The organism is Streptomyces sp. NPDC024017 (assembly GCF_040638895.1).
Taxonomy (GTDB): Bacteria; Actinomycetota; Actinomycetes; order Streptomycetales; family Streptomycetaceae; genus Streptomyces.
Genome location: NZ_JBEZYZ010000028.1, coordinates 1 through 44,104, shown reverse-complemented (window position 1 = coordinate 44,104; position 44,104 = coordinate 1). Strand labels below are relative to the sequence as shown.

Sequence of the window (44,104 nt, the reverse complement as noted above, 5' to 3'; positions counted from 1 at the left end):
GCCCCAGCACCAGCTGCGCCGCCCCCACCGCCACGGCCCCGTCTCCCCCGGCCGCGACGCGCACCGGTACGGCGTCCTGGCCCGTTCGGCGGGCCTCCACGAGCGGCCCGCAACGCCCCCTCTCCACTGTCCGGCCCCCGCACGCCGCCCCGGTCAGGTGCGTACGGCGCCGAACCGGATGTCGTACGACGACTGCGGGTGCATGACGCGCAGCATCCGCTCCCCCTCGGCGGTGACCTCGTCCCGCTGGGCCCGGGTGAGGCGGTCGAAGGGCTCGATCACGAGCGCGTCCTCCCCGAGCCGCCACAGCCCCGCGAGGAACCCGTCGACGAGGAGCGTGCAATAGGCCACGTTCCCGTTCCACGAGCGGCCCCGGTGCTCGGGCGGGACGACGCGGGTGCGGTCGGCGTGCGAGAGCAGCAGGTTGTCGAACTCGGGGAGGAAGCGCGGCGGCGCCGGGGTGTCCGGGTCGGGGCGCGGGGCGTCCGGGAGGTCGAAGAGTTCGACGCCGACGGCGTCCCGGAAGGTCACGAGTTGCGGGCGGAGGCGTTCGAAGGCGTCGCGCAGGCGGGTCATTCCGGCCCAGGTCTGCATGTCCTTCACGGAGGCCGGGCCGAAGGCGGCGAGATAGCGCAGGACGACCGCGTCGGGCGTCGGGGCCGGTTCCGCCGGCCGGCCGAGCCACTTTTCGGCGGTGGTGAGACTGACCTGCCCGCTCTGCCCCCACAGACCGCGCGGCGTCACCTGCACGAGCGGGAGCCGGCAGCGGGCGGCGACGGCCAGGGCCTGCGGATCGGCGTCGGGCCACTCCTGGAGCAGGGCCTCGCGCAGTTGCCTCATGGTGCGGGGCTCGGCCTCGACGAGGTCGCGGGCGAGCCCGGCGAGCCGGTCCAGGTCGACACCGGCGAGCCCTTTGCGGAAGGTGACGAGCTCCCGGTCCCGGGCGGGCTGCACCAGCGGCCGCAGGGTCAGGCAGTCGTCCGCGGTGTGGGTGTGGATCGTGGAGCGCATCGTGACGATCCGAACGGCCTCGCGGTCCGCCATCGGCCGGGACAGCGCCTCGGGGGTGAACCCGTCGAGCCGGGCGGCGAGCGCGTAGTACGGAGGCTTGACGTTCTGCGCCTGGAGCCCGAGCAGGTGCTCGACGGCCGCCGTGACGGAGAGCCGGGCGGGACGCAGGAGCAGCTGCCGGTCGAGGGTCGCGCGGTTGAGGGCACGCGTGCCGAGCAGGGGTGCCGTGCCGGTGACGCTCCGCTTGGTGTTCGTCATGTGCAGCACGGTAGCCGGGCTTGCGGACAGCTTCTGGCCGCGACTGCGGGCGTGGACGAGCGGGGGATCCGTTCTCGCACGCCGGGTGTTCCGCTCCTGTTCCGCTGCGTCCGCCGAGCACCGAGTCCATTCGTCATCACGGACTGTCGACGTCCGGGCAGGTTGTTAGGCCCGCCGCGCCACCGGGTACTCAGCGGACATTCCCGGAACCCGCCCCACACGCTCCACTCGGGAGATCCGATGCTCCGACGTCCACCGCGACCAGAACCCGCCGCATCCGATGAGTGACAGCACCGGACGGACGGCACAGGTCATGGAACGACGGGCAGATCCGACGCGGTCGGCTCTGATCGTGATCGACATGATCAACACCTACGACCACGAGGACGCCGAGCTCCTCGTGCCGTCCGTCGAGCAGGTCGTGCCCCACGTGACGGAGCTGCTCGGCCGAGCCCGCGAGGCGGACGCTCCCGTGATCTACGTGAACGACAACTTCGGACTGTGGCGCTCGCACCACGGAGAACTGCTGGACGCGGCGCTGAGCCGGCCGCACTCCCATCTGATCGAGCCGATCCGGCCCGACGACCACTCGCTCTTCGTGCTGAAGGCCCGCCATTCGGTCTTCTTCGAGACGCCCCTGTCCTACCTCCTGTGGAGTCTGGACGTCGGACACGTGGTCCTGACCGGCCAGGTCACCGAGCAGTGCGTCCTCTACTCCGCCCTGGATGCGCACATCCGCCACCTGGAGGTGACGGTGCCGAAGGACGCCGTCGCCTCCATCCATCCCCACCTGGCGTCCGCGGCTCTGGAAATGATGGAGCGCAACATGGGCGCCCGGATCGTCGCGGCGAAGGAGACCGACTTCGACGCCCTCACCTGACCAAGGTCAGAGAATCTGCCCTCAGCCGCAGCGGCGGCCGGAGTTGATGCAGCTGACGGCCTTCTTCATGAGCCGGTCGGGCATCGCGTTGATGAAGTCGCCGTGGTCGGTGATGGGCTTGTGCAGCGACTCGGGGAAGCTGTCCACGGCGAAGGAGGTGCTGCCGGCCAGGCCGCTGTAGGTGAGGCGCTGCACCAGTTGCGGGACCGCTTTGAATCCGGCCGGGCACGTGCCCCGGGCGTCGGCGAAGGCGACATGGCTGCGGTGGTCGGCGCTGTCGGTGTTCCTGCCGTCCCAGCAGCTCTGGAACCGCTCCGTGCGGACCACCTCGCTGCCGGCCGGGCAGATCGGGTACTTGTCCTTGAGCTGGACGCGGTTCTCGAAGCCGGTGCAGGACCAGGCCGCGTTGGCGTTGGCGCCGCCGTTCGCGTTGGCCTTGGCGTCACCGGTGATGATGCGCAGGAAACGCGGCATGGCGACCACCTTGGTGGCGGGGCTGCCGACGAAGGTGAGGCTCGCGGACGTGGGGGTGAGGATCTTGCCGACGTTGCCCTCGGCTCCACCGCCGGGCTTGCCCGCGTCGGCTTCCTCGACTCCGCCGCGGTCGCGCAGCACCGGCCAGTAGTAGGTCGACCGGTCGCCGTTGCTGCACGTGGTGTCCGCCGCGGCGAGCGTGTCGTCGGTCGTGAAGGCGTCCACGCCGATGGCGCCGACGTAGTCGTGGGTGTGGTGGGCCCCGTTGCCCACCCCCGGGGCGACGATCACGTTGTCGGAGTTGTGCCGGCCTTCCGCGTTGACACCGCAGCGGGTCTTGAAGGCGCCCTTGGAGGCGTTGCGGTTGTTGCGGGGCGGGGCGGGCACGTTGGGGGCGACCTTGGTGATGTCCACGAAGTCCTCGGGCACCGGGCCGTTGCCGGCGGCCGGGGACGGGCTCGCTCCCTGCCCCTGGCCCGCGCCGGCCAGCGTGCACGCGGCCAGGTCGCCCAGGCCCTGCGGCCGGGGTGCGCCCGTGCGGCTGATCGCGATGGCGATGCGGTCGACGGTGGCGGTCCGCTTGTCCTTGAGGGGGCCGAGGATGGCGTTCCGCACGAAGTCCGGACCGCCCTGACCGCGCGTGGCGGCCAGCCGGTTACCGGCCTCGGTGATCTGGGACTGCAGCAGTCGCAGGTTGCGGTCGACCTCAGCACGCGCCTGCCGGGGTACGTCCGGCAGCCGGTCGGCCACGGAGGGGCAGGAGATGGGTGAGGCCGCGCGGGTGGTGGCACGAGGGGCATCGGTCGCGTTGGCCTGCATGGTGACCAGCGCGAGTCCGACACCGCCCGCGGCCAGCCCGGCGACCAGGACGATCGCGTTGCGACGCCTTCGGTTGCGCCTGTGTCCCTGGTTCATGGTGGCCCTTCCGTTCGTCTGTCACCTGTGTCAGGTGTGTCAGGTGTGACCACCGTGGCCGCTGGGACGCAGAGTCGACCACTGATTCCGCCCGGCGTCACCGTCGCGTAAGAACTGGCACGTCCGCGCCGGCCCCTCCGGTCAGCGGTGCTCGGGGTTGTCCGCACCGGGGCGGCACCCGGCGTCCCACTGCGAGCGCTGGTTGCCGTGGGCGGGGACCCCTCCGGCGCGCTTCAGCAGGGCTGCGAGGTGCATCAGATTCCAGGTCATGAAGCTGGTGTTGCGGTTGGTGAAGTCGTTCTCCGGGCCGCCCGAGTCCGGGTCCAGATACGACGGTCCGGGGCCGGCCGCGCCGATCCAGCCGGCGTCCGCCTGGGGCGGGATCGTGTAGCCGAGGTGCTGGAGGCTGTAGAGGACGTTCATCGCGCAGTGCTTGATGCCGTCCTCGTTGCCGGTGATGAGACAGCCGCCGACACGGCCGTAGTAGGCGTACTGCCCTTGGGAGTTGAGCAGCGAGGAGCAGGCGTAGAGGCGCTCGATGACCTGCTTGGTGACGGAGCTGTTGTCGCCCAGCCAGATGGGGCCGGCCAGGACCAGGATGTCCGCGGCCATGACCTTGTCGTACAGCGCCGGCCAGGCGTCCGTGGTGAAGCCGTGCTCGGTCATGTCCGGGTAGACGCCGGGTGCGATGTCGTGGTCGACGGCGCGGATCAGCTCCGTGGTCACCCCGGCGCTGTCCATGATCGACCGGCTCCTGTCGATCAGGCCCTGGGTGTGACTGCGCTGCGGGGACGGTTTGAGGGTGCAGTTGATGTAGAGGGCGGTCAGGTCGTCGAAGCGGTGGGCCGCATCAGATGCGGAGGGGGCTGTCATGGGGGCAGGGTCTCGCGCCGGGCCCGTTTTGTTGCGGTTCGGCGCACCCGCGCCCGTCTTACGGAGTCATGACGTACCGGCCGTGCTCCCCCGGTGCGGCGCCGGTGTGCGCCTAGCGTGCCCGTATGCGCGTACTGGTCACCGGCGGTGCCGGGTTCATCGGGTCCCATGTGGTCGCCACCCTGCGGGAGCGGGGGCACGAGGCGATCGTGTTCGACGTGCGGGAGGATCCCGCGGCCGACGTACGGGACCCCACAGCGGTGGGCCGAGCCCTGGCCGGTGTGGAGGCCGTGTGCCACCAGGCCGCGATGGTCGGGCTCGGCTACGGGGTCGCCGACGCGGCGGACTACGTCTCCCACAACGACCTGGGGACGGCCGTGCTGCTCGCGGCCATGGCGGAGGCCGGGGTACGGACCCTCGTACTCGCCGGGTCGATGGTCGTCTACGGGGAGGGACGGTACGCGTGTGCGCGGCACGGGGTGGTGCGGCCCGGGCCGCGGGCCGTGGCCGATCTCGACGCGGGCCGGTTCGAGCCCGCGTGCCCGGTGTGCGGGGAGGACCTCTCCCCCGGGCTGGTCGGCGAGGACGCCCCGGCCGATCCGCGCAACGTGTACGCGACGACCAAGCTCGCCCAGGAGCATCTGGCCGCCGCCTGGGCCCGCTGTACCGGCGGGTCTGCGGTGTCGCTGCGCTACCACAACGTGTACGGGCCCGGCATGCCCCGGGACACCCCCTACGCCGGTGTCGCCTCCTTCTTCCGCTCGGCGCTCGCCCGGGGCGAGGCCCCGCGGGTGTTCGAGGACGGGCGGCAGCGCAGGGACTTCGTGCACGTCCGGGACGTGGCCGAGGCTAATGCGGTGGCGCTGGAGGCGGCGGCCGCCCCGGGTGTGCTCACTGCGTACAACACCGGCAGCGGCGACCCGCACACCGTCGGGGAGATGGCCCGTGCGCTGGCCGCCGCGTACGGCGGGCCCGAGCCGGTCGTCACGGGTGAGTACCGGCTCGGGGACGTACGGCACATCACCGCCGACTCCGCGCGGCTGCGGGACGGGCTGGGCTGGAAGCCGGGAGTCGGGTTCCAGGAGGGCATGACGGAGTTCGCGCGAGCCGGGATGCGGGACGCGTAGGAGCTGTCCCACCCCCCGGGGTCCGCTCGCGAAAGACCGGTGGTGCTGCCCGTGTTCACGAAGCGGCGGCGGGCAGCACCACCTCGAAACGGCAGCCTCCGGGGATGTTCCGTACGCCGGCCCGGCCCTGGTGCGCCTCCACGATCCCCCGGACGATGGCGAGGCCCAGGCCCGCGCCCGCTGGGGGCGTCCGGGCGTGCGTGCCGCGCCAGCCGGTGTCGAAGACGCGCGGCAGGTCCTCCTCGGGGATGCCACCGCAGCCGTCCGTCACCGACAGCACGACGCCCTCGGCGGAACGCTCGGCCGCGATCGCGACCGTGCCGTCGGCCGGGGTCCGGCGGATGGCGTTGACCAGCAGGTTGCCCAGTACGCGGCTCATCTCCTTGCCGTCCACCTCCACCGGCACCGGCTCGATACGCCCGCCCACCAGCCGCACCCCGTGCTCCCGGGCGAGCGGGTCGGCTCCCGCCAGCGCGTCGCCGACCAGGTCGTACAGCGAGATCCGGCTGGGGGCGAGGGCGAGCGCGCCGGCGTGGATGCGGGAGAGCTCGAAGAGGTCGCCGACCATGTCGTTGAGGCGCTCGACCTCGGTACGGATCTGCCTCAGATAGCGGCCGGGGTCGGCGGCGACACCGTCCTCCAGGGCCTCCGACATGGCGCGCAGACCGGCCAGCGGGGTGCGCAGGTCGTGTGAGATCCAGGCGACGAGTTCACGCCGGGAGGTCTCCAACGCGCGTTCCCGCTCCCGGGATTCGGCGAGTCTGGCGCTGGTGGCGGCCAGCTCGCGGCTCAGGTGGTCCAGTTCGGCGGTCGTCGGGCCGACGGGGGCGGCGAAATCTCCGCCGTCGCCGAAGGAGCGTGCGGCCACGGCGAGTTCGCGGCTGCGGGCGACGACCCAGCGGCCCAGCAGCAGCGCGGTGGCCAGGGAGACGACGGCCGCCATGGCGACGACGGTCGTGACGACGGTCAGGTCGTGCGGCGACAGGAACATGGCCCAGGCGACGGCGAGCGTGCCCGCGAGCATCGCGACGACGCCGACCGTCGCGACCACGGCGAGCGAGGCGGTGAGCGAGCGGCGCCGGATCAGGCGCAGTGCGCCGGCTCCGGCCAGGCCGGTGGCCGCGGCACCCGCGAAGGCGTACAGGGCGATGAGGAGGGTGTCGTTCACGATCCGGCGTCCTCTCCCGTAGGTTCGAAGCGGTAGCCAACGCCCCACACGGTCTGGATCAGGCGGGGCCGGGCCGGGTCGTCCTCGACCTTGCCGCGCAGGCGGCGGACGTGGACCGTGACGGTCGACAGGTCGCCGAAGTCCCATCCCCAGACCTCGCGCATCAGGTCCTCGCGGCCGAACGCCCGCCCCGGGTGCCGCAGGAAGAAGGAGAGCAGGTCGAACTCGCGGAGGGTGAGGGCGAGTTCGGTGCCGTTCTTGGTGGCCCGGCGGGCCGCGGGTTCGACGGTCAGACCGGCCGCACCCAGCCGGCCCCCCGTGGTGGCGGGGCGGCTGCGGCGCAGCACCGACTCGACGCGCAGGACGAGTTCGCGAGGGCTGAAGGGCTTGGTGACGTAGTCGTCGGCGCCCACCTCCAGGCCCAGGATGCGGTCCTCCTCGTCGCCGCGTGCGGTGAGCATGATGACGGGCACGGGGCCGTGGCCGCGGATCCGCCGGCACACTTCCAGTCCGTCCATGCCGGGCAGCATGAGGTCGAGCACGACCAGGTCCGGCCGGTGCGCGGCGGCGCGGGTGAGGGCGGTGGGGCCGTCGTCGGCGCGGTCGACGGCGTAACCGGCGCGGTCCAGATACCCGGCGACGACCTCGGCGACGGTCGGATCGTCGTCCACGACCAGGATCCGGGGGGACCCGTCCGCGGTTCTGAGGGGCTCGTACGGCTGCTGCATGCCTCCAGCCTGGCACCGCGCCGCCGCCGGCGGGGGTCCCGGCACCGCCCTGGCCTCCGACGTCCGCGTTTCGTAAGGAGCGATGGCCCGGTATGTCTGATTCGCGTTCGTAGGGTGAACCCGTGATGACGACACCTTCGGACGTCGACGTGGTGCTGCCCTGCCTGAACGAGGCCGAGGCCCTTCCCTGGGTCCTCGAACGGATCCCGCCGGGCTGGCGCGCACTCGTCGTCGACAACGGTTCCACGGATGGCTCGGCTCAAGTCGCCCGCGCGTGGGGCGCGACCGTGGTGCACGAGCCGCGGCGGGGCTTCGGCGCCGCCTGCCACGCCGGGCTGACGGCCGCCACCGCCGACGTGGTGTGCTTCTGCGACTGCGACGCCTCCCTCGACCCGGGGCTCCTGGTCCCCTTCGTGCGCGAGGTGCGCGACGGGACGGCCGACCTGGTGCTCGGGCGGCGCCGTCCGCAGGGGCGAGGCGCCTGGCCGCCGCATGCGCGGGCCGGCAATCTCGCGCTCGCGCGGATGCTGCGCCGCCGCACCGGCCTGCGCCTGCACGACCTCGGTCCCCTGCGCGCCGCCCGCCGTGAGCCGCTGCTCGCCCTCGGCCTCAGCGACCGGCGCAGCGGCTACCCGCTCCAGATGGTCGTCCGCGCGGCCGACGCGGGGTGGCGGATCGCCGAGCACGACGTGCCGTATCTGCCGCGCACCGGGGCCTCGAAGGTGACCGGCACATGGCGCGGTACCTGGCAGGCCGTACGGGACATGAGCCGCGTGCTGGCCGAGACGCCCGCGCATGAAGGGGGCACCCTCCGTTGACCACCCTCCTCGTCATCGCCAAGGAGCCGCGACCGGGGCGGGTGAAGACGCGGCTCACGCCGCCGTTCACACCCCGGCAGGCGGCCGAACTGGCCGAGGCAGCCCTCGCGGACACGCTGCACGCCGTCGCCGCCACGCCCGCCACCCGGCGCGTCCTCGTGCTCGACGGTGCCCCCGGCCCCTGGTTGCCGCCCGGTTTCGACGTCCTGGCGCAGTGCGCGGGCGGTCTGGACGAGCGGCTGGCGCAGGCCTTCGCGCGCTGCGCCGGCCCGGCCCTGCTCATCGGCATGGACACCCCGCAGGTGACCCCGGAGCTGCTCACCGTGGACTTCGCCGACTGCGACGCCTGGTTCGGCCCGGCGGAGGACGGCGGTTTCTGGGCCCTCGGCCTGGCCTGTCCGGACCCCGCTCTGCTGCGGGGCGTGCCCATGTCGACGCCGGTGACGGGTGCCGTGCAGCGGGAGCGGCTGGTCGCCGCGGGGCTGCGCGTGCGCGACCTGCCGCGGCTGCGGGACGTCGACACCGCCGCCGACGCCCACGCGGTCGCAGCGCTCGCCCCGCGAGGGCGCTTCGCGGCCCGGCTGGTCCGCTGTACGGCGGCCGGGGGGCCTGTCGCCGAGCCGGTATCGCGCCCCGCGGGTCCCCGATGAGCGCCCCACCGGCCACCGCCGTGGCCTGGGCCGCCGCCGGCCCCTACGACGCCGCCCTGCGCGCCGGCCGCGGCCCCCTGTTCCTGCGGCGCACCGACGGCTGGCTGCTGCCGCTGGAGGTGGAACGCTGGTGCGCCCGGGCCGACGCGGTCGACCGGGACGTGCTCGACCGGTGCGAGGGGACCGTGCTGGACGTCGGGTGCGGGCCCGGGCGGCTCGTGGCGGAACTGGCCGCCCGGGGGCGGGCCTCCCTCGGGATCGACGTCAGCGAGGCCGCCGTGGAGCACACCGTCCGGCTCGGGGGCCAGGCGCTGCGGCGGTCCGTCTTCGAGCACCTGCCCGGCGAGGGCCGCTGGGAGACCGTGCTGCTCATGGACGGCAACATCGGCATCGGCGGCGACCCGCGGGCCCTGCTGGAGCGGGTCGCCTCGCTCCTGCGCCCCGGCGGTCTGCTGATCGCCGAGACCGCCCCCGCGGACGTCGACGAACGCGTGCGCGTCCACATCACCGACGCCCGCACCTCCGCGGGCGCCCCCTTCCCGTGGGCCCGGCTCGGCACCCGCGCGCTGCTCGGGTACGCACAGGGCACCTGGGAGCAGGCCGGTCAGTGGACGGCCGGCGGACGGCGCTTCGCCGCCCTGCGCAGCCGCAGCGCCAGCAGCAGCGCAGAGCCTGCGAAGAGGACCGCGGTGATCAGCAGCCAGCGCGCGAGGAACACGTCCGCCGGCAGGCCGGTGCCGGACCGGTAGCGCTCCTCGACCATGCCGCTGATCAGCGGGAACCACACGAGGAGCAGCAGCCCGGAGAGGGCCGCCGGTACGCGCACGTACATCGCCCACCGCCGGCGGCGGACCGCGCCGAGCCCCCGTACCACCGCCCGGTCCGCCGCCGCGTACAGCGGCAGCAGCACGAGGTCGTGCAGCAGCGCCGCGCCCACGACCCACAGCGCCACGCCGAACCAGTCGCCGGCGAGCAGGCGCACCCCCGCGTAGGCCGCGAGGGCGAACGAGCAGGACAGCAGCAGGAGTTGCAGGGGGCTGCCGATGACGAAGCGTCCTCGCATCACAGGTCTCCGAACGTCATCCGGGCCACCCACTTGGTGTTCAGCACACCGGGCGCCGCGGGCACGATGATCCGCGCCGGGTAGCCGTGGTCGGGGGACAGTTCCTCGCCGTTGACGTACAGGGCGAGGAGGGAGCGGGGGTCGGCCACCTGGTTGGCGCGCAGGGCGGCCTTCCGGAAGGCTCCGTGCCGCTGGAGGGACTCGACGAACACGTCCGGCGGATCGTCCTCGTACCCGACGAGGGCCGCGAGGTCGCGCAGCCGCACTCCGCGCCACCACAGGTCCGGTGTGGACCAGCCCTCCACGCAGGCGATGGGCAACGCCGAGCTGTGCTGGGGCAGTTCGGCGAGCTGGGTGCGGCTGAGACGGATGGTGCCGGTACGCCCCGTCACGACGAGCCGCCACGCGTCCTCGGCCGCTTCCGCCGGGTCGATCCGCGCGTACGCGGCGGTCTTGTTGATCTGGAAGCCGTTCGGGCCGCTGCCGGGTTCCCCGCCGCCGTGCGGGGCGAGGAGGGCGGTGCGCCGCAGCGGGCCGCCGAAGTTCTGCCCCACGGTCGTGGCGAACAGCAGCAGCGAGCCGCCCCCGACGAACCACAGGGCGCCCCGCCGGGTGATGGTCGGCTCGGCGGGGCGCGGGGACACCAGGTCGTTCTTCTCCTCCCGCAGCTGCCGCAGATTGCGCAGTGCCGTGGGCGCCTTCAGCAGCGCGTGGGCCACGAAGGCCGCGAAGAACACCCAGGCGCCGTAGAAGTGCAGGGGGTAGAACGAGCCCGGGAAGACGTAGTCGAGCTGGACGTTGAGGACGCCGGTCACGAACTCGAACAGCCCGCCGCCGACCAGCAGCAGCAGCGAGACCCGCTCCAGGGCGTGCGCGAGCGAGCGGGCCGGCGGCAGGGCGAACAGCCTCGGCACCACGGACCACAGCTTGGCGAGCAGGACGGGGATCAGGGTGATGCCGAGGGTGACGTGGACGCCCTGGTTCAGCCGGTACAGCCAGTGCGGGTTCGTCGGCCAGGCGAAGAGGTAGAAGCCGAGGAGCCCCTTGTCCGGGGTCTTGTCGTTGACCGGCGACAGGTCCGGGTTGTAGGCGGCGTACGAGAGGAGTCCCGTCACGAACAGCACCGTGATGCCGGCGAGCAGGACGAGGCCCAGCACCGAGGTGAACCAGGGGCCGCGCAGGGGACTGCGCCAGAAGCCGGGGGACGTGGGGAGCCGCGGATCGCGTGGATCGTCTCGCATGAGCCGACGGTAGGCCGCGAGCACCCCGCGAAAGGGTGCGCGACCCATGACGAAACGCTGACATCGGGCCCGGTCGGCGGTCCACGACCGGCCGGGCGGCCTAGCGTGCCGGTGTGATCCGCACCCTGCCCGCCCCGGCACAGACCCACGAGTCCGAGCCCCCCGGCCGTCTGCGCCGCGACCTCTGCGCCGCCGGGGTCGCCGCGCTGCTCGTGACGGCGTCCGTCCTGGTCGGCGGCCACATCCAGGAGACCAGCCGCACGCTGTTCGTGAATTGGCCGCCGCTGCTGGCGTCCTGGAGGCCGCATCTGGGTCCCGGTACCCCGGCGGCCGTCCTGGTGGCGATCGTCACCGTCACCCACGGCCCCGCCCTGGCAGCCCGTCTCCCCTGGCGTGCCCTGCTCCCGGCCGCCTGGGGCACGGCCATGACGTGGATCCTCTCCCTCGCCCTGGTCGACGGCTGGGACCGGGGCATCGCCCACCGGCTCACCACCCGCCACGAGTACCTCCAGGTCATCGACCGCTTCCACGACATCCCGGCAGCGCTGCGGGACTTCACCCAGCACATCCTGCTCGACTCCCCCGACAACTGGCCCGCCCACATCGCCGGGCACCCGCCCGCCGCCACCCTCACCTTCGTGCTGCTCGACCGGATCGGGCTGCGGGGCGGGGGCTGGGCCGGGATGTGGTGCATCACCGTCGGGGCGACCGCCTGCGTGGCCGTACTGGTCACGATCCGCGCCCTCGCCGACGAGGCACTCGCCCGCCGGGCGGCCCCCTTCCTGGTCCTGGCCCCGGCGGCCGTGTGGATGGGCACCTCGGCGGACGCGTACTTCGCGGCCGTGGCGGCGTGGGCGGTGGCACTGCTCGCTCTGGCGGTCACCCGGGGGTCCCTGGGATGGGCGGGCGCCTCCGGGCTGCTGTTCGGCCTGACCTGCTACCTGTCGTACGGCCTCACGCTCGTCGCGCTGATCGCGGCGGCGGTCCTGGTGCTCGGCCGCCACGGCGTCCGGGAGCGCCCGGCCCTGCCGGCGGCGCTGCTCGCCGGCTTGGCGGTGGTCCCCACGGTGTTCACGCTCGCGGGCTTCGACTGGTGGGAGGCCTACCACCTGCTGGTCACGCGCTACGCCCAGGGGGCGGGCGGCATCCGCCCCTACGGCTACTGGGTGTGGGCCAACCTGGCCTGCACGGTTCTCGTCACGGGACTGGCGACGGCGGCGGGACTGCGGCGGACCGGAGCCGTACTGGTCCGGCGTCGCACCGAGCCCCGGGCCGGCGTCCGTCTCGCGTTCCTCGTGTCCGCCGCGCTCCTCGCCCTGCTGGTCGCCGACCTGTCCGGCATGAGCAAGGCGGAGACGGAACGCATCTGGCTCCCCTTCGCCCTGTGGCTGCTCCCGGCAGGCGCGTTCCTCACCCGCCCGCGCGCCTGGCTCACCGCCCAGGCGCTGCTCGCGCTGCTCCTCAATCATCTGCTGTTCACCGGGTGGTGAGCACTGCCGGGAGAAGGTCAGGTCGTGGGCGTCAAGCGGCAGAGGTGGCGCTGACCGCCGGGCGCAGATAGGCGGTGATCTGCTTGCCGTTGCCGAGGGACGTGACGGCGACTTCGCTGCTGACCGTGTGCACCACGTGCATGCCGTGTCCGCCGAAGCGCTGCCCGTCGCGCTTTCTGACCACCGGCTGCTCGGTGGAGGTGTCCCACACGGTGATGGCCAGTCCGTCGCCGGAAAGCCGCAGGATCATCCCGCAGGGGCCGGGAGCGTGCCGGATCGCGTTGGTGACCAGTTCGCTGACGACCAGTTCGGCGTCGATCGCCAGCGGGGCCGGCACGGGGGTGCGGCCGGTACACGGTACGTGCGCCAGGAGGGCCTGCAGCGCCCGGCGCGCCTCGACGGCGCATGCTGCGCCATCGGCCCAGAACGCGCCGTAGCGCAAGCCGGTCTGCTCGTCCGCGCCCGGCTCATCTTCCGCCTGCTTCATAAGCGGGATGACCATATGGGGCTCTTTCATTGTTGTTCGTGTTGCTCAGTGGCCTTTCGGTCGTTCGTCTACCCCGGCGCCGAGCGCGCATACTGCCGACGGCCACCTTGTTGTGGTGTGCGCTGCGCCGCATGGCCCGCGGTCGAGTCGACTACGGGCCGTCGCCTGCGCATACGGCCGTCAGGCCCTGTTGATCCGGGCGGCGATTCCGTGACCGATCAGCAAATAGATGACCGCGGGAAGACCGTAATTGAGGACGACGCGCAGACTTTCTGTGTCCATGGTGAAAATGTCCTGCGCCCATCCGGAGAGCCAGTCCGCCGTTCCGTGCACGAACTCGACGAAGGCATTTCCTTGATTGGCGTCGAGGAGATAGAGCACGATCCACAACCCCAGAAGACCGGCCGCGAGGTCGGCGACCGTGCAGATCGTGAGTGCCGTGCGCCGCGCGGTCGCCTGATGGCGGGCGGTGCGGTCGGGCGGCGGCGGCTGGTCGTACGGCTGATACGCGGAGGCCGGGTCTGTGCCGTTCACGAGAAATCCCATCTGACGCATTCCTTCGTCGGCCCGTCGCCCACGCGCATGACATCGAGAGCGGGATTCGGTTTCGGCCGACCTTTTCTGCCCCCTACTGCGCCTTGCGATTGCCGCCGCGTTACACCGCGTTCCACGGAAGCGAAAATATCGCGGCCTATTCGGTCACGTACTCAAAAAGGTCACCTGCGAGGTACATTTCGGGCGACCGGGGCATGGGGGGGGCGGGCTTGGCGGCACCTTGGCGCACCGGGCCCCCGCGGGCGGGCGGATCGCTAGCATGGGCGGCGATCCCGGCCGCAGGGGCGGGGAGAGCGAGGTCACAGCCAGGGCGAGGGCAAGGTCACAGCCGTTCCCTCTGCTGCTCGTTCGTGTCCGTGACCTAGCATCCGAGCATGACGGTCCTGCCTGACGACGGGCTTGAGCTGGCCGGCGAGTTCCCTGACGTGCCCCATGAGCAGTGGCAGCGCCTTGTGGCGGGTGTGCTGCGCAAATCGGGCAAGGACGTCGAGGGGGCCGAGGCCGAGGAAGCCCTGTCCACCGCGTTGGAGGACGGGTTGCGCACCCGCCCTCTCTACACCGCCCACGAGTCCGCACCTGAGCCGGGTTTTCCTGGTTTCGCCCCCTTTGTACGTGGCGGCCGCGCCGAGGGGAACACGGTCGGCGGCTGGGACGTACGGCAACGGCACACGGCGGCCGACCGTGACGCGGTGCTCGGGGACCTGGAGAACGGCGTCACCTCCCTCTGGCTGACGGTGGGGGAAGGCGGCATCGCGGTGCCGGACCTCGGCCGGGTCCTCGACGGCGTGTACCTCGACCTGGCTCCCGTCGTCCTCGACGCGGGGCGCGATGCCGAGCCCGCCGCGCGGGAGTTGCTGCGGGTCTACGAGGAGCGGGGTGTCGCCAGGGACGCGGCGCGCGGCAACCTGGGCGCGGATCCGCTCGGGCACGAGGCCCGTACCGGGGAGCGGTGCGACACCGCACCGGCGGCGGAGCTGGCGCGACTGTGCGCCGGGGAGTACCCGGGGCTGCGGGCGCTGACCGTGGACGCGCTGCCGTATCACGAGGCCGGCGGCTCGGCCGCCCAGGAGCTGGGCAGTTCGCTGGCCACCGGGGTGGCGTACCTGCGTGAGCTGACCGGGGCCGGGCTGGACGTCGAACAGGCCTGTGCGCAGCTGGAGTTCCGGTACGCGGCGACCGCGGACCAGTTCCTGACGATCGCCAAGCTGCGGGCCGCCCGTCGGCTGTGGGCCCGGGTCGCCGAGGTCTGCGGGGCGCCGCGCGCGGGGGCGCAGCTCCAGCACGTCGTGACGTCGCCGGTGATGATGACGCGCCGCGACCCGTGGGTGAACATGCTGCGCTCGACGATCGCCACGCTGGCCGCCGGGGCGGGCGGGGCCGACGCGGTCACCGTGCTGCCCTTCGACCACGCCCTCGGCCTGCCGGACGCGTTCGCGCGGCGTATCGCCCGCAACACCTCCACGATCCTCATCGAGGAGTCGCACCTGTCCCGGGTGATCGACCCGGCGGGCGGCTCCTGGTACGTGGAGCGGCTCACCGACGAACTCGCCCACGCGGGCTGGGAGTTCTTCCAGCGGATCGAGCGGCTCGGCGGCATGCCGGCCGCCCTGCGGTCGGGCGACCTGGAGCGGGATCTCGCCGAGACCTGGCAGGCCCGCGCGGGCCTGCTGGCCAAGCGGCGCGAACCCATCACCGGTGTCAGCGAGTTCCCGTTCCTCGCGGAGAAGCCGGTCGTGCGCGAGAGCGCACCCGAGCCGCCCTCCGGCGGACTGCCGCGCGTACGCCGCGACGAGGCGTACGAGGCGCTGCGCGCCCGCTCCGACCGGCACCTCGCCGCGACCGGCTCCCGGCCCCGGATCTACCTCGCCGCGCTGGGCCCGGCCGCCGCCCACACGGCCCGCCTCACCTTCGCCTCGAACCTCTTCCAGGCCGGCGGCATCGAGCCCGTCACCGAGGGCACCTTCGAGGAGAGCGGCACGACGGAAGCCGTGCTGTGCTCCAGCGACGCGCTGTACGCGGAGCAGGCCGAGGCCACCGTCCAGACCCTGAAGGCCGCCGGTGCACGGCATGTGTTCCTCGCGGGCCGCCCCGGGGAGTACCCCGGTGTCGACGCGTACGTCTTCGCGGGCTGCGACGCCGTGGCCGTGCTGTCCGCGACCCTCGACCGCATGGGAGTGTCCTGATGTCCGCCCCTTCCGGCCCGTCCGTCCCCGACTTCTCCGGGATCGAGCTGGGCACCCCGGCCCCCGACGGCGGCGCCGACGAGTGGCGTACGGCGGTGAAGAACGCGTCCGGCGGGGACGACCTGCTCTGGGAGACCCCGGAGGGCATCGCCGTCAAGCCGCTCTACACCGGCCGTGACCTGGAGGGCCTGGACTTCCTGGACACGTACCCGGGTGCGGCGCCGTTCCTGCGCGGCCCGTACCCGACGATGTACGCCAACCAGCCCTGGACCATCCGCCAGTACGCCGGCTTCTCCACGGCCGAGGAGTCCAACGCCTTCTACCGCCGCAACCTCGCGGCCGGCCAGAAGGGCCTGTCGGTCGCCTTCGACCTGCCCACGCACCGCGGCTACGACAGCGACCACCCGCGGGTGACCGGCGATGTCGGCATGGCGGGCGTGGCGATCGACTCGATCTACGACATGCGGCAGCTGTTCGACGGGATCCCGCTGGACAAGATGACGGTGTCGATGACGATGAACGGCGCCGTGCTGCCGGTGCTGGCGCTGTACATCGTCGCCGCCGAGGAACAGGGCGTGCCGCCCGAGAAGCTGGCCGGGACCATCCAGAACGACATCCTCAAGGAGTTCATGGTCCGCAACACCTACATCTATCCGCCGAAGCCGTCGATGCGGATCATCTCCGACATCTTCGCCTTCACCTCGCAGCGGATGCCCCGGTACAACTCCATCTCCATCTCCGGTTACCACATCCAGGAGGCGGGTGCGACGGCCGACCTGGAGCTGGCGTACACGCTCGCGGACGGTGTGGAGTACATCCGCGCGGGCCGCGAAGCCGGCCTGGACGTGGACGCGTTCGCGCCGCGGCTGTCGTTCTTCTGGGCGATCGGCATGAACTTCTTCATGGAGGTCGCCAAGCTGCGGGCGGCGCGCCTGCTGTGGGCGAAGCTGGTGAAGCAGTTCGACCCGCAGAACGCCAAGTCGCTGTCCCTGCGCACCCATTCGCAGACCTCGGGCTGGTCGCTGACCGCGCAGGACGTGTTCAACAACGTGACGCGCACCTGCGTGGAGGCCATGGCGGCGACGCAGGGGCACACGCAGTCGCTGCACACCAACGCCCTCGACGAGGCGCTCGCGCTGCCCACCGACTTCTCGGCGCGCATCGCCCGCAACACGCAGCTGCTGCTCCAGCAGGAGTCCGGCACGACCCGCGTGATCGACCCGTGGGGCGGCAGCGCGTACGTGGAGAAGCTGACGTACGACCTGGCCCGGCGGGCCTGGCAGCACATCGAGGAGGTCGAGGCCGCGGGCGGCATGGCCAAGGCCATCGACGCGGGCATCCCGAAGCTGCGTATCGAGGAGGCCGCGGCCCGTACTCAGGCCCGGATCGACTCGGGCCGCCAGCCGGTCATCGGCGTCAACAAGTACCGCGTCGAGACCGACGAGCAGATCGACGTCCTGAAGGTCGACAACTCCTCCGTGCGGGCACAGCAGATCGAGAAGCTGCGGCGGCTGCGCGCGGAGCGGGACGAGCGGGCCTGCCAGGACGCGCTGGACGCGCTGACCCGGGCCGCCGGCGGCGAGGGCAACCTGCTGGAGCTGGCGGTGCACGCGGCCCGCGCGAAGGCCACCGTCGGGGAGATCTCCGACGCCCTGGAGAAGGTGTACGGCCGGCACGCGGGGCAGATCCGTACGATCTCCGGCGTGTACCGCAACGAAACCGGAGAGTCCCCGAGCGTGGACCGCACCCGCACCCTGGTGTCCGCCTTCGAGGAGGCCGAGGGCCGCCGTCCGCGCATCCTGGTCGCGAAGATGGGCCAGGACGGCCACGACCGCGGCCAGAAGGTGATCGCGACGGCCTTCGCCGACCTCGGCTTCGACGTGGACGTCGGCCCGCTGTTCCAGACGCCCGCCGAGGTGGCCCGGCAGGCCGTCGAGGCGGACGTGCACATCGTCGGTGTGTCGTCGCTGGCGGCCGGTCACCTCACCCTCGTCCCGGCGCTGCGCGAGGCGCTGGCCGAGGAGGGGCGCGAGGACATCATGATCGTGGTCGGCGGGGTGATCCCGCCGCAGGACGTGCCGACGCTGCTGGAGATGGGCGCCGCGGCCGTCTTCCCGCCCGGGACGGTGATCCCGGACGCGGCGTACGACCTGGTGCAGCGGCTGTCGGGCGACCTCGGGCACGACCTGTGATCGATGTCGACGCGTATGTGAAGGGCGTGCTCGACGGGAAGCGGGCGATCATCGCCCGTGCCATCACACTCGTCGAGTCGACGCGGCCCCAGCACCGGGTGCTGGCCCAGGAACTGCTGACCGCGTTGCTGCCGCACAGCGGCCGGGCCCGGCGGATCGGCGTCAGCGGAGTGCCGGGCGTGGGCAAGTCGACGTTCATCGACGCGTTCGGCACGCTGCTGACCTCGCTCGGACACCGGGTGGCGGTCCTGGCCGTCGACCCGTCCTCCAGCCGTACGGGCGGTTCGATCCTGGGTGACAAGACCCGGATGGAGCGCCTGGCCGTGGACCCGGCGGCGTTCGTGCGCCCCTCCCCCACGGCGGGCACGCTGGGCGGGGTCGCCAAGGCAACCCGCGAGTCGATCGTGGTGATGGAGGCGGCCGGCTACGACGTGATCCTGGTGGAGACGGTCGGCGTCGGCCAGTCCGAGACCGCGGTCGCGAACATGGTCGACACCTTCCTGCTGCTCACCCTGGCCCGCACGGGCGACCAGCTCCAGGGCATCAAGAAGGGCGTCCTGGAACTCGCCGACGTGATCGCCGTCAACAAGGCGGACGGGCCGCACGAGGGCGACGCCCGTGCCGCCGCGCGTGAGCTGTCGGGCGCGCTGCGGCTGATGCACGGAAAGGACGCGTTCTGGACGCCGCCGGTGCTGCACTGCAGCGCCCGCGAGTCGACCGGCCTCGACACCGTGTGGGAGCGCCTAGAACAGCACCGCACCCTGCTGGACTCGACCGGCCGCCTCACCGCCAAGCGCCGCGACCAGCAGGTCGACTGGACCTGGACCATGGTCCGCGACGAACTCCTCGGCCGCCTCCAGGCCGACCCGGCGGTACGGGCTCTGGCGCCCGAGCTGGAGCAGCGGGTCCGGGAGGGCGAGCTCACCCCGACGCTGGCCGCCGAGCGGATCCTCGGCGCGCTCGGCGGCGGCTCCGAGGCGGCGGGTTCCTGAACCGGAAGCAACCGGGACGGCGATTTCGCATGCCCGGCTTGCATGACTATGCAAAGTGATACATACTCTTTCTATGTCCAAGGTCCTCACCTCCCTGCCCGCCGGCGAGCGCGTCGGCATCGCCTTCTCGGGCGGTCTCGACACCTCCGTCGCGGTCGCGTGGATGCGCGACAAGGGCGCCGTCCCCTGCACCTACACCGCCGACATCGGCCAGTACGACGAGCCCGACATCGCCTCGGTGCCCGGCCGTGCCAAGACGTACGGGGCCGAGATCGCGCGCCTGGTCGACTGCCGTGCGGCGCTCGTCGAGGAGGGCCTGGCCGCACTGACCTGCGGCGCGTTCCACATCCGCTCGGGCGGGCGGGCGTACTTCAACACCACCCCGCTCGGCCGCGCCGTCACCGGCACGCTGCTGGTGCGGGCGATGCTGGAGGACGACGTCCAGATCTGGGGCGACGGCTCGACGTTCAAGGGCAACGACATCGAGCGGTTCTACCGCTACGGCCTGCTCGCCAACCCGCACCTGCGGATCTACAAGCCCTGGCTGGACGCGGCCTTCGTGACCGAGCTCGGCGGCCGCAAGGAAATGTCGGAGTGGCTGCTGGCGCACGGCCTGCCCTACCGGGACAGCACGGAGAAGGCGTACTCCACGGACGCCAACATCTGGGGCGCCACCCACGAGGCCAAGACCCTGGAGCACCTGGACACCGGCGTCGAGACCGTCGAGCCGATCATGGGCGTCCGGTTCTGGGACCCGTCGGTCGAGATCGCCGCCGAGGACGTCACGATCGGCTTCTCCGAGGGCCGCCCGGTGTCGATCGACGGCAAGGAGTTCGCCTCCCCCGTCGACCTGGTGATGGAGGCCAACGCCATCGGCGGCCGGCACGGCCTCGGCATGTCGGACCAGATCGAGAACCGGATCATCGAGGCCAAGAGCCGCGGCATCTACGAGGCCCCGGGCATGGCCCTGCTGCACGCCGCCTACGAGCGCCTCGTCAACGCGATCCACAACGAGGACACCCTCGCCCAGTACCACGCCGAGGGCCGGCGCCTCGGCCGGCTGATGTACGAGGGCCGCTGGCTGGACCCGCAGGCGCTGATGATCCGTGAGTCGCTCCAGCGCTGGGTCGGCGCCGCCGTCACCGGCGAGGTGACGCTGCGGCTGCGGCGCGGCGAGGACTACTCGATCCTCGACACCACGGGCCCGGCGTTCAGCTACCACCCGGACAAGCTGTCCATGGAGCGCACCGAGGACTCCGCGTTCGGCCCGGTGGACCGGATCGGCCAGCTCACCATGCGCAACCTCGACATCGCCGACTCCCGCGCCAAGCTGGAGCAGTACGCCGGCATGGGCCTGATCGGCACCGGCAGCCCCACCATCGGCGCCTCCCAGGCCGCCGCGACCGGGCTGATCGGCACCATGCCGGAGCTGCCGCAGGGCGGCGCCGAGGCCATCGCCTCCCGGGGCGCGGTCTCGGAGGAGGACGCGTGGCTGGACCGGGCCGCGATGGAGTCCGGCACGGACTGACCCCGGCACCGCCGCGAGGCCGGCCCGACGTGTGTCGGGCCGGCCTCGCGGCGTTCCGGATCCCGGTTCCGCTCTACCGGTCGAGGGCGGTCGCGCCTTCGGCGGACACCTCTTGCGGCAGGCATGCCTCGACCCCCAGTTCCTGCCCCATGGTGAAGGCGTCGACCCGCTCGGAGGCGCTTCCGTGGTCTCCTTCCTTCGTCCAGGGGGTCTTGTCGGCGTCGCGGACAAGGGCCGTATGCACCTCGTCGACGTCCCCCCGCTCGAAGACGACCGTTCCGTCCTGCGCGGCGCCCTCCAGTTCCGCACCGGCCAGGCAGTCCGCCTGCAATTCAGCGTCCACCGTCTGGAGTTCCGCGTCGAGGCGGTTCTGTATCGCATGACCCCACTCGTGCGCGACGACCAGGTACACGAACGCGTCTCCGTACTCGTAGCCGAAGCGCATGAGGTCGGTGTCCCAGGCGACGTAGTCCTCGTCCGTGCTGCAGTAGACGGCGTTGTCGTCGTCCAGCGGTTCCCCGTCGCAGGTAGGGACGTCGGGAGAAGCGCCGTCGTACTCGCCCAGGACAGCGGGCGGGACGTACGTCTCCGTAAAGAACTCGGACCAGTGGGCTTTCCAGTACGCGTCGACGCCCTGCACGGCTGTTTCGATGTCCTGGGTCATCTCGTCGTTCGGCGCGGCGAAGGCGTAACCACCCGAAACGGCCAGTAGAGCAGCGGTCAGTCCCGCGCACACTCGCATCCGATGCCGATGGGCCATGGTTGACTCCGCAACATGACGATGTCGCAACGCGGCTGCGTCAGTTCGTGCCTGCCGGGCGTTGCCGTGGTGCCTCTGTTCATCAGTCAACGCCGATACGTTGCCGACCGCATCCCCACGCCCGTGCCCCGCCGGCCGTGCCGGCGGGGCACCGCGCTCAGCGCGACGTGCCGGCCATCTCCGGGACCGGTGCGTCCAGGGCGTCGAGACCGCGCAGGATGTCCTCGACGCGCTGCTTGGCGTCGCCGAAGAGCATCTGGGTGTTCTCGCGGAAGAACAGCGGGTTCTGCACGCCCGCGTAGCCGGCGGCCATGGAGCGCTTGAAGACGACCACGTTGGCCGCCTCCCATACGTGCAGGACCGGCATCCCGGCGATGGGGCTGGACGGATTGTCGGTGGCGGCCGGGTTGACCGTGTCGTTGGCGCCGATGACCAGGACGACCGAGGTGGCGGCGAAGTCGTCGTTGATCTCGTCCATCTCCAGGACGATGTCGTACGGCACGTTGGCCTCGGCGAGCAGCACGTTCATGTGCCCGGGCAGCCGGCCGGCCACGGGGTGGATACCGAACCGCACCTCCACGCCCCGGTCGCGCAGCTTGCGCGCCAGTTCGGCGACCGGGTACTGGGCCTGGGCGACGGCCATGCCGTAGCCCGGGGTGATGATCACCGAGGTGGCGTTGCCGAGGAGTTCCGCGGTCTCCTCGGCGTTGATCTCCCGGTGCTCGCCCTGCTCGCCCTCGTCCGCGGCTGCCGCCGGGGTGCCGAAACCACCGGCGATCACCGAGATGAAGGAGCGGTTCATCGCCTTGCACATGATGTACGACAGGTAGGCACCGGAGGAGCCGACCAGCGCGCCGGTGACGATGAGCAGGTTGTTGGCGAGCAGGAAGCCCGAAGCGGCGGCGGCCCAGCCGGAGTAGCTGTTCAGCATGGAGACGACCACCGGCATGTCACCGCCGCCGATGGAGGCGACCAGGTGCGCGCCGAGGGCGAGCGCGATCACGGTGACGGCGATGAGCAGGCCCATGCCGGGGCGTACGACGAACGCCGCCGTGAGCCCGACGAAGGCGACGAGCGCGCCGATGTTGAGGACGTGCTTGCCCGGCAGCGTGAGCGGGCGGGAGTTGATGCGTGCCGAGAGCTTCAGGTACGCGACGACGGAACCCGTGAAGGTGACGGCGCCGATGAACACCCCGATGAACACCTCGGCGTGATGGATGGCCAGCAGCGAACCGGAGAGCCCGGCGTCGACGTCGAGGTAGCCGTTCCAGCCGACGAACGCGGCGGCGAGGCCGACGAGGCTGTGCATGATGGCGATCAGCTCCGGCATGCCGGTCATCTCGACCACCCGGGCCCGCCACAGTCCGATGCCCGCGCCGAGGGCCGTGGCGACGGCGATCAGCACGAGCCCGGTCGCGGTGATGCTGCGGGAGGCGAGCCCGACCGTGGCGGCCAGGGCGACGACCATGCCCGCGATGCCCCAGACGACTCCGGAACGGGACGTCTTGTGCTGGGAGAGGCCGGCGAGGCTGAGGATGAACAGCAGCGCGGCGACGACGTAGGCGGCCTGGGCGGCCGTGTCTGTGGTCATCCCTGATCAGCCCTTCGAGAACATGCCGAGCATGCGGCGGGTGACGGCGAATCCGCCGAAGATGTTGATGCTCGCCAGCAGGATCGCGGCGAACGACAGCACGGTGACGGCGGTGTCCCCGTGCCCGATCTGCAACAGCGCGCCGACCACGACGATGCCGGAGATGGCGTTGGTGACCGACATCAGCGGGGTGTGCAGTGCGTGGTGCACATTGCCGATGACGTAGAAGCCGATGACGATCGCCAGGACGAACACCGTGAAGTGGCCGAGGAGTTCGCTCGGTGAGAAGGCCGTCACGAGGAACAGCGCGAGCGCTCCGGCAGCGACCAGGGCGTACGAGGACCAGGCGGGGCGGGCGGGCTTCGCCGGGGCCTCGGCCGGGGCCGCGGCCTCCGGGACCGGTGCGGCGGCGGGCGCGGCGGACACCTGGACCGGGGGCGGCGGCCAGGTCTTCTCGCCCTCGCGGACCACGGTCATCGACCGCTGCACCACGTCGTCGAAGTCGAGGACGAGCCGCCCGTCCTTGCCGGGGGTGAGCAGCTTCAACAGGTTGACGATGTTCGTGCCGTACAGCTGCGAGGCCTGGGCGGGGAGCCGTCCGGGCAGGTCGGTGTAGCCGATGATCGTCACGTCGTTGTCGGTGACGACGGCCTTCCCGGCGACCGTGCCCTCGACGTTGCCGCCCTGCGCCGCGGCCATGTCGACGATCACGCTGCCGGGCTTCATGCGCGCGACGTCCTCGGCGGTGATCAGCCTCGGCGCCGGGCGGCCCGGGATCAGCGCGGTGGTGATGATGATGTCGACGTCGGCCGCCTGCTCGGCGTACAGCTGCGCGGCGAGCCGGTTGTAGTCGTCCGAGGTGGCCTTGGCGTAGCCGTCGGTGCTGACCTCCTGCTGGGCGCTCACCGCGAGGAACTCGCCGCCCAGGGAGCGCACTTGCTCGGCGACCTCGGGCCGGGGGTCGGTGGCGCGGACCACGGCGCCGAGGCTGCGGGCCGCTCCGACCGCGGCGAGGCCGGCCACTCCGGCTCCGGCCACCAGCACCTTGGCGGGCGGCACCTTGCCGGCGGCGGTGACCTGGCCGGTGAAGAACCGGCCGAAGGCGTGCGCGGCCTCGACCACGGCCCGGTAGCCGGCGATGTTCGCCATCGAGCTGAGGACGTCCAGGGACTGGGCGCGCGAGATGCGCGGCACGGCGTCCATGGCGAGCACGGTGATGGGACGCCGTGCCAGTTCCTCGACCAGTTCCGGGTTGAGGGCGGGGCTGATCAGCGCGATCAGTGTCGCCCCGTCGGGCAGCCGGCCGATCTCCTCACTCGAGGGGGCGTTGACCTTCAGCAGGATCTCCGCCTGCCACGGGTCGCCGAGCCGGGCTCCCGCCTCCTCGTAGGCCGCGTCGGAGAAGCGGGACGAGGCTCCCGCTCCCGGTTCGACCGTCACGTCGTACCCGAGCGCGACGAGTCTCCCCACGGTGGCCGGCGTCGCCGCCACCCTGGTCTCGCCCGCAGTGGATTCGGCCGGTATGCCGATCCCCTGGGGTTGCGGTTCCGCTGGGACCATCGTCTGCCTCTCCCGTCGTTCGACTGCCTGTCCTCCTTGGTGCCCGCATCCTGCACGTTCGACGCGGCATCCGTGGCGGGCCGTGGTCACATGGCCGAGGAGGTTGTCCTCACACCGCCGAGGGGTTGCCGTGAGACGTGTTCGGGGGTATCAGTGTGCCGCCCGGGGCGAAAGAGTCCTGTGATGCGACACGGCAGGGCCCGGCGCAGACTGAGGGCGTGAGCAGCACGCGCCCGGGGCGCGGCGAGGCCGCGGCCCCCTCCCGATCCGCACCGCAGCAGACTGTCGCGCTGGCGGCGATGATGTTCGCCGTCGCCATGACCTTCATCGACCAGACCATCGTGTCGATCGCGGCCCCGGACATCGTCCGCGAACTGGGTCTGTCGTCCTCCGGCATGCAGTGGGTGGTCAACGCCTATCTGCTGGCCCTCGCGGCGTTCTTCGCCCTCGGCGGCCGTCTCGCGGACCTCTACGGGCCGCGCCGGGTCGTCGTGATCGGCACGCTGGTCTTCGTCGTCTCGTCGGTGCTGTGCGGCTGCGTCCCCGAGGGCGGCGCCGCACAGGCCTGGCTGATCGTCTTCCGCGCCACCCAGGGGCTCGGGGCGGCACTGCTGTTCCCAGCGGCGCTGGCCGTGGTGGTGGCGGTGTTCCCGGTCGAGCGGCGCGGGCGCGCCCTCGCCCTGTTCTTCGGCGTCACCGGCGCGCTGACCGCCGTCGGCCCGCTGCTGGGCGGCTGGCTGACGAACTGGACCTGGCGGGCCGTGTTCTGGGTCAACGTCCCCGTGGCGATCGTGGCGCTGGTCCTCACGGCCATGGCGCACATCTCCGACCGGCGGCGGTCCGGCACCCTGGACGTCCCGGGCGCCGCCCTGATCGCGGCCGGCATGGGCCTGAGCGTCCTCGGCTTCCAGCAGGCCTGGTCCTGGGGCTGGGACAGCTGGGCGACCTGGGTGTGCATCGCGGGCGGCCTCGCGATTCTCGCCGGGTTCGTCCGCTTCGAGCGGCGGGGGGAGCATCCGCTGATCGACCTGCGGGTCTTCCGGGACAAGGCGTTCACCATGGACGCGGCGGTGCTGTTCTTCTCGATGCTCGCCTTCGTCCCGCTGTTCTTCTTCACCTCCGTGTACGCCCAGGTGTCCCTGAGCGCCTCGCCGAACCAGGCGGCCCTGTTCCTGCTGTACTTCTTCGTGGGCTTCGCCATCGCCTCGCAGTGGGGCGGCCGGATCCTCGACAAGCAGGGCGCGCGCCCCGCGCTGAAGCTCGGCACGGCCGTGGGCTGCGTCGGCTTCGCCCTGTGGGCGGGCAAGCTCACCGACCTGTCCATGCACGACCAGTGGCCCTACGCGGCCCTGGCGGGGGCCGGCATCGGCTTCGTCCTGGCGCCGGCCTCCACGGACGCCGTCAACCGGGCCATCGGCGCCTCGTACGGCGAGGTCACCGGCATCACCCAGACCGTGCGCAACTACGCGGCGAGCGTGGGCCTCGCCATCTACGGCACGATCCTGACCCACGTCACGACCGACAAGGTGGTGGGCACCCTGACGTCCAAGGGCATGTCCGCCGGGGACGCGAACACCGTGGCCCGCGACGTCACCGAGTCGATCACCGGCAGCGGCGACTCCCAGCCGCCCACCGGCACCGGACCCGCCGCCGAGGCGACCCGGGAGTCGATGTCCGCGATCCGCATGGACTTCGCCGAGGCCAACCAGTGGGTGTTCTACGGCATGGCCATCGCCCTGGGCATCGGCTTCCTGTGCGCCCTGCGGCACCCGGGCGGCAAGGTGGACGCGAACGCGGCGGTGAAGGAACCGGCCGTGCGGGCGCACTGACGCCGCCGGTCAGGTGAACAACTCGTCGGTGCGCCGCTGGATTTCCTCGGGGGTCAGGTCCTCGATCGTCTGGGAGATCATCCAGAGATGGCCGAACGGGTCGGCCAGGCGGCCGCCGCGCTGACCGTAGTGCTGGTCGGCGACGGGGTACACCACCGTCGCCCCGCACCGCACCATGGCTTCGGACACGGCGTCGGCGTCGGACACGTCGAGCGCCATGATCACCGGGCTGCCGCCGAGGGACGTCGGCGCCGGGTCGCCGGTGTCGGCGTCCTTGACCGCGATCGCCGTGCCGCCCAGCCGCAGCATGGCGTGCACGATCTTCCCGTCGGGGCCGGTGTACCGCTCGGTCTCCTCGGCGCCGAGCGCGTCCCGGTAGAAGTCGATCGCCCGGGCTCCGTCGGAGACCACGAGCCGTGCGTAGAGGCGGGTGACGGCGGGTTCGCCGGTTGCGTTCGTCATGCCTTCACGATCGCGGGTTCCGGGGGGCGTGGATTGTAGAAAACGGCCGGCCGGGCGGAGCCGGTCACCCGTCGAGCGGAACGTGGTTGCGTTCGAGGGGCGAGCGCGGTGCGTACGCGGTCGGGGTGATCCCGGCGAGCGCGCGGAACTCGTGGATCAGATGGGCCTGGTCGTGGTAGCCGCAGTCCGCGGCGAGGACCGCCCAGTCCGGCGGCCCGCCCCCGGCGTTCACGCGGCGCAGCAGCCGCTGGAAGCGCCGGATCCGCGCATAGCGCTTGGGCGGGAGCCCCAGCTGTTCGGTGCAGCTGCGGGTCAGCCGCCGCGCGGTCCAGCCGAGCCGGTCGGCGACCTCGCCCACGGGTGTGCCGCGATCGAGCAGGGCCGCGGCGAGGCGGACCGCCGGATCGGGCTCCAAGGGGTGTTCCGCCCGCCCCAGCAGGGCCGTCTCCAGCTCCCGCAGCCCGGCCCGCGGGCCTCCGGCGGACACGGCCTCCAGCAGCCGCTCGCGCAGCACCGCACCGTCCGTGCCCCACAGTTCGTCGAGGCCCACGAGCTCGTCGCGGACGGCGGAGACCGGGGCGGCGAGGAAGGGGTACGCGCCCGCGGGCCGGAACGCCACCCACAGGACGGCCCGCTGCTGCGCCGGGTCGATCACGGCCGGCTCCGAGAACGGCCCGTGCACGGCCGCGCCCCGGGTGCGCCGGTCCGCGCCGCGCCCCAGCGGGGACGAGGACAGGGCGTCCACGTCGAGGTTCACCAGCAGTTGCGCCGCGCCGGTCGGCAGGGCCAGCTCGGCGGAGTGCGCGAACCGCCCCTCCGCGTAGCCCATCGCGCCGATCAGCGCCAGGAGCGGGGGCGCCGACGGCCGGACCGTGAGCGCGACGGGCGACTTCGCCGCCGTACGAGCCATGTGTCCACCTTACGGCCGGGCACGGGCACGGACACGGCACCGTGTCGGGCTCCGCCCGGAAGCCTCATCCTCGCTCGCGCCTGTCCGAACCGTTGACGAGGGTGAGAGCCCCCCTTATCTTCTGACCGCATTCCTGGCCGAATTCACGAACTGCGTTCGACATGACGGACAGAGGCGGCTCGTACCCACCGCCCGATCCCCCGGAGAACTCCCTTGAGACGTATGGCCGTACGGCTGCTCCTGGCCGTCCTCGTCGCTCTCGCGACCTGTCTGGCGAGCGTGCCCGCCCAGGCCGCCGTGCCCGACTCCCCCGCCGTCACCTACACCAACCCGATCGCCGAGAAGCGGGCCGACCCGCACATCTTCAAACACACCGACGGCTACTACTACTTCACCGCGACCGTCCCCGAGTACGACCGCATCGTGCTGCGCCGGGCGACCACCATCCAGGGCCTGAAGACGGCCCCCGAGACCACCATCTGGACCAAGCACGCCAGCGGTGTGATGGGCGCTCACATCTGGGCGCCGGAGATCCACTTCATCGACGGCAAGTGGTACGTGTACTTCGCCGCCGGCGCCACCGACGACGTGTGGGCGATCCGGATGTACGTCCTGGAGGGCACCGGCGCCAACCCGCTCACCGCCTCCTGGACGGAGAAGGGCCAGATCAAAACCCAGTGGGAGAGCTTCTCGCTCGACGCCACGACGTTCGTCGTGGGCGGCGTGCGCTACCTGGCCTGGGCGCAGCGCGACCCGTCCGTGAACAACAACACCGACGTCTACCTCGCGAAGATGGCCAACCCCTGGACGATCACCGGCACTCCGGTGATGCTGTCGCGGCCCACCTACGCCTGGGAGACGGTCGGCTACAAGGTCAACGAGGGTCCGGCCGTGATCCAGCGCGGCGGCAAGGTCTTCATGACGTACTCCGCGAGCGCCACCGACGCCAACTACTGCCTGGGCATGCTCACCGCCTCCGCGAGCGCGAACCTGCTCAGCCGGGCGTCCTGGAGCAAGAGCCCCACCCCGGTGTTCGCGAGCAGCGCCGCGACCAGCCAGTACGGCCCGGGCCACAACTCCTTCACCGTCTCCGAGGACGGCAGGAGCGACATCCTCGTGTACCACGACCGCAGCTACAAGGACATCAGCGGCGACCCCCTCAACGACCCCAACCGCCGCACCCGCGTGCAGAAGGTCTACTGGAACGCCGACGGCACCCCGAACTTCGGCATCCCGGTGGCCGACGGGGTCACCCCGCAGCGTTTCTCCTCGTACAACCTCCCGGACCGGTTCGTCCGCCACTACGACTACCGGGCCCGTGTCGAGGCGAACGTCGCCAAGCTCGCCGACTCGCAGTTCCGGGTCGTGCCCGGCCTCGCCGGCAGCGGCACCGTCTCGCTGGAATCCGCCAACTTCCCCGGCCACTACCTGCGGCACGAGAACTTCGAGGTGTGGCTGGAGAAGAACGACGGCAGCACGCAGTTCGCGTCCGACGCCACCTTCCGGCAGCGCGCCGGACTCGCGGACCCGGCGGGCGTGTCGTACGAGTCCTACAACTACCCGGGGCGATACGTCCGGCACTGGGAGTACCTGCTGAACGTGCAGACGGTGAGCACCGCCACCGACCGGGCGGACGCGACCTTCTACGCCCAGTGACGGCACGGTAAATGCGCGTAATGCCCTGAATGTCTTCCCGGTGGGAGGGCACTCAGGGCATGTGCACACACAACAGGGCAAGCGACCGCGCAGGGTGCTGCTCACCGGCTGGTTCAGCTTCCGGGACAGGGAGGCGACCGCCGGGGACGTGCTGGCCCTGCGCCGGGTGGAGGACGTGATGCGGGGCACGGGCATCCCGTACGACGTCGCCTGGAGTCCCCGCTTCCGTCCGGAGGCGCTGCATCTGGATCAGCTGTGGCCCGAGGACTACACCCACCTGGTGTTCGTGTGCGGCCCGCTGCACGGGCCGCAGGTGGAGGAGCTGCACCGGCGGTTCGCGCACTGCGTGCGGATCGCCGTCGGCACCTCGGTGATCGACCCCGGCAGCGCGGCCGTGACCGGCTTCCACCGGGTGCTGCCGCGGGACGGACCCGACAGCGAGCCGGTGGAGGACCTCGCGGCCCGCGCCCCGGACGTGCCGGCGCGGCCCGTCGTCGGGGTGATCCTCGCCCACGGGCAGCACGAGTACGGGCAGCTGCGGCGGCACGGGCAGGTCGCCGAGGAGCTGACCCGCTGGCTGGCCGCGAAGGACTGCGGCAGGCTGGAACTGGAGACCCGGCTGGACACGCACGACTGGCATCTGAGCGCGACACCCGCGCAGCTGCAGTCCGTGCTGGCCCGGCTGGACCTCGTCGTCACCGACCGGCTGCACGGGCTGGTGATCGCGCTGCGGGTCGGCACGCCGGTGCTGGCCGTCGACCCGGTCGCGGGCGGCGCCAAGCTGACCGCACAGGCCCGTGCCTGCGGCTGGCCCGCGCTGGTGCCCGCCGAGCGGATGGACGTGCGGCAGTTGGACCGCTGGTGGGACTGGTGCCTGACCGGCGGCCGGGTGACCGCGCGGCAGATCCGCGACGGGTTCCGCGAGGGCAGCGTGCCGGACAGCGCGGACCGGCTCGTCGAGGCGCTGGCCCGGCCGGTGCCCGGTTAGCGCGGGCGCACCACGGGGCACCCGCTTGTACGTCCCCCGCTGTACTTCCCCCGCCGCACGTCCCCCCGGAGGAGAGACGGTCCGGCCGCCCGGAAGGAGAGAGCGTGTCCATCGGCCGACTTCCCGAGAACGAGCAGCGCATCCTCGACGAGATGGAACGCGCCCTGCGCCGTGACCGTCGCCTCGACCGCAAGCTGCGCACGCACCGAGTGAGCCGTCGCCCCGACCTCGGCCGCATCCTGGCCCGTCTGGCCTCCTACCGCCCCCGCGTCTGGACCGTGGCGGTCCTGGTCGCGGTGTCGGCCGGGCTGATGGTGGCCGGGATCGTCACATCAGATCCGGGTGTGATCTGGGCGTTCGCCGCGATATGGCCCCTGACGATGTTCGCCGCGTTCCGGCTCATGCACCGGTGGTGCGGGAGCTGAGCGCGCCCCCTCCCGCCAGGTCGTGTCCGCAAAGTCCCGTCGTCCGCCCGGAGGACGGGCCCCGCGGCGTCCGGTGCGTGCTCTCGCGATGAGGTGCGGGGGCGCCGGGGCGCCCTCGGGGCCGCGCCACAGGGCGCGGTGGCGCAGGCCGTGCGTTCGCCGCGACCCTGGCGGCTTCGGCGACCCGGGCAGGCCCGGTGGCCCCGAGGCCTTCAACGAGCCCGGCAGTCCCGGCACCCCCGGCGGCCCTGGAGCCCTCGGCGCCTTCAACGACCCCGGCCAGCGGGGAGGCCCCGGCGCGCCCGCCGGCCCCGGAGCCATAGGCGGCGGCCCCGGTGGCCGGTGTCCGCTGCCGCGGGCCGCTCATCGGGTGCCGGTGCCGCACAGCATCCCGGTGGCCGCGTCAGTGCGGGCGACCGCCCCGTGGGGCACCGGCCGTCACAGCTGCCCGCCCGGTGCGGGGTCGGCCGTGAACGCCTCCTGGATGGGGCGCTCGTCGGCGAGGACACGGCCCTTCGGCGGTCCGTCCAGCACCGCGCGGGCGGCGGTGAGGAGGTTGGGGGCGACGTGGTCGGCCTCGGTGGTCTCCTCGGGGCGGGTCCGCCCGTTCGGGACGAGGATGCCGTGGGCGCCCGCCCGGCGCGCGGCCTCGGCGTCGGCGCCGAGGCCGCCGATGACGACGAGGTCGGTGGGCCTGGTGCAGATCCGCCCGGCCGCCCACAGCAGCATGCCGGGCTGCGGCTTGCGGCAGTGGCAGCCGTCGTCGGGGCCGTGCGGGCAGACGGCGAACACGTCGAAGGGACCGAGGAGTTCGTCGACGCGGCGGTTGACGCGGCGCACGTCGGCGTCGGTGAGCAGTCCGCGGGCGACACCGGGCTGGTCGGTGACGACGCCGGTGCGGATGCCGCGCCGGCGCAGCAGGGCGAGCGCCTCGCGGGCGCCCTCGGCGGGGCGGACGCGGTCGGGGTCGGCGTTGTTCGGGACGTCCTCGACGAGCGTGCCGTCGCGGTCGAACAGCACGGTCTTCACCGGGCTCACGGGGTGGCCTCCTCCTGCCAGGCGGGGGTGTGACGGTGGCGCCAGGCACCTGCCAGCCGGTGCCAGGTCGCGGTGGGCGGGATGAGCACGCTGGTCGCCAGTACCGTCGTCACCTCGTGGCGGGTGCGCGGGCCGGGGACGATGCGGGCGCGGGCGAACTCCGCCGTGCCGGCCGCCCAGCCGAGTGCGCAGGCCGTCGCGGCCCGGCCGTGGCCGGTGGCGGCGAGGGCGCAGGCGGCGACCCCGGCGGTCGTGATGGCCGCGTGGGTGCGGATCCGGTCGCGCGGCGCGACGGCCTTGGCCCACCAGTCGGGACCGTGCAGATGCCGCATGAGGGCGTCGTCGGCGTTGCCGCGCTGCTGGCGCACGGACGCCCAACGGGAGGCGGAGCGCACGGGGTGGCGGGTGGTGCGGCGGCCCTGCCGGATGCGCCAGCCCGAGTCGAGGACGCGCAGGGCGAGATCGGCGTCCTCGCGGAAGGCGCGCTGGAAGCGCTCGTCGAAGCCGCCGACCTGCTTGAGGACCTCCGTGCGGTAGGCCATGTCGGCGGTGACCCAGTGGGCCCGGACGAGTCCCGCGGTGCCGCGTTCCCAGTCGGTGGGGCGGCGTTCGCCGGGCAGCGGCACGGCGAGGACGCCCTGGACGCCCGCCGTGTCGTGGGACGCCTGGGCGAGGTCCTCGGCCAGCTGGTCGCACCAGCGCGCCCCCACCTGGACGTCGTCGTCGAGGAACACGGTCCACGGGGTGTTCACGGCACGCAGCCCGGTGTTGCGGGCGGCGGCGGGCCCACGACCGCCGCCGCCCAGCACGGTGGTCCGCTCCCGCAGGTCGCCGAGGACGCTCAACGGGTGGTGCAGCGGCCCGGGTTCGGGGTCGGTCCGGTCGTCGACGAGGACGATCTCGTCGGGGCGCGGCCCGGTCGCGGCGGCGAGCGCGGCGAGACAGTCGGCGAGAGTGTCCGGGACGAGGGTGGGGATCACGACGGCGTACGAGGTCATACGGGCGGGCCCTCCCTCCGGCGGCGTGCGCGAACTACCTTGCTGGCGAGTGCCGCGGTAGGGCTCCCTCAAACACCGGGCCAGGCCGTCGGGGCACGCCTCGGTCACTATAAACCGCGCGTATACACGCGATATATAGTCCCGGCATGCCTTCTCTGACCAAGAAGATGAAGAAAACGGGGACCGCGTTCCGAACGGCCGGAACGCTCGCGGCCACCGCCGCCCTCACCCTCGCCCTGAGCGGCTGCACGGGGCCCGACACCACGGCCCCCAGCGCCGTCCGGGCCCGCCCGGCCACGGACGTGCAGGCGGCCCGCTTCGGTACCGTCGACTGCCGCGAGGTCAAGTGCATCGCACTCACCTTCGACGCCGGACCGAGCGAGAACTCCCCGCGGCTGCTGGACATCCTGAAGGAGAGACAGGTCCCGGCGACCTTCTTCCTCCTCGGCGAGCGGCACATCGAGAAGTACCCGGAGCTGGTGCGGCGGATGGCCGACGAGGGCCACGAGGTGGCCAGCCACACCTGGGACCACAAGATCCTGACCCGGCTCAGACCCGAGGAGATACGCGAGGAACTGGAACGCCCCAACGAGGAGATAGAACGCCTCACCGGCCGGCGCCCGACCCTCATGCGCCCGCCGCAGGGCCGCACCGACGACACCGTGCACGAGATCTGCCGCGAACTGGGCCTCTCCGAAGTGCTGTGGAGCGCCACGGCCAAGGATTACCAGACGACCGACTCCGACCTGATCACCCGCCGCGTCCTCGCCCAGTCCTCCCGGGACGGCATCATCCTCCTCCACGACATCTACGACGGCACGGTGCCGGCGGTACCGGGGATCATCGACGCACTGAAGGAACGCGGCTACGTCTTCGTGACGGTGCCCCAACTCCTGGCACCGGGGAAGGCGGAGCCGGGCAAGGTGTACCGGTAGTCCGCACGCCCGAGCCCGCCGCGCCCCGCACCTGCTCGGCAGCCGACCGGGGCAGCCCTACGATCGTGCCGTGGCGAACATCCTGCTCGAACGCACGGTCCCGCTCTCCCTCGACGAGGCGTGGCGGCGGATCACGCAGTGGCCGCGGCACGGTGAGGCGGTGCCGTTGACGGCGGTCAGGGTGGAGCCGCCCGAGCCGACGCGCGAGGGCACCGTCGTCGTGGCCCGCTCGGGCACCGGTCCGCTGGGCTTCGACGACCCGATGGAGGTCACGGTGTGGCAGCCGCCGGAGGACGGGGCTGCGGGGATGTGCCGGCTGGAGAAGCGGGGCCGTGTGGTGCTGGGGTGGGCCGAACTCGAAGTGCGGCCGGGGCCGGGGGGCCGTACGCGGGTGATCTGGAGGGAGGAGATCCGGGTCCGGTTCCTGCCGTCGCTCCTCGACGGCGTGGTGCGCCGCTCCTCCCGGTACGTGTTCGGGCGGGCCCTGAACCGCCTGCTCAGACAGCCCTGACGCACCGGCCGCCGACGAGCGTTCCCGGCAGGGCCTCAGGCCACCGACCCGATCCGCCCCACGGACTGCGACTCCGGCTCGTGGTGGATCGGCGTGTGCGCCCCGGTCAGCGAGAGGCCGCTGCCGCCACGCCGGCCGGCGACGATCTCCGACGCGATCGACAGGGCCGTCTCCTCGGGCGTACGGGCCCCGAGGTCCAGGCCGATCGGCGAGTGGAGCCGGCTCAACTCCATGTCGGTGACGCCGACTTCACGCAGGCGCGAGTTGCGGTCCAGGTGGGTGCGCCGGGAGCCCATGGCACCGACGTACGCCACCGGAAGGCGCAGCGCCAGCTTCAGCAGGGGCACGTCGAACTTGGCGTCGTGGGTCAGCACGCACAGGACCGTGCGGGCGTCGACGTCGGTGCGCTCCAGGTAGCGGTGGGGCCACTCGACGACGATCTCGTCGGCCTCCGGGAAGCGCGTCCGGGTCGCGAAGACGGGGCGCGCGTCGCACACGGTGACGTGGTAGCCGAGGAACTTGCCCATGCGGACCAGGGCGGCGGCGAAGTCGATCGCGCCGAACACGATCATGCGGGGTGCGGGGACCGAGGACTCGACCAGGACCGTGAGGGGTGCTCCGCAGCGGGAGCCCTGCTCACCGATCTCCAGGGTGCCGGTGCGGCCCGCGTCCAGGAAGGCACCGGCCTCGGCGGCGACCGTACGGTCCAGTTCCGGATGGGCGCCGAAGCCGCCCTCGCAGGAACCGTCGGGCCGGACCACCAGGGCCCGGCCCGTCAGTTCGCCCGGGCCCGACACGATCCGCGCCACCGCCGCCGTCTCCCCTCGGGCGGCGGCGGCGAGCGCGGCCGCGACCACCGGGCGGACCGGATCGGCGGCCCGTACCGGGGTGACCAGGATGTCGATGACGCCGCCGCAGGTCAGCCCCACGGCGAAGGCGTCGTCGTCGCTGTATCCGAAGCGCTCCAGGACGGTTTCGCCGTCCCGCAGCGCCTGCTCGCACAGGTCGTAGACCGCGCCCTCCACGCAGCCGCCGGAGACCGAGCCGATCGCCGTGCCCTCGGTGTCCACCGCGAGCGCGGCGCCGGGCTGGCGGGGTGCGCTGCCGCCGACGGCCACCACGGTGGCGACGGCGAAGTCACGGCCCTGCTCGACCCACCGGTTCAGCTCCTCGGCGATGTCCAGCATCTGTCTCGGTCTCCTTAAGGCTGCGGCGACAAGGCTGCGACGGGGCGTCAGTGGACGCCCAGCCAACTCTCGATCGGGTTGAGGGCGAAGTAGACGAGGAACACCGCCGTGAGGACCCACATGAAGGCGCCGATCTCGCGCACCTTGCCCTGGGCGGTCTTGATGGCGGCCCAGGAGATGACGCCCGCGGCGACACCGGTGGTGATGGTGTACGTGAACGGCATCAGCACGACCGTGAGGAACACCGGGACGGCGGTGGCCCGGTCGGCCCAGTCCACGTGCCGGGCGTTCATCAGCATCATGGCGCCGATGACGACGAGGGCGGCGGACGCGACCTCCGACGGCACGATCGCCGTGAGCGGGGTGAAGAACAGGCAGGCCGCGAAGAACAGCCCCGTGACCACCGAGGCCAGGCCGGTGCGGGCGCCCTCGCCGACACCCGTGGCCGACTCGATGAACACCGTCTGGCCGGAACCGCCGGACACGCCTCCGATCGCGCCGCCGGCCCCGTCGATGAACAGCGCCTTGGACAGGCCCGGCATGCGGCCCTTGTCGTCGGCGAGCTTGGCCTCGGTACCGACGCCGATGATGGTGGCCATCGCGTCGAAGAACCCGGCGAGCACCAGCGTGAAGACGATCATGCCGACCGTCATCGCGCCGACCTCGCCCCAGCCGCCGAACCGCACGTCCCCGAAGAGCGAGAAGTCGGGCATGGAGACGGCACTGCCGTGCAGTTCGGGTGCGCCGCCCGCCCACTGCTTGGGGTCGACGACGCCGGCGGCGTTCAGGATCGCCGCGACGACCGTGCCGCTGACGATGCCGATGAGGATGGCGCCCGGGATGTTCCGGGCCTGGAGCATGAAGATCAGCAGCAGGGTCCCGGCGAAGAGCAGAACGGGCCAGCCGGCCAGTTCGCCCGCGGGGCCGAGGGTGACCGGGGTGGCCTCGCCCTGGTGCACGAAGCCGGACTTGTAGAAACCGATGAGGGCGATGAACAGGCCGATGCCCATGGTGATGCCGTGCTTGAGCGCGAGCGGGATCGCGTTCATGATCATCTCGCGCAGGCCGGTGACGACCAGCAGCATGATGATCACGCCGTACATCACGCACATGCCCATCGCCTGCGGCCAGGTCATCTCGGGTGCGACCTGGGAGGCGAGGACTCCGGAGACGGAGAGGCCGGCGGCGAGGGCCAGGGGCACCTTGCCGACGAAGCCCATCAGCAGGGTGGTGACGGCCGCCGCGAACGCGGTGGCGGTGATCAGGGCCGGCTGGGCGAGCGTGGCCCCGGCCGCGTCCTTGCCGGACAGGATCAGGGGGTTGAGCAGGAGGATGTACGCCATCGCCATGAAGGTCGTGATGCCGCCGCGCACTTCACGGGCGACGCTGGACCCTCTGTGGGATATGTGGAAGTACCGGTCGAGCCAGGACCGTCCGGCCGGGACGCGGGTGCCTTCACCCGCGTCGTCGGCTGTGGTCCTCGGCTCTGTGGACTGCTGGGTCATGGGTGCCGTCTCCCAAGTTTCAAAGGGGGTTGGGATGTTCACGACCCGGGGGACGGCCCGAGACGAACAAGGGACCTGGGGGACGAAGCCCCCCAGGGGATCGTGACTGCTCAGCCCTCGGAGAGCTGCGTACCCGTCAGGTGCTCGGGCCTCACCGGGGTCCGGTTCAGCTCGAGCCCGGTCGCGTCCCGGATCGCCGCGAGGACGGCCGGGGTCGACGACAGGGTGGGTGCCTCGCCGATGCCGCGCAGCCCGTACGGGGCGTGCTCGTCGGCGAGTTCGAGCACGTCGACGGGGATGGTCGGCGTGTCGAGGATGGTCGGGATCAGGTAGTCGGTGAAGGAGGGGTTCTTGACCTTCGCCGTCTTCGGGTCGACGACGATCTCCTCCATGACCGCCACGCCCAGGCCCTGCGTGGTGCCGCCCTGGATCTGGCCGAGCACCGACAGCGGGTTGAGCGCCTTGCCGACGTCCTGGGCGCAGGCCAGCTCGATGACCTTGACCAGGCCGAGTTCGGTGTCGACCTCGACGACGGCGCGGTGCGCGGCGAAGGAGTACTGGACGTGCCCGTTGCCCTGGCCGGTGCGCAGGTCGAAGGGCTCGGTCGGCCGGTGCCGCCACTCCGCCTCGACCTCGACGGCCTCGTCCTCCAGGACGTCGGCCAGGTCGCCGAGGACCTCGCCGCTGTCGGTGACGACCTTGCCGCCTTCCAGGAGCAGTTCGGCGGTGGCCCAGGCGGGGTGGTAGGAGCCGAACTTGCGGCGCCCGATCTCCAGGACCTTCTCGCGGACCAGCTCGCAGGAGTTCTTCACCGCGCCGCCGGTGACGTACGTCTGCCGGGAGGCCGACGTGGAACCGGCGCTGCCCACCTGGGTGTCGGCCGGGTGGATGGTCACCTGCGTGACACCCAGCTCGGTGCGGGCGATCTGCGCGTGGACGGTGACGCCGCCCTGGCCGACCTCCGCCATGGCGGTGTGCACGGTGGCGACGGGCTCCCCGGCGACGACCTCCATGCGCACCTTGGCGGTGGAGTAGTCGTCGAAGCCCTCGGAGAAGCCCACGTTCTTGATGCCGACCGCGTAGCCGACCCCGCGTACGACGCCCTCGCCGTGCGTGGTGTTGGACAGCCCGCCGGGCAGCTGCCGTACGTCGGCGCCCTCGCTGGACTCCCACTGGCGCTCCGGCGGCATCGGCATCGCCTTGACGCGGCGCAGCAGTTCGGCGACGGGGGCCGGGGAGTCGACGGGCTGCCCGGTCGGCAGGAGCGTGCCCTGCTCCATGGCGTTGAGCCGGCGGAACTCCACCGGGTCCATGCCGAGCTTCGCGGCGAGCTTGTCCATCTGCGCCTCGTAGGCGAAGCAGGCCTGGACCGCGCCGAAGCCTCGCATGGCGCCGCAGGGCGGGTTGTTGGTGTAGAGGGCGATGGCCTCGATGTCCACGTCGTCGACCACGTACGGGCCGACGGACAGGGAGGAGGCGTTGCCGACCACGGCCGGGGAGGCGGAGGCGTAGGCGCCACCGTCCAGCACGATCCGGCACTTCATGTGGGTGAGCTTGCCGTCCTTGGTGGCCCCGTGCTCGTAGTGGAGCTTCGCGGGGTGGCGGTGGACGTGCCCGAAGAACGACTCGAAGCGGTTGTAGACGATCTTGACGGGCTTGCCCGTGCGCAGGGCCAGCAGGCAGGCGTGGATCTGCATCGACAGGTCCTCGCGGCCGCCGAACGCGCCGCCGACGCCGGACAGCGTCATCCGCACCTTGTCCTCGGGCAGGCCGAGCACGGGCGCGATCTGGCGCAGGTCGCTGTGCAGCCACTGGGTGGCGATGTAGAGGTGGACGCCGCCGTCCTCCTCCGGCACCGCGAGGCCGGACTCGGGGCCGAGGAAGGCCTGGTCCTGCATGCCGAAGGTGTACTCGCCCGTGACGATCACGTCGGCCCGCTCGCGGGCGGCCTTGACGTCACCGCGGACGATCGGCTGGCGGTGCACGATGTTGGGGTGCGGGACGTGACCGGCGTGGTGGTCGTCGCGGTTCTCGTGGACGAGGAGCGCGTCCGGGGCAGTCGCGGAGGCCTCGTCGGTGATGACGGGCAGCTCGCGATAGTCGACCTTGATCTTCGCGGCGGCCCGGCGCGCGGTCTCCGGGTGGTCGGCGGCGACGATGGCGACCGGCTCGCCGTGGTGGCGGACCTTGCCGTGGGCGAGGACCGGGGTGTCCTGGATCTCCAGCCCGTAGTTCTTCACGTCGGTGGGCAGGTCGTCGTAGGTCAGCACGGCGTAGACGCCCGGCATGGCCAGGGCCTCGCTGGTGTCGATGGACACGATCTCGGCGTGGGCGACGGTCGAGCGGAGGATCTGCCCCCACAGCATGTCCTCGTGCCACATGTCGGACGAGTACGCGAACTCGCCGGTGACCTTGAGGGTCCCGTCGGGGCGCAGCGTGCTCTCGCCGATGCCGCCCTTGGTCTGGGACCCCTGGGTGATCTTGGTCGGGGTTCCGTTCGGGGAAGACACGATCAGACCGCCTCTCCCTGCCGGGCGGCCGCGAGGCGGACCGCGTCCATGATCTTCTCGTAGCCGGTGCAGCGGCACAGGTTGCCCGACAGGGCCTCGCGGATGTCCGCGTCGCTCGGGTTCGGGTTGCGCTCCAGCATCTCGTCGGCGGCGACCAGCAGGCCGGGGGTGCAGAAGCCGCACTGGACGGCGCCGGCGTCGATGAACGCCTGCTGGATCGGGGAGAGCTCGGTGCCCTCGCCGGTGTGCGAGTCGCTGCCCTTGGCCTCCCACTGCTGCGCGTTCTGCAGCGTCGTACCGCAGGCGCCGGTCGCGCAGCCGCCCTCGGCGCGTTGCTTGGCGAAGTCGGCGAGCCCCTCGACGGTGACGACCTCGCGGCCCTCCACCTGCCCGGCGGCGACCAGGCACGAGCACACCGGCACACCGTCCAGACGGACCGTGCACGAGCCGCATTCGCCCTGCTCGCAGGCGTTCTTCGAACCCGGCAGCCCGAGCCGCTCCCTCAGTACGTACAGCAGGGACTCGCCCTCCCACACGTCGTCGGCTTCCTGCGGACGGCCGTTGACCGTGAAGTTGACGCGCATTACGCAGCTCCCTCGGTGAGGCGGCGGGCGCCGCGGTAGGACTCCCAGGTCCAGGTCAGCGTGCGGCGGGCCATGACGCCGACCGCGTGGCGGCGGTAGCTCGCGGTACCCCGGACGTCGTCGATCGGGTTGCAGGCGGCGGAGCACAGGTCCGCGAACTGCTTGGCGACCGACGGGGTGATGATCTTGCCGTTGTCCCAGAAGCCGCCCTCCTCCAGCGCGGCGTTCAGGAACTCCTCGGCGGCCTTGGCCCGAACGGGTGTCGGGGCGGCCGAGCCGATGCCCGTCCGCACGGTCCGGGTCTGCGGGTGCAGGGCCAGCCCGAAGGCGCACACGGCGATGACCATGGCGTTGCGGGTGCCGACCTTGGAGAACTGCTGCGGCCCGTCGGCCTTCTTCACATGCACGGCGCGGATCAGCTCGTCGGCCGCCAGCGCGTTGCGCTTCACGCCCGTGTAGAACTCGTCGATCGGGATACGGCGGGAGCCGCGCACCGACTCGACCTCCACCTCGGCGCCCGCGGCGAGCAGGGCGGGGTGGGCGTCACCGGCCGGGGAGGCGGTGCCGAGGTTGCCGCCGACGCCGCCGCGGTTGCGGATCTGCGGGGAGGCGACCGTGTGCGAGGCGAGGGCCAGACCCGGCAGCTCGGCGCGCAGGTTCTCCATGATCTTCGTGTACGGCACGGAGGCACCGACCCGTACGCTCTCCTCGCCGACCTCCCACTCGAGGAGGTCGCCGATGCGGTTCAGGTCCAAGAGGTACTCGGGCCGGCGGTGGTCGAAGTTGATCTCGACCATCACGTCGGTGCCACCCGCAATCGGCACAGCTGTGGGGTGCTCGGCTTTCGCGGCGAGCGCCTCCTCCCAGCTGGCGGGGCGAAGGAAGTCCATGACCGGCTCTCTTCTTCGTCTTCTCGTGGGGCGTTCAGATTGAGCCAATCCGTGTGCGGCGGTCCCGGCTCGTTCATGTGCTGTTTACGCGTAGTGGTCTCAGTACACAGCGCGTTGCGCCGGGCGAGTCAGTCACGGAAACCATGAAGGAGTTGGCTGGCCAGGACAGGCATCTTGTAGATTCGTATGAACGGAGGCCCTCAGAAACCTCCTCGTTCTCCTGTGGAAACGCGCGACACAACCGCGTGACCTGGACCACAGCCGGGGCAGGGTTTGATTTCGAGACAAAGAACGGCGGCGACGAGAATGCGGCTGCGCGCACTGCTGGACACCGACGCGCTGGGCCTCAAGCTGCTCGGCGGCGAGGACGAGCTGGACCGCACCGTGCGGGGTGTGATGACCACCGACCTCCGCGACCCCAGCCGCTACCTCGCGGGCGGCGAGCTGGTGCTCACGGGCCTGGCCTGGCGCCGGGACGCCGACGATTCGGAGCCGTTCGTGCGGATCCTGGTGCAGGCGGGCGTGACGGCCCTCGCCGCGGGCGAGGCCGAGCTCGGCGACGTACCGGAGGACCTGGTCGTCGCCTGCGCCCGCCATCGCCTCCCGCTCTTCGCGGTGCACGAGTCGGTGGCGTTCGCGACGATCACCGAGCACGTCGTACGGCAGGTCTCCGGCGAGCGCGCCGGCGACCTCGCGGCGGTCGTGGACCGCCACCGCCGGATGATGACGTCGGGCCCGGCGGGCGGCGGCCCGGACGTGGTCCTGGACCTGCTCGGCACCGACCTCGACCTGCGGGCCTGGGTCCTCTCCCCCACCGGCCGCCTCATCGCCGGCTCGAAGGCCGCGGGTCCCGCCCTGCCGGCCGAGGCGTGCGCCCGGCTCGCGGGGGAACACCTGGCCGCCACCCGCACGGGCCGCCGCGGCCCCCACCGCGTCCTCCTGGGCGCCACGACGTACTCCCTGTTCCCGGTCCGCTCCACGGGCCGCTCCCCGCAGCCGGCCCGGGACGTCCGCGAGACCGTCCTGTCGGACTGGCTGCTGGCCGTGGAGGCGGACGCCGGGGACTGGCCCGAGGAGCGCCTGGACCTGCTCTACGGCGTCACCCAGCTGATCGCGGTCGAACGGGACCGCCGCGACGCGGCCCGCACGGTCCGCCGCCGCCTGGCCCAGGAGGTCCTGGAACTGGTCCAGACGGGCGCGGCGCCCGCCGAGATCGCCGGCCGGCTGCGCGTGGCCGCGCCGGTGCTGCTGCCCGGCCTGGGCGCCGCGCCGCACTGGCAGGTGGTCGTGGCCCGCGTCGACTGGGAGGGCGAGGAGATCGAGGGCGGCCCGGTGGCGCAGGCCCTGCTGGAGGAGGTCCTCGTCGACCCCGCGGTCGCCGGGCCGGAGCACTCCGACCGCATCGCCGTGGCCCACACGGGCGGCGAGGCCATCGCCCTGGTCCCCCTCCCGGCCGTCTCCTCGGAGCACGACGGCTCGGAGACGGGCGTCCTCGCGGAGACACTCCTGGAATCGGTACGGGCCCCCCTCACGGCGGGCCTCGACGACGACGGCCGGCTCACCCTGGGCGTCAGCGCGGCCGTCCACTCGGCGGAGGGCCTGCGCGGGGCGCTGGAGGAGGCCCGCCACGCACGGCGCGTCGCCGCGGCCCGCCCGGGCCGGGTCTGCGCGGCCGGCCATCAGGAGCTGGCCTCGCACGTCCTGCTGCTGCCCTTCGTCCCGGACGATGTCCGCCGGGCCTTCACGGCCCGCCTCCTGGACCCCCTGCGCGACTACGACCGCCGTCACCGCGCCGAGCTGATCCCCACCCTCGAAGCCTTCCTCGACTGCGACGGCTCCTGGACCCGCTGCGCCAGCCGTCTGCACCTGCACGTCAACACGCTGCGCTACCGGGTCAGCCGAATCGAGCAGTTGACGGGCCGTGATCTGTCGCGGCTCGAGGACAAGCTGGATTTCTTCCTGGCCCTGCGAATGAGCTGAGACTCGGGGGTGTCCCGGCCCAAACCCGGGACACCCCCGAGTCCCACGACTTTGTGAAATCCTTCACCCACCCCCTTGGCCCGGCCCGCCGATTCGTGCTGAGATGCCGCCACCACTCAACAGCTCGATGGCGTGCTCGGGGAGGGCAACGTGGCGCATACCGCCATGTCTGGTAACGGAACGACCGCCGGTGACGATCCCCTCCAGACCGCGGTATGGCGGCTGCGCTCCCGCGGATGCTGGGCCGACGCGGCCGCCCTGCTGCTGCCGGCCACACCGGCGGCGGCGCTGCAACGCGCGTCGTTGCTGGTGGAACGGTGTCTGTACACCGAGCAGGGCTGGGAGGAGGCCGAGGACGCGCTGCGCACGGCCGAGGCGATGGCCCACACCGACGACGAGCGCGGCGCGGCCGCTTGTGAACGCGGGTACTTGGCCTACGCGTCGACGCTGCTCGCGGTGCGGGACCGGGCCGACGAGGCGCGGGCCGCGCTGGGGCGGGCGGCGGCGCTGGTCCCTCCGGGGGCTCCGGCGCGGGCTCTTCTCGACTTCCGTCGCGGGCTCCTGGCGGAGAACCTGACGAGCGCGCCCCAGGCAGCCCGCGCCGCGTACCGTCGTGCCCACGCGGGCGCGACGGCGCACTCCGACCCGCTCCTGCTGTCCTTCACCTGGCGCCATCTGGCGGGACTCGCCCTGCGGGAAGGGGAGTTGGCGGAGGCGCGGCACGGTTTCGCGGAGTCGCTGCGGATCCGGGAGGAGCTGGGCTACCTCGTGGGCACGGCCCCGGCGCTGGTGTCCCTCGCCGACACCGAGACGGAGCCGGAGGCATCGCGGCTGCGCGAGGAGGCCCGGCGGTTGTTCCGCCTTCTGGGGGGCGTACCGACCTGGCTGGCCCGCCAGTTGGCTCCACCGGTGCCACCGGCTGCGACGGCCTGAGGGGGTGCGGGGTACTCGGCGCTGTTGCTGATGGCGGGTGGGTCTGCAGCCCGGCGTGACGGGCCCCTAGCGGCACGCAGCTGAGCGGGACTGGGCGCCCGCCCCCGCACGCCCGCACCCGCGTACGGCGAGAAGGGGCCGTGTCGGGGGGTGTCCGCCCGCAGCGGTTGGCGCGTCAACGAACAGTCAGTCGGCACGCAACCCCATCGCGCCGTTCCG

General features: G+C 72.3%; 38 protein-coding genes. 18 read left to right on the top strand and 20 right to left on the bottom strand.

Features of this window, described 5'->3' with window-relative positions:
* Nucleotides 1-153 precede the first annotated feature (153 nt).
* Entirely contained in the window at nt 154-1,269 is a 1,116-nt protein-coding gene (locus AB0G20_RS39455) for a winged helix DNA-binding domain-containing protein (protein ID WP_361311709.1), read from the bottom strand.
* Between the two features lie 313 nt (nt 1,270-1,582).
* Here AB0G20_RS39455 and AB0G20_RS39450 point away from each other — a divergent pair, with 313 nt between their 5' ends.
* On the top strand, nt 1,583-2,149 hold the full coding sequence (locus AB0G20_RS39450; RefSeq protein ID WP_361311706.1) for an isochorismatase family cysteine hydrolase: 567 nt from the start codon (nt 1,583-1,585) through the stop codon (nt 2,147-2,149).
* 21 nt (nt 2,150-2,170) lie between these two features.
* On the opposite strand, the gene AB0G20_RS39445 is transcribed toward AB0G20_RS39450, so the two are convergent.
* Both AB0G20_RS39445 and AB0G20_RS39440 read right to left on the bottom strand, forming a co-directional pair.
* Entirely contained in the window at nt 2,171-3,538 is a 1,368-nt protein-coding gene (locus AB0G20_RS39445; protein WP_361311703.1) for a DUF1996 domain-containing protein, read from the bottom strand.
* 141 nt (nt 3,539-3,679) lie between these two features.
* Nucleotides 3,680-4,411 carry a flavodoxin family protein gene (locus tag AB0G20_RS39440; protein ID WP_361311699.1) on the bottom strand — a complete coding sequence of 244 codons (732 nt, stop codon included), beginning with the start codon at nt 4,409-4,411 and terminating at the stop codon, nt 3,680-3,682.
* Between the two features lie 125 nt (nt 4,412-4,536).
* Here AB0G20_RS39440 and AB0G20_RS39435 point away from each other — a divergent pair, with 125 nt between their 5' ends.
* Nucleotides 4,537-5,538 (top strand): NAD-dependent epimerase/dehydratase family protein, encoded by a 1,002-nt coding sequence (locus AB0G20_RS39435; protein ID WP_361311696.1) that lies wholly within the window; start codon nt 4,537-4,539, stop codon nt 5,536-5,538.
* Nucleotides 5,539-5,593: 55 nt separating this feature from the next.
* Here AB0G20_RS39435 and AB0G20_RS39430 read toward each other — a convergent pair whose 3' ends face one another.
* The gene (locus AB0G20_RS39430) at nt 5,594-6,706 is read right to left on the bottom strand and encodes a HAMP domain-containing sensor histidine kinase (RefSeq protein ID WP_361311694.1); all 1,113 of its coding nucleotides are present in this window, start codon (nt 6,704-6,706) and stop codon (nt 5,594-5,596) included.
* Nucleotides 6,703-7,434 carry a response regulator transcription factor gene (locus AB0G20_RS39425; protein ID WP_361311691.1) on the bottom strand — a complete coding sequence of 244 codons (732 nt, stop codon included), beginning with the start codon at nt 7,432-7,434 and terminating at the stop codon, nt 6,703-6,705. The genes AB0G20_RS39430 and AB0G20_RS39425 overlap by 4 nt, the downstream gene beginning before the upstream one ends.
* Nucleotides 7,435-7,559: 125 nt before the next feature.
* On the opposite strand from AB0G20_RS39425, the gene AB0G20_RS39420 reads away from it, so the two are divergent.
* The 3 genes from AB0G20_RS39420 to AB0G20_RS39410 are packed head-to-tail and all read left to right on the top strand — an operon-like array spanning nt 7,560 to nt 9,651.
* The gene (locus AB0G20_RS39420) at nt 7,560-8,252 is read left to right on the top strand and encodes a glycosyltransferase family 2 protein (protein WP_361311689.1); all 693 of its coding nucleotides are present in this window, start codon (nt 7,560-7,562) and stop codon (nt 8,250-8,252) included.
* Nucleotides 8,249-8,902, top strand: a complete 654-nt coding sequence (locus AB0G20_RS39415) for a DUF2064 domain-containing protein (RefSeq protein ID WP_361311687.1) — start codon at nt 8,249-8,251, stop codon at nt 8,900-8,902. Before AB0G20_RS39420 ends, AB0G20_RS39415 begins: the two co-directional genes overlap by 4 nt.
* Nucleotides 8,899-9,651 carry a class I SAM-dependent methyltransferase gene (locus AB0G20_RS39410; RefSeq protein ID WP_361311685.1) on the top strand — a complete coding sequence of 251 codons (753 nt, stop codon included), beginning with the start codon at nt 8,899-8,901 and terminating at the stop codon, nt 9,649-9,651. Before AB0G20_RS39415 ends, AB0G20_RS39410 begins: the two co-directional genes overlap by 4 nt.
* 313 nt (nt 9,652-9,964) lie before the next feature.
* Here AB0G20_RS39410 and AB0G20_RS39405 read toward each other — a convergent pair whose 3' ends face one another.
* Complete coding sequence (locus tag AB0G20_RS39405) at nt 9,965-11,206, bottom strand: molybdopterin-dependent oxidoreductase (protein ID WP_361311683.1); 1,242 nt, start codon at nt 11,204-11,206, stop codon at nt 9,965-9,967.
* A 116-nt stretch (nt 11,207-11,322) separates the two neighbouring features.
* Here AB0G20_RS39405 and AB0G20_RS39400 point away from each other — a divergent pair, with 116 nt between their 5' ends.
* Nucleotides 11,323-12,696, top strand: a complete 1,374-nt coding sequence (locus tag AB0G20_RS39400; RefSeq protein ID WP_361311721.1) for a hypothetical protein — start codon at nt 11,323-11,325, stop codon at nt 12,694-12,696.
* Nucleotides 12,697-12,727: 31 nt separating this feature from the next.
* Here the strand turns inward: AB0G20_RS39400 and AB0G20_RS39395 are convergent, their stop codons facing one another.
* Together AB0G20_RS39395 and AB0G20_RS39390 are read right to left on the bottom strand one after the other, a co-directional pair.
* Entirely contained in the window at nt 12,728-13,183 is a 456-nt protein-coding gene (locus AB0G20_RS39395) for an ATP-binding protein (RefSeq protein WP_361311680.1), read from the bottom strand.
* A 180-nt stretch (nt 13,184-13,363) separates the two neighbouring features.
* Nucleotides 13,364-13,729: a hypothetical protein gene (locus AB0G20_RS39390; RefSeq protein ID WP_361311678.1), complete on the bottom strand. Its 366-nt coding sequence runs from the start codon at nt 13,727-13,729 to the stop codon at nt 13,364-13,366.
* A gap of 383 nt (nt 13,730-14,112) precedes the next feature.
* On the opposite strand from AB0G20_RS39390, the gene AB0G20_RS39385 reads away from it, so the two are divergent.
* The 4 genes from AB0G20_RS39385 (at nt 14,113) to argG (ending at nt 20,633) form a co-directional block, all read left to right on the top strand.
* Nucleotides 14,113-15,921, top strand: a complete 1,809-nt coding sequence (locus AB0G20_RS39385) for a methylmalonyl-CoA mutase family protein (RefSeq protein ID WP_361311675.1) — start codon at nt 14,113-14,115, stop codon at nt 15,919-15,921.
* Nucleotides 15,921-18,113, top strand: coding sequence for a methylmalonyl-CoA mutase (gene scpA / locus AB0G20_RS39380; protein WP_361311672.1), 2,193 nt, complete (start codon nt 15,921-15,923; stop codon nt 18,111-18,113). Before AB0G20_RS39385 ends, scpA begins: the two co-directional genes overlap by 1 nt.
* Nucleotides 18,110-19,105, top strand: a complete 996-nt coding sequence (meaB, locus tag AB0G20_RS39375; RefSeq protein ID WP_361311670.1) for a methylmalonyl Co-A mutase-associated GTPase MeaB — start codon at nt 18,110-18,112, stop codon at nt 19,103-19,105. Before scpA ends, meaB begins: the two co-directional genes overlap by 4 nt.
* A gap of 73 nt (nt 19,106-19,178) precedes the next feature.
* Nucleotides 19,179-20,633, top strand: a complete 1,455-nt coding sequence (gene argG / locus AB0G20_RS39370) for an argininosuccinate synthase (protein WP_361311668.1) — start codon at nt 19,179-19,181, stop codon at nt 20,631-20,633.
* Between the two features lie 73 nt (nt 20,634-20,706).
* Here the strand turns inward: argG and AB0G20_RS39365 are convergent, their stop codons facing one another.
* The 3 genes from AB0G20_RS39365 to AB0G20_RS39355 form a co-directional block, all read right to left on the bottom strand.
* Nucleotides 20,707-21,393: a hypothetical protein gene (locus tag AB0G20_RS39365; RefSeq protein WP_361311666.1), complete on the bottom strand. Its 687-nt coding sequence runs from the start codon at nt 21,391-21,393 to the stop codon at nt 20,707-20,709.
* Nucleotides 21,394-21,550: 157 nt separating this feature from the next.
* Complete coding sequence (pntB, locus tag AB0G20_RS39360) at nt 21,551-22,984, bottom strand: Re/Si-specific NAD(P)(+) transhydrogenase subunit beta (RefSeq protein WP_361311664.1); 1,434 nt, start codon at nt 22,982-22,984, stop codon at nt 21,551-21,553.
* Between the two features lie 6 nt (nt 22,985-22,990).
* Nucleotides 22,991-24,544, bottom strand: coding sequence for a Re/Si-specific NAD(P)(+) transhydrogenase subunit alpha (locus AB0G20_RS39355; RefSeq protein WP_361311661.1), 1,554 nt, complete (start codon nt 24,542-24,544; stop codon nt 22,991-22,993).
* A 299-nt stretch (nt 24,545-24,843) separates the two neighbouring features.
* Here AB0G20_RS39355 and AB0G20_RS39350 point away from each other — a divergent pair, with 299 nt between their 5' ends.
* The gene (locus tag AB0G20_RS39350; RefSeq protein WP_361311719.1) at nt 24,844-26,373 is read left to right on the top strand and encodes an MFS transporter; all 1,530 of its coding nucleotides are present in this window, start codon (nt 24,844-24,846) and stop codon (nt 26,371-26,373) included.
* Between the two features lie 9 nt (nt 26,374-26,382).
* On the opposite strand, the gene AB0G20_RS39345 is transcribed toward AB0G20_RS39350, so the two are convergent.
* Together AB0G20_RS39345 and AB0G20_RS39340 are read right to left on the bottom strand one after the other, a co-directional pair.
* The gene (locus AB0G20_RS39345) at nt 26,383-26,835 is read right to left on the bottom strand and encodes a VOC family protein (RefSeq protein WP_361311658.1); all 453 of its coding nucleotides are present in this window, start codon (nt 26,833-26,835) and stop codon (nt 26,383-26,385) included.
* Nucleotides 26,836-26,899: 64 nt separating this feature from the next.
* Nucleotides 26,900-27,745, bottom strand: coding sequence for an AraC family transcriptional regulator (locus AB0G20_RS39340; protein ID WP_361311655.1), 846 nt, complete (start codon nt 27,743-27,745; stop codon nt 26,900-26,902).
* Nucleotides 27,746-27,967: 222 nt separating this feature from the next.
* Between AB0G20_RS39340 and AB0G20_RS39335 the strand changes: the two genes are divergently transcribed.
* The 3 genes from AB0G20_RS39335 (at nt 27,968) to AB0G20_RS39325 (ending at nt 30,814) form a co-directional block, all read left to right on the top strand.
* On the top strand, nt 27,968-29,401 hold the full coding sequence (locus AB0G20_RS39335) for a family 43 glycosylhydrolase (protein ID WP_361311716.1): 1,434 nt from the start codon (nt 27,968-27,970) through the stop codon (nt 29,399-29,401).
* A 61-nt stretch (nt 29,402-29,462) separates the two neighbouring features.
* Nucleotides 29,463-30,389, top strand: coding sequence for a polysaccharide pyruvyl transferase family protein (locus tag AB0G20_RS39330; protein WP_361311652.1), 927 nt, complete (start codon nt 29,463-29,465; stop codon nt 30,387-30,389).
* A 104-nt stretch (nt 30,390-30,493) separates the two neighbouring features.
* Nucleotides 30,494-30,814 carry a hypothetical protein gene (locus tag AB0G20_RS39325; RefSeq protein WP_361311649.1) on the top strand — a complete coding sequence of 107 codons (321 nt, stop codon included), beginning with the start codon at nt 30,494-30,496 and terminating at the stop codon, nt 30,812-30,814.
* Nucleotides 30,815-31,252: 438 nt separating this feature from the next.
* Here AB0G20_RS39325 and AB0G20_RS39320 read toward each other — a convergent pair whose 3' ends face one another.
* Both AB0G20_RS39320 and AB0G20_RS39315 read right to left on the bottom strand, forming a co-directional pair.
* Nucleotides 31,253-31,852 (bottom strand): HAD-IIIA family hydrolase, encoded by a 600-nt coding sequence (locus tag AB0G20_RS39320; RefSeq protein ID WP_361311646.1) that lies wholly within the window; start codon nt 31,850-31,852, stop codon nt 31,253-31,255.
* On the bottom strand, nt 31,849-32,850 hold the full coding sequence (locus tag AB0G20_RS39315; protein ID WP_361311643.1) for a glycosyltransferase: 1,002 nt from the start codon (nt 32,848-32,850) through the stop codon (nt 31,849-31,851). The genes AB0G20_RS39320 and AB0G20_RS39315 overlap by 4 nt, the downstream gene beginning before the upstream one ends.
* Before the next feature lie 167 nt (nt 32,851-33,017).
* On the opposite strand from AB0G20_RS39315, the gene AB0G20_RS39310 reads away from it, so the two are divergent.
* Both AB0G20_RS39310 and AB0G20_RS39305 read left to right on the top strand, forming a co-directional pair.
* On the top strand, nt 33,018-33,785 hold the full coding sequence (locus AB0G20_RS39310) for a polysaccharide deacetylase family protein (protein ID WP_361311712.1): 768 nt from the start codon (nt 33,018-33,020) through the stop codon (nt 33,783-33,785).
* A 70-nt stretch (nt 33,786-33,855) separates the two neighbouring features.
* Nucleotides 33,856-34,296 carry an SRPBCC family protein gene (locus AB0G20_RS39305; protein WP_361311640.1) on the top strand — a complete coding sequence of 147 codons (441 nt, stop codon included), beginning with the start codon at nt 33,856-33,858 and terminating at the stop codon, nt 34,294-34,296.
* A 35-nt stretch (nt 34,297-34,331) separates the two neighbouring features.
* Here the strand turns inward: AB0G20_RS39305 and AB0G20_RS39300 are convergent, their stop codons facing one another.
* From AB0G20_RS39300 to AB0G20_RS39280, 5 genes are all read right to left on the bottom strand, one after another.
* The gene (locus tag AB0G20_RS39300; RefSeq protein WP_361311637.1) at nt 34,332-35,483 is read right to left on the bottom strand and encodes an XdhC/CoxI family protein; all 1,152 of its coding nucleotides are present in this window, start codon (nt 35,481-35,483) and stop codon (nt 34,332-34,334) included.
* A gap of 47 nt (nt 35,484-35,530) precedes the next feature.
* On the bottom strand, nt 35,531-36,988 hold the full coding sequence (locus tag AB0G20_RS39295; RefSeq protein WP_361311634.1) for an NCS2 family permease: 1,458 nt from the start codon (nt 36,986-36,988) through the stop codon (nt 35,531-35,533).
* 110 nt (nt 36,989-37,098) lie between these two features.
* Nucleotides 37,099-39,498, bottom strand: a complete 2,400-nt coding sequence (gene pucD / locus AB0G20_RS39290; RefSeq protein WP_361311632.1) for a xanthine dehydrogenase subunit D — start codon at nt 39,496-39,498, stop codon at nt 37,099-37,101.
* Between the two features lie 2 nt (nt 39,499-39,500).
* Nucleotides 39,501-40,082: a (2Fe-2S)-binding protein gene (locus tag AB0G20_RS39285; RefSeq protein WP_361311629.1), complete on the bottom strand. Its 582-nt coding sequence runs from the start codon at nt 40,080-40,082 to the stop codon at nt 39,501-39,503.
* Nucleotides 40,082-40,972, bottom strand: coding sequence for a xanthine dehydrogenase family protein subunit M (locus AB0G20_RS39280; protein ID WP_361311626.1), 891 nt, complete (start codon nt 40,970-40,972; stop codon nt 40,082-40,084). Before AB0G20_RS39280 ends, AB0G20_RS39285 begins: the two co-directional genes overlap by 1 nt.
* Nucleotides 40,973-41,278: 306 nt before the next feature.
* Between AB0G20_RS39280 and AB0G20_RS39275 the strand changes: the two genes are divergently transcribed.
* Nucleotides 41,279-42,952, top strand: a complete 1,674-nt coding sequence (locus tag AB0G20_RS39275; RefSeq protein ID WP_361311624.1) for a PucR family transcriptional regulator ligand-binding domain-containing protein — start codon at nt 41,279-41,281, stop codon at nt 42,950-42,952.
* A gap of 165 nt (nt 42,953-43,117) precedes the next feature.
* Entirely contained in the window at nt 43,118-43,885 is a 768-nt protein-coding gene (locus AB0G20_RS39270) for a hypothetical protein (RefSeq protein WP_361311622.1), read from the top strand.
* Nucleotides 43,886-44,104: the final 219 nt, after the last annotated feature.

Coding starts and splice junctions, on each gene's coding strand:
- AB0G20_RS39405 (WP_361311683.1), bottom strand. CDS start 11,206: ATGCGAGACGATCCACGCGATCCGCGGCTCCCCACGTCCCCCGGCTTC.
- AB0G20_RS39420 (WP_361311689.1), top strand. CDS start 7,560: ATGACGACACCTTCGGACGTCGACGTGGTGCTGCCCTGCCTGAACGAG.
- AB0G20_RS39300 (WP_361311637.1), bottom strand. CDS start 35,483: ATGCTGGACATCGCCGAGGAGCTGAACCGGTGGGTCGAGCAGGGCCGT.
- AB0G20_RS39455 (WP_361311709.1), bottom strand. CDS start 1,269: ATGACGAACACCAAGCGGAGCGTCACCGGCACGGCACCCCTGCTCGGC.
- AB0G20_RS39275 (WP_361311624.1), top strand. CDS start 41,279: ATGCGGCTGCGCGCACTGCTGGACACCGACGCGCTGGGCCTCAAGCTG.
- AB0G20_RS39335 (WP_361311716.1), top strand. CDS start 27,968: ATGGCCGTACGGCTGCTCCTGGCCGTCCTCGTCGCTCTCGCGACCTGT.
- AB0G20_RS39340 (WP_361311655.1), bottom strand. CDS start 27,745: ATGGCTCGTACGGCGGCGAAGTCGCCCGTCGCGCTCACGGTCCGGCCG.
- AB0G20_RS39365 (WP_361311666.1), bottom strand. CDS start 21,393: ATGGCCCATCGGCATCGGATGCGAGTGTGCGCGGGACTGACCGCTGCT.
- AB0G20_RS39425 (WP_361311691.1), bottom strand. CDS start 7,434: ATGCAGCAGCCGTACGAGCCCCTCAGAACCGCGGACGGGTCCCCCCGG.
- AB0G20_RS39355 (WP_361311661.1), bottom strand. CDS start 24,544: ATGGTCCCAGCGGAACCGCAACCCCAGGGGATCGGCATACCGGCCGAA.
- AB0G20_RS39345 (WP_361311658.1), bottom strand. CDS start 26,835: ATGACGAACGCAACCGGCGAACCCGCCGTCACCCGCCTCTACGCACGG.
- AB0G20_RS39295 (WP_361311634.1), bottom strand. CDS start 36,988: ATGACCCAGCAGTCCACAGAGCCGAGGACCACAGCCGACGACGCGGGT.
- AB0G20_RS39315 (WP_361311643.1), bottom strand. CDS start 32,850: ATGACCTCGTACGCCGTCGTGATCCCCACCCTCGTCCCGGACACTCTC.
- AB0G20_RS39410 (WP_361311685.1), top strand. CDS start 8,899: ATGAGCGCCCCACCGGCCACCGCCGTGGCCTGGGCCGCCGCCGGCCCC.
- AB0G20_RS39310 (WP_361311712.1), top strand. CDS start 33,018: ATGAAGAAAACGGGGACCGCGTTCCGAACGGCCGGAACGCTCGCGGCC.
- AB0G20_RS39280 (WP_361311626.1), bottom strand. CDS start 40,972: ATGGACTTCCTTCGCCCCGCCAGCTGGGAGGAGGCGCTCGCCGCGAAA.
- argG (WP_361311668.1), top strand. CDS start 19,179: ATGTCCAAGGTCCTCACCTCCCTGCCCGCCGGCGAGCGCGTCGGCATC.
- AB0G20_RS39395 (WP_361311680.1), bottom strand. CDS start 13,183: ATGAAGCAGGCGGAAGATGAGCCGGGCGCGGACGAGCAGACCGGCTTG.
- pntB (WP_361311664.1), bottom strand. CDS start 22,984: ATGACCACAGACACGGCCGCCCAGGCCGCCTACGTCGTCGCCGCGCTG.
- AB0G20_RS39350 (WP_361311719.1), top strand. CDS start 24,844: ATGATGTTCGCCGTCGCCATGACCTTCATCGACCAGACCATCGTGTCG.
- AB0G20_RS39285 (WP_361311629.1), bottom strand. CDS start 40,082: ATGCGCGTCAACTTCACGGTCAACGGCCGTCCGCAGGAAGCCGACGAC.
- scpA (WP_361311672.1), top strand. CDS start 15,921: ATGTCCGCCCCTTCCGGCCCGTCCGTCCCCGACTTCTCCGGGATCGAG.
- AB0G20_RS39270 (WP_361311622.1), top strand. CDS start 43,118: ATGTCTGGTAACGGAACGACCGCCGGTGACGATCCCCTCCAGACCGCG.
- AB0G20_RS39385 (WP_361311675.1), top strand. CDS start 14,113: ATGACGGTCCTGCCTGACGACGGGCTTGAGCTGGCCGGCGAGTTCCCT.
- AB0G20_RS39450 (WP_361311706.1), top strand. CDS start 1,583: ATGGAACGACGGGCAGATCCGACGCGGTCGGCTCTGATCGTGATCGAC.
- AB0G20_RS39445 (WP_361311703.1), bottom strand. CDS start 3,538: ATGAACCAGGGACACAGGCGCAACCGAAGGCGTCGCAACGCGATCGTC.
- AB0G20_RS39435 (WP_361311696.1), top strand. CDS start 4,537: ATGCGCGTACTGGTCACCGGCGGTGCCGGGTTCATCGGGTCCCATGTG.
- AB0G20_RS39390 (WP_361311678.1), bottom strand. CDS start 13,729: ATGGGATTTCTCGTGAACGGCACAGACCCGGCCTCCGCGTATCAGCCG.
- AB0G20_RS39440 (WP_361311699.1), bottom strand. CDS start 4,411: ATGACAGCCCCCTCCGCATCTGATGCGGCCCACCGCTTCGACGACCTG.